At 67.6% G+C, this 57019-nt stretch carries 48 protein-coding genes and 1 tRNA gene (1 of these 49 only partly in view); 29 read left to right on the top strand and 20 right to left on the bottom strand.

The window, feature by feature from the left end:
• Positions 1–70: 70 nt before the first annotated feature.
• A complete protein-coding gene (locus tag HAV18_RS29300) occupies positions 71–241 on the bottom strand; it encodes a hypothetical protein (protein WP_165765590.1) in 171 nt (56 codons plus the stop codon).
• 136 nt (positions 242–377) lie between these two features.
• Here HAV18_RS29300 and HAV18_RS29295 point away from each other — a divergent pair, with 136 nt between their 5' ends.
• A complete protein-coding gene (locus HAV18_RS29295; protein ID WP_166963110.1) occupies positions 378–554 on the top strand; it encodes a hypothetical protein in 177 nt (58 codons plus the stop codon).
• A 29-nt stretch (positions 555–583) separates the two neighbouring features.
• On the opposite strand, the gene HAV18_RS29290 is transcribed toward HAV18_RS29295, so the two are convergent.
• The 5 genes from HAV18_RS29290 to HAV18_RS29270 form a co-directional block, all read right to left on the bottom strand.
• Positions 584–1954 (bottom strand): MATE family efflux transporter, encoded by a 1371-nt coding sequence (locus HAV18_RS29290; RefSeq protein WP_166963108.1) that lies wholly within the window; start codon positions 1952–1954, stop codon positions 584–586.
• A 10-nt stretch (positions 1955–1964) separates the two neighbouring features.
• The gene (locus HAV18_RS29285; RefSeq protein WP_166963106.1) at positions 1965–2288 is read right to left on the bottom strand and encodes a DUF2288 domain-containing protein; all 324 of its coding nucleotides are present in this window, start codon (positions 2286–2288) and stop codon (positions 1965–1967) included.
• A 76-nt stretch (positions 2289–2364) separates the two neighbouring features.
• Positions 2365–3984, bottom strand: a complete 1620-nt coding sequence (locus HAV18_RS29280; protein ID WP_166963104.1) for an acyl-CoA synthetase — start codon at positions 3982–3984, stop codon at positions 2365–2367.
• A 368-nt stretch (positions 3985–4352) separates the two neighbouring features.
• Positions 4353–5054: a peptidoglycan DD-metalloendopeptidase family protein gene (locus tag HAV18_RS29275; protein ID WP_166963102.1), complete on the bottom strand. Its 702-nt coding sequence runs from the start codon at positions 5052–5054 to the stop codon at positions 4353–4355.
• A 164-nt stretch (positions 5055–5218) separates the two neighbouring features.
• Positions 5219–6130 (bottom strand): aldose epimerase, encoded by a 912-nt coding sequence (locus tag HAV18_RS29270; RefSeq protein ID WP_166963100.1) that lies wholly within the window; start codon positions 6128–6130, stop codon positions 5219–5221.
• A 480-nt stretch (positions 6131–6610) separates the two neighbouring features.
• Between HAV18_RS29270 and HAV18_RS29265 the strand changes: the two genes are divergently transcribed.
• The gene (locus tag HAV18_RS29265; protein WP_166963098.1) at positions 6611–7441 is read left to right on the top strand and encodes an undecaprenyl-diphosphate phosphatase; all 831 of its coding nucleotides are present in this window, start codon (positions 6611–6613) and stop codon (positions 7439–7441) included.
• A gap of 173 nt (positions 7442–7614) precedes the next feature.
• Positions 7615–7691: transfer RNA gene (locus tag HAV18_RS29260), tRNA-Arg, on the top strand.
• Positions 7692–7742: 51 nt separating this feature from the next.
• On the opposite strand, the gene glmS is transcribed toward HAV18_RS29260, so the two are convergent.
• Both glmS and HAV18_RS29250 read right to left on the bottom strand, forming a co-directional pair.
• Positions 7743–9560 (bottom strand): glutamine--fructose-6-phosphate transaminase (isomerizing), encoded by a 1818-nt coding sequence (glmS, locus tag HAV18_RS29255; RefSeq protein WP_166963096.1) that lies wholly within the window; start codon positions 9558–9560, stop codon positions 7743–7745.
• A 49-nt stretch (positions 9561–9609) separates the two neighbouring features.
• The gene (locus HAV18_RS29250; protein WP_166963094.1) at positions 9610–10698 is read right to left on the bottom strand and encodes a hypothetical protein; all 1089 of its coding nucleotides are present in this window, start codon (positions 10696–10698) and stop codon (positions 9610–9612) included.
• 1324 nt (positions 10699–12022) lie between these two features.
• Between HAV18_RS29250 and wecB the strand changes: the two genes are divergently transcribed.
• From wecB to HAV18_RS29215, 7 genes are all read left to right on the top strand, one after another.
• Positions 12023–13240, top strand: coding sequence for a non-hydrolyzing UDP-N-acetylglucosamine 2-epimerase (wecB, locus tag HAV18_RS29245; protein ID WP_166963092.1), 1218 nt, complete (start codon positions 12023–12025; stop codon positions 13238–13240).
• A 397-nt stretch (positions 13241–13637) separates the two neighbouring features.
• The gene (locus tag HAV18_RS29240; protein ID WP_166963090.1) at positions 13638–13934 is read left to right on the top strand and encodes a hypothetical protein; all 297 of its coding nucleotides are present in this window, start codon (positions 13638–13640) and stop codon (positions 13932–13934) included.
• Positions 13935–14299: 365 nt separating this feature from the next.
• Positions 14300–14761: a (2Fe-2S)-binding protein gene (locus tag HAV18_RS29235; RefSeq protein WP_166963088.1), complete on the top strand. Its 462-nt coding sequence runs from the start codon at positions 14300–14302 to the stop codon at positions 14759–14761.
• A complete protein-coding gene (locus HAV18_RS29230) occupies positions 14758–17082 on the top strand; it encodes a xanthine dehydrogenase family protein molybdopterin-binding subunit (RefSeq protein ID WP_166963086.1) in 2325 nt (774 codons plus the stop codon). The genes HAV18_RS29235 and HAV18_RS29230 overlap by 4 nt, the downstream gene beginning before the upstream one ends.
• A 68-nt stretch (positions 17083–17150) precedes the next feature.
• Positions 17151–17918, top strand: a complete 768-nt coding sequence (locus tag HAV18_RS29225) for a class II aldolase/adducin family protein (RefSeq protein WP_166963084.1) — start codon at positions 17151–17153, stop codon at positions 17916–17918.
• A 107-nt stretch (positions 17919–18025) separates the two neighbouring features.
• The gene (locus HAV18_RS29220) at positions 18026–19855 is read left to right on the top strand and encodes an acyl-CoA dehydrogenase (RefSeq protein ID WP_166963082.1); all 1830 of its coding nucleotides are present in this window, start codon (positions 18026–18028) and stop codon (positions 19853–19855) included.
• 148 nt (positions 19856–20003) lie between these two features.
• Complete coding sequence (locus HAV18_RS29215; protein ID WP_166963080.1) at positions 20004–20984, top strand: NADPH:quinone oxidoreductase family protein; 981 nt, start codon at positions 20004–20006, stop codon at positions 20982–20984.
• 76 nt (positions 20985–21060) lie between these two features.
• On the opposite strand, the gene HAV18_RS29210 is transcribed toward HAV18_RS29215, so the two are convergent.
• The gene (locus tag HAV18_RS29210; RefSeq protein WP_166963078.1) at positions 21061–21978 is read right to left on the bottom strand and encodes a LysR substrate-binding domain-containing protein; all 918 of its coding nucleotides are present in this window, start codon (positions 21976–21978) and stop codon (positions 21061–21063) included.
• A gap of 179 nt (positions 21979–22157) precedes the next feature.
• Between HAV18_RS29210 and HAV18_RS29205 the strand changes: the two genes are divergently transcribed.
• Both HAV18_RS29205 and HAV18_RS29200 read left to right on the top strand, forming a co-directional pair.
• A complete protein-coding gene (locus HAV18_RS29205; RefSeq protein WP_166963076.1) occupies positions 22158–22856 on the top strand; it encodes a pirin family protein in 699 nt (232 codons plus the stop codon).
• A gap of 50 nt (positions 22857–22906) precedes the next feature.
• On the top strand, positions 22907–23323 hold the full coding sequence (locus HAV18_RS29200) for a DoxX family protein (RefSeq protein ID WP_166963074.1): 417 nt from the start codon (positions 22907–22909) through the stop codon (positions 23321–23323).
• 101 nt (positions 23324–23424) lie between these two features.
• Here the strand turns inward: HAV18_RS29200 and HAV18_RS29195 are convergent, their stop codons facing one another.
• Entirely contained in the window at positions 23425–23961 is a 537-nt protein-coding gene (locus HAV18_RS29195) for a PadR family transcriptional regulator (protein ID WP_208102168.1), read from the bottom strand.
• Between the two features lie 150 nt (positions 23962–24111).
• Here HAV18_RS29195 and HAV18_RS29190 point away from each other — a divergent pair, with 150 nt between their 5' ends.
• Both HAV18_RS29190 and HAV18_RS29185 read left to right on the top strand, forming a co-directional pair.
• Entirely contained in the window at positions 24112–26136 is a 2025-nt protein-coding gene (locus HAV18_RS29190) for an FAD-dependent oxidoreductase (protein ID WP_166963071.1), read from the top strand.
• A 43-nt stretch (positions 26137–26179) separates the two neighbouring features.
• The gene (locus HAV18_RS29185) at positions 26180–26620 is read left to right on the top strand and encodes a nuclear transport factor 2 family protein (RefSeq protein ID WP_166963069.1); all 441 of its coding nucleotides are present in this window, start codon (positions 26180–26182) and stop codon (positions 26618–26620) included.
• A gap of 38 nt (positions 26621–26658) precedes the next feature.
• Here the strand turns inward: HAV18_RS29185 and HAV18_RS29180 are convergent, their stop codons facing one another.
• A complete protein-coding gene (locus HAV18_RS29180) occupies positions 26659–28092 on the bottom strand; it encodes a PLP-dependent aminotransferase family protein (RefSeq protein WP_166963067.1) in 1434 nt (477 codons plus the stop codon).
• Between the two features lie 167 nt (positions 28093–28259).
• Between HAV18_RS29180 and HAV18_RS29175 the strand changes: the two genes are divergently transcribed.
• Both HAV18_RS29175 and HAV18_RS29170 read left to right on the top strand, forming a co-directional pair.
• Complete coding sequence (locus tag HAV18_RS29175; RefSeq protein ID WP_166963065.1) at positions 28260–29420, top strand: pyridoxal phosphate-dependent aminotransferase; 1161 nt, start codon at positions 28260–28262, stop codon at positions 29418–29420.
• A 56-nt stretch (positions 29421–29476) separates the two neighbouring features.
• Entirely contained in the window at positions 29477–30208 is a 732-nt protein-coding gene (locus tag HAV18_RS29170) for a transporter substrate-binding domain-containing protein (protein ID WP_166963064.1), read from the top strand.
• 55 nt (positions 30209–30263) lie between these two features.
• Here the strand turns inward: HAV18_RS29170 and HAV18_RS29165 are convergent, their stop codons facing one another.
• Genes HAV18_RS29165 through HAV18_RS29145 form a run of 5 tightly spaced genes read right to left on the bottom strand, consistent with a single transcriptional unit; the run spans position 30264 to position 35324 of the window.
• Positions 30264–31340, bottom strand: a complete 1077-nt coding sequence (locus HAV18_RS29165) for a S9 family peptidase (protein ID WP_166963062.1) — start codon at positions 31338–31340, stop codon at positions 30264–30266.
• A gap of 13 nt (positions 31341–31353) precedes the next feature.
• Positions 31354–33018, bottom strand: a complete 1665-nt coding sequence (locus HAV18_RS29160; protein WP_166963060.1) for a bifunctional 3-(3-hydroxy-phenyl)propionate/3-hydroxycinnamic acid hydroxylase — start codon at positions 33016–33018, stop codon at positions 31354–31356.
• A gap of 50 nt (positions 33019–33068) precedes the next feature.
• The gene (locus tag HAV18_RS29155; RefSeq protein WP_166963059.1) at positions 33069–34136 is read right to left on the bottom strand and encodes a maleylacetate reductase; all 1068 of its coding nucleotides are present in this window, start codon (positions 34134–34136) and stop codon (positions 33069–33071) included.
• Between the two features lie 7 nt (positions 34137–34143).
• Positions 34144–34446 (bottom strand): Dabb family protein, encoded by a 303-nt coding sequence (locus HAV18_RS29150; RefSeq protein ID WP_166963057.1) that lies wholly within the window; start codon positions 34444–34446, stop codon positions 34144–34146.
• The gene (locus tag HAV18_RS29145; RefSeq protein WP_166963055.1) at positions 34443–35324 is read right to left on the bottom strand and encodes an intradiol ring-cleavage dioxygenase; all 882 of its coding nucleotides are present in this window, start codon (positions 35322–35324) and stop codon (positions 34443–34445) included. Before HAV18_RS29145 ends, HAV18_RS29150 begins: the two co-directional genes overlap by 4 nt.
• Positions 35325–35442: 118 nt before the next feature.
• Between HAV18_RS29145 and HAV18_RS29140 the strand changes: the two genes are divergently transcribed.
• The 6 genes from HAV18_RS29140 (at position 35443) to HAV18_RS29115 (ending at position 42797) form a co-directional block, all read left to right on the top strand.
• Positions 35443–36366: a LysR family transcriptional regulator gene (locus tag HAV18_RS29140; RefSeq protein ID WP_166963053.1), complete on the top strand. Its 924-nt coding sequence runs from the start codon at positions 35443–35445 to the stop codon at positions 36364–36366.
• 162 nt (positions 36367–36528) lie between these two features.
• Positions 36529–37437, top strand: a complete 909-nt coding sequence (locus HAV18_RS29135; protein WP_166963051.1) for a transporter — start codon at positions 36529–36531, stop codon at positions 37435–37437.
• 416 nt (positions 37438–37853) lie between these two features.
• Positions 37854–39938, top strand: coding sequence for a TonB-dependent siderophore receptor (locus tag HAV18_RS29130; protein ID WP_166963212.1), 2085 nt, complete (start codon positions 37854–37856; stop codon positions 39936–39938).
• Positions 39938–40735 carry an ABC transporter ATP-binding protein gene (locus tag HAV18_RS29125; RefSeq protein WP_166963050.1) on the top strand — a complete coding sequence of 266 codons (798 nt, stop codon included), beginning with the start codon at positions 39938–39940 and terminating at the stop codon, positions 40733–40735. The genes HAV18_RS29130 and HAV18_RS29125 overlap by 1 nt, the downstream gene beginning before the upstream one ends.
• Entirely contained in the window at positions 40732–41760 is a 1029-nt protein-coding gene (locus tag HAV18_RS29120; RefSeq protein WP_407062442.1) for an ABC transporter substrate-binding protein, read from the top strand. The genes HAV18_RS29125 and HAV18_RS29120 overlap by 4 nt, the downstream gene beginning before the upstream one ends.
• Positions 41757–42797, top strand: coding sequence for an iron ABC transporter permease (locus HAV18_RS29115; RefSeq protein ID WP_166963046.1), 1041 nt, complete (start codon positions 41757–41759; stop codon positions 42795–42797). The genes HAV18_RS29120 and HAV18_RS29115 overlap by 4 nt, the downstream gene beginning before the upstream one ends.
• A 328-nt stretch (positions 42798–43125) precedes the next feature.
• On the opposite strand, the gene HAV18_RS29110 is transcribed toward HAV18_RS29115, so the two are convergent.
• Together HAV18_RS29110 and HAV18_RS29105 are read right to left on the bottom strand one after the other, a co-directional pair.
• Positions 43126–44502, bottom strand: a complete 1377-nt coding sequence (locus HAV18_RS29110) for an ATP-binding protein (protein WP_166963044.1) — start codon at positions 44500–44502, stop codon at positions 43126–43128.
• On the bottom strand, positions 44503–45228 hold the full coding sequence (locus HAV18_RS29105) for a response regulator (protein ID WP_166963042.1): 726 nt from the start codon (positions 45226–45228) through the stop codon (positions 44503–44505).
• Positions 45229–45474: 246 nt separating this feature from the next.
• Between HAV18_RS29105 and HAV18_RS29100 the strand changes: the two genes are divergently transcribed.
• Complete coding sequence (locus HAV18_RS29100) at positions 45475–46221, top strand: MipA/OmpV family protein (protein WP_166963040.1); 747 nt, start codon at positions 45475–45477, stop codon at positions 46219–46221.
• Between the two features lie 280 nt (positions 46222–46501).
• On the top strand, positions 46502–46837 hold the full coding sequence (locus tag HAV18_RS29095; protein WP_166963038.1) for a hypothetical protein: 336 nt from the start codon (positions 46502–46504) through the stop codon (positions 46835–46837).
• A 22-nt stretch (positions 46838–46859) separates the two neighbouring features.
• Here the strand turns inward: HAV18_RS29095 and HAV18_RS29090 are convergent, their stop codons facing one another.
• Both HAV18_RS29090 and HAV18_RS29085 read right to left on the bottom strand, forming a co-directional pair.
• On the bottom strand, positions 46860–48257 hold the full coding sequence (locus HAV18_RS29090; RefSeq protein WP_166963036.1) for a hypothetical protein: 1398 nt from the start codon (positions 48255–48257) through the stop codon (positions 46860–46862).
• A 37-nt stretch (positions 48258–48294) separates the two neighbouring features.
• Entirely contained in the window at positions 48295–48558 is a 264-nt protein-coding gene (locus tag HAV18_RS29085; RefSeq protein WP_166963034.1) for a PAAR domain-containing protein, read from the bottom strand.
• A 478-nt stretch (positions 48559–49036) separates the two neighbouring features.
• Between HAV18_RS29085 and HAV18_RS29080 the strand changes: the two genes are divergently transcribed.
• The 5 genes from HAV18_RS29080 to vgrG form a co-directional block, all read left to right on the top strand.
• Positions 49037–51832 carry a type VI secretion system Vgr family protein gene (locus HAV18_RS29080; protein ID WP_166963032.1) on the top strand — a complete coding sequence of 932 codons (2796 nt, stop codon included), beginning with the start codon at positions 49037–49039 and terminating at the stop codon, positions 51830–51832.
• Between the two features lie 2 nt (positions 51833–51834).
• Positions 51835–52692 carry a DUF4123 domain-containing protein gene (locus tag HAV18_RS29075; protein WP_166963030.1) on the top strand — a complete coding sequence of 286 codons (858 nt, stop codon included), beginning with the start codon at positions 51835–51837 and terminating at the stop codon, positions 52690–52692.
• Between the two features lie 118 nt (positions 52693–52810).
• Positions 52811–53419, top strand: a complete 609-nt coding sequence (locus HAV18_RS29070; protein WP_166963028.1) for a DUF3304 domain-containing protein — start codon at positions 52811–52813, stop codon at positions 53417–53419.
• Positions 53416–55818, top strand: coding sequence for a DUF2235 domain-containing protein (locus HAV18_RS29065; protein ID WP_166963026.1), 2403 nt, complete (start codon positions 53416–53418; stop codon positions 55816–55818). Before HAV18_RS29070 ends, HAV18_RS29065 begins: the two co-directional genes overlap by 4 nt.
• A 112-nt stretch (positions 55819–55930) precedes the next feature.
• Positions 55931–57019, top strand: partial view of a type VI secretion system Vgr family protein gene (gene vgrG / locus HAV18_RS29060; protein WP_166963024.1) — the 5' end (the start) only. The gene runs 2643 nt beyond the window's last position; only the first 1089 of its 3732 coding nucleotides appear in the window; the start codon lies at positions 55931–55933; its stop codon lies beyond the right edge, outside the window.

Genomic DNA, 57019 nt, shown 5'->3' with positions numbered 1-57019 from the left:
GATCACCGGCGTGCCGCGGGACGGTACGTTCGCGAACGGCCCGGGGGAGGGCCGGACGGCAGCAGCGCGCTTAATGCTTGCGCCGCCAGTCGAGCAGGTGGTGTTCGGCCATCCAGTGATGGATCATCCCTTCGCCGCCATGGCTGCGCTTGTATTCGCGCGACTCGAAGAACGACAGGGCGACGAGCACCATCAGACCGATGAACAGACCGATCAGGCCGGCAATTTCCTCAGACGACATGGCAGCCTCCTTTCCACGGCACAGCGCCATGCGTACATAGTAGGACATGCGCGGCGCGACTCCGAAGCAGGATTTCCGCTAGACTCGGCGCGGTCCCGGCGTGCGATGGGCACGCCGATTTCCGGAGCCATACCCGATGATCCGTTTCATGCTGGCCGTGCTGGCCGCATCCATTCTCGCCGGTTGTACCAGCGATCCTCATCAGGCCCGTCGCGGCCATCCGCCGGAAGATCCGGCCGACTATCACGGCGTGCCGACCGACATGACGCCGCCGTCGATGCTCGACGCGCCGCCGCCTAAACCCACGCAGTAACGGCCGCTTGCGGCCGCTTTGGTGCGCCGTCAGGCGCGGGCTGCAGGCGCGTCGGTGCCGATGTGCCGCAACAGCGCGGGCAGGTAGCGTGCCAGCGTCGCGCCACGCGCGGCCATGAACAGCAGCAGCGCGAACCAGAGGCCGTGATTGCCGAACGTGCCGACGGCGGCGAGCGTGGCCACGACGAAGATCGAGAACGACGCGACCATTGCACGCATCAGCGATTGCGTCTGCGTGGCGCCGATGAAGACGCCGTCGAGCAGGAAGCCCCAGACCGACACGATCGGCGAAAGCGCGGCCCACGGCAGGTAGCGCAGCGCAACTTCGCGGATCTCGGCCTGATCGGTCAGGCGCGCGACGATCCAGCCGCCGGCGGCCCAGTACACGAGCGCGAACAGCAGCGCGCCGAGCGCCGACCAGAGCAGCGTGACGCGCACGGCCTGCCGGAAGGCGCTACGGTCGCGCGCGCCGGCCGCCGCGCCGACGAGTGCCTCGGCCGCATGCGCGAAGCCGTCGAGGCCGTACGCCATGAACGTCTGGAAATTCAGCAGCAGCGCGTTTGCCGCGAGCGTCGCATCGCCCTGTTTCGCACCAAGGTGCGCGAACCAGCCGAATGCGCCGAGCAGGCACAGCGTGCGCAGGAAGATGTCGCGATTGAGCACGATCAGCCGCTTGAGCGCGACGCGGTCGGCGAGTGCGCGTACCGCGATCGGCGCAAGGCCGCGCGGCCGTAGCCGCCACAGCATCCATGCGCCGAGCGCGAAGCCGCAGGCGTCTGCCGTGGCCGTCGCGGCGCCGATGCCGGCAATGCCCCAGCCGAAGCCGTACACGTAGAGCAGCACGGCGCCGATGTTCACCGCATTGATGAACACCTGCGCGACGAGCGCGAGCCGCACGCGCTGCACGCCGAGCAGGTAGCCGAGCACGACGTAGTTCGCGAGTGCGAACGGTGCGCTCCAGATCCGCGCGTGGCTATAGGCGAGCGCCGTCGCGCGGACGGCGTCGCTGCCGCCGAGCGCGGACAGCGCAAATGACAGCAGCGGCACTTGCAGCGCCAGCACCGCGGCGCCGAGCGCGAACGCGACGATCAACGCGCGCAGCACGTTCAGGCGGATTCCGGCGGCGTCGCCGGCACCGTGCGCCTGCGCGACGAGACCGGTCGTTCCCATCCGCAGGAAACCGAATCCCCAGAACACGAAATTGAAGAACAGCCCGCCGAGCGCGACGCCGCCGAGATACTGCGCGCCGTCGAGGTGGCCGGCGACGGCCGTGTCGACCGCGCCGAGGATCGGCTGGGTCAGGTTCGCGAGGACGATCGGAAACGCGAGCGCGAGGACGCGCCGGTGCGTGACGGTGGCCGAGCCCGTGCCGGCCCCGTGCGGTAACGCGGATTCGGACATGGCGGACGCGTCAGGCGCGTTCCTGCACGCAGACCCACGGCGATACGACGACCGCCCACAGCTCCGGGTTGCGCGCCGCGTAATCGGCAGCGGTTTCGGCCGGCATGCGCGCGACGAGCCCGGCCGACAGCCAGCGCGTGACCTGCTCGGCGTCGTCGCCGGCAACCGCTTCCGCGACGCTGACGAGATCGAGGTCGCGCGCAACGGACAGCAGCTTGCCCTGCGCGAAGAAGCGTTCGAGATCGCACCAGTCGATCTTGGCGGTTTCGCCGAGGAGTTTGGCGTAGAGCGGGCTGTGCGACGCGCCCGCGGCGGCGTGGTGATCAGAGGACATCGTTTTCTTGGAAAGACTGCGTGGTGGCGCCACTATAAACCATCTAAACCATCCGGCCGCGCGGGTGGCGGCCGGCTTACGCGTCGCGCAGCGCGCGGCGCACGATCTTGCCGGTCGCGGTCATCGGCAGGCTGTCGACGAACGCGATCGCGCGCGGATACTCGTGCGCGGCGAGGCGCGTGCGCACGTGCGCCTGCAGCGCCTGCACGAGTGCATCGTCGCCGATGTGACCGGGATTCAGCACGACGAACGCCTTGACGATCTCGGTGCGCGTCGCGTCGGGCACGCCGACGACGGCCGCCATCCGCACCGCCGGATGCGTGAGCAGGCAGTCCTCGATCGGGCCCGGGCCGATCCGGTAGCCGGCGCTCGTGATCACGTCGTCGTCACGGCCGACGAAGCGCACGAAGCCGTCGGCGTCGATCGTGCCCGTGTCGCCGGTGAGCAGGTAGTCGCCCGCGAACTTGTCGCGCGTCGCGTCGGCATTGCGCCAGTATTCGAGGAACATCACCGGGTCGGGGCGCCGCACCGCAATGCGCCCTTCGACACCCGGCGGCAGCGGCACGCCGTCCGCGTCGACGATCGCGACCGCATGGCCGGGCACCGCCTTGCCGATTGCGCCAGGCTGCGCATCGAACAGCGCCGCGCACGACGACAGCACCATGTTGCACTCGGTTTGCCCGTAGAACTCGTTGATCGTCACGCCGAGCGCGTCGCGCCCCCAGGCCGTCAGCTCGGTGCCGAGCGACTCCCCGCCGCTCGCGACCGATTTCAGCGACAGCGCGTAGCGTTCTCTCGGTGCCGGGACGGTGCGCATCAGCTTCAGCGCGGTGGGCGGCAGGAACGCGTGGGTGACGCCGTGCCGGGCCATCAGCGCGAACGCGGCGTCGCCGTCGAATTTCTCGAAGCGGCGGGCGAGTACGGGCACGCCGTGATGCCACGACGGCAGCAGCACGTCCAGCAGGCCGCCGATCCATGCCCAGTCGGCAGGGGTCCAGAACAGGCGTGCGTCGCGCGGGAAGCACTGCTGCGACATCTCGACGCCCGGCAGGTGGCCCAGCAGCACGCGATGCGCGTGCAGCGCGCCTTTCGGTTTGCCCGTCGTGCCGGACGTGTAGATGATGACCGCCGGATCGTCGGCGGCCGTATCGGCCGGCACGAAGTCGGGCGTTTCGGCGGCGAGCGCCGCGTCGTAGCGCAGCACGCCCGGTGCGTCGGGCGCATCGTCGCCGATGCAGTAGACGGTATGCAGTGCCGGCAGTTGTGCGCGCAGCGATGCGATTTTCGCGTAGCCGGCCGCGTCGGTGACGAGCGCAGCCGCCTCGCTGTTCGCGAGCCGGTATTCGAGCGCATCGACGCCGAACAACGTGAAGAGCGGCACCGCGATTGCGCCGAGTTTGTACGCGGCGAGGTGCGCGATGGCCGTTTCGGGGCCCTGCGCGAGAAAGATGCCGATGCGGTCGCCGCGTCGCAGGCCGGCGCGCACAAAGCTGTTCGCGAGCCGGTTAGAGGCATTCCTCAGGTCGTCGAACGTGATGCGGGACACGTCGCCTTGCGCCGTTTCGTGGATCAGCGCGAGGCGCCCGCTGCCGTCGGCCCATTTGTCGCAGACGTCCACGCCGATGTTGTAGCGCGCCGGAACGTCCCACGCGAAGCGGGTGAGCAGGTCGTCGTAGCGGTCGGTGGCGGGCAGCATCGCGTTGTCTCCTGGGCGGCAGCGTGGTGTCAGGCGAACGGCTTACATCAGGGTTTCACGCAGACGAATCCACAATGACGTCTGATGGTAGGGAATCTTCGTACTCGTCCAATATTTGCGGCTCAGTGCACGATTCCATAATGACGCATAAGATCACGTAACAATCAGTGTGTGACCATGGATTTACTTCTGATAGCTGCGGGGTTCAGCCTGATCGGAATCGGCGTGCTGGTAGCGTTCGCTCGTCACGTCGATCCGTTGTCCGGCCGTTTCACCGGACGTCTGCGCAAGCGCTGACACGACCTTTCCCGATTTTCACCGCGACGGCACGCGATGCGCGCCGGCATCGCGTGTCGCCTGTCGGGCGCTCAGCGCGCCGGCAGGTAGCGTGACGGATCGATCGATCGGCCGCCGTAGCGCAACTCGAAATGCAGCGCGACGCGATCGCTGTCGCTGTTGCCCATCTCGGCGATCGATTGCCCCTGCGTGACCGACTGGCCTTCCTTCACCAGCAGCGCGCGGTTGTGCGCGTAGGCGGTCAGGTAGTCGGCGTTGTGCTTGAGGATGATCAGGTTGCCGTAGCCGCGCAGCCCGTTACCCGCATAGACCACCACACCCGGCGCGGCCGCGACCACCGGCGTGCCGGGCGAGTTCGCGATGTCGATGCCCTTCGATTTCGAGCCGTCGAACGTGCGGACCACGTTGCCGGCTGCCGGCCAGATCAGCGCGATGCTCGTGGCCGGCTTGACGGCCGATTCAACCGGCGCGGAAGGCGCGGGGCGGGCCCGGCCGGCACTGCCGGTGCCGGTGGTCGACGGCGTCGATGCGGTGGTCGTGCCGGGCGGCGGCGCGACGCGCAGCACCTGGTCGACTTCGATCGCATCGGGGTTCGTCATCTGGTTCCAGCGCACGATGTTCGCTACCGACGTGCGGTTGTCGCGCGCGATCTTGTAGAGCGTATCGCCACGCTCGACGCGATAGAAACCGGGGCCGACAGGCGCGGAGCCGCACGCGACGAGCAGGGCGGCGCAGGCGGCTGCGAAGAGTCGCTTCGTTGTTGTTCCGAACATTGAACCTCGCAAAACCCTGCCGCTCGTGACGCGGCAGGCAACACAAAACGTCAGATTTTAACGGGTTCGACCCGCACACCGCAGTTTGGGCGGTTGCCGGGGCCGTCGCGCGCCGGTTCGGCGCGCTGCGAATCGACGTATCGGCCGACGTATCAGCCCACGTATCAGCCGGCCAGCGGGAGGACGCGAATCCGCAGCGTGGCCGTTTCGGTCGCGCCCGGCGCGAGCATGCGCAGCCCGAGGCCGTTGTGGATCGCATCCGGCAGGCCGAGCCACGGTTCGACGCAATAGAAGTCCGAATCCGGCTTTTCGGTCCAGGTCGTGACCGCGTACCACGGGATCGAGCCCGGCACGTCGAGCGCGATCTCGATCGTGCGGCGGCGGCCCGGCATCACGATACGCACCGGCGTGGCCGGCACGCCGTCGAGGCAGTGAAAGCGGTCGAGGATGTCCGGGTTGTCGAGGCGGTAGCGGGCTTCGCCCGGCTCGGGCGTGCTGATCGAACCGTCCGGCTGCTGCGCGCAGCGACGCGTGGGCGGCAGTTCGAGTGTGGTTTCGGCGCGTTCGCCGCGCGGCAGCGCGAAATAGAAATGGTGGCCGGCGTAGTAGGGCAGCGGCGTGTCGCCGCGATTGGTCGTCGTCAGGGCGACTTCGAGCGTGTGCGAGTCGGCCAGCCGATAGGTCGTTTCGAACCGGAAATCGAACGGGTAGCTCGCGCGCAATGTGTCGGTCGCGTCGAGCGTCATCGACAACGCGGCGCCGTCGGCCGACGGTTGCGCGGCGAACGGCAGGTCGCGCGCGAAGCCGTGCATCGGCAGGTCGCGCACCACGCCGGCGGCGTCGCGCCAGCGGCCGAGCTCGCCGTCGACGCGGTGACGGCCGAGGAACGGGAATAGCAGCGGGTTGCCGCCGCGCACGCGCGCGAGGTTGCTCCAGTCGGCTGTTTCCGGCCAGAAGATCACCGGTTCGCCGTCGACATCCCATGACAGCAGGCGGCCGCCGAATTGCGGAGCGACCCGGACGAGCGACGGGCCGGCGTGAAGTTCGTGAATGTCGTGTTGCTGGAAGGTCGGCATGGCGAATCGGGTTGGGCGGGTGAACGGGAACGGCGCGCTCCATTATCGGGCCGTGGCGGCTCGGGGAAAACCCTTCTCGGGAAATCGCGAGTTTTTAAGACTGTCAACGGTCGGGATAATGCCTCTAAACCGGTGATGTTGCCGGGTCATGACACTTCGTGGAGGGGGCCATGGATCTGGCAATGGCAATGGGACTCGCACTGTTCGGCATGTTCACCGGCAGCACGGTATTATTTTTCTATCAGCTCGGCCGCTGACGGCAATTCCTGCCGAAGTCGAAAGGCCCGCCATGCAAATGGCGGGCTTTTTGCTTTCTGAGTGCTTACAAGTTGCAAGCGTTTGTGTGCATTGCCGCAATATCCAGCCAAATGCCTTGGCGCAGTAATCCGGGCTCGGCATAATCGGGGCGCGTTTTTTTTCGGACGCGCATCGCGTCGTCCACTTTTCTTCCCGCTTAATCTTCACTAAAAGGACCGACGCGTGAGTCTCTGGTTTCTGGTATTCCTGAGCGTCCTGCAGGGCGTCACCGAACTCTTTCCCGTCAGCAGCCTTGGCCATACGCTGCTCGTGCCGGCCTTGTTCGGCATGCATATCGACAAGCACGCACCGCAACTGCTGCCGTTCCTCGTCGCGCTGCACCTCGGCACGGCGCTGGCGCTGCTGTGGTATTTCCGCGCGCGCTGGGTCGCGCTGATCAGCGGCTTCTTTGCGCAGCTCGGCGGCCGCAAGAACGACGACGGGCACCTGATGTGGGCGCTCATCATCGGTACGATCCCGACCGGCATCGTCGGGCTGCTGCTCGAGAAGCGCATCGAACGCGTGTTCCACGACCTGCGGATCGTCGCGATCGCGCTGATCGTGAACGGCGTGCTGCTGTGGCTCGGCGACCGCATCCAGCGTAGCCGCGCGCATCAGGCGCCCGAAAAGATGACGTTCAAGCAGGCGTTCTTCGTGGGTCTCGCCCAGATCGGCGCGCTGATTCCGGGTTTCTCGCGCAGCGGGCTGACGATGATCGCCGGCAATGCAGCGGGGCTGACGGCGGAGAAGGCGGCGGAATTCTCGTTCCTGCTCGGTACGCCGATCATCTTCGCGGCGGGTGTGCTCGAACTGCCGAAGCTGTTCCATGCGCGCGACCAGCTCGCCGACGCGCTGCTCGGCGGCGTGCTGACGGCGATCGCCGCGTACCTGAGCGTGCGGTTCCTGATGCGCTATTTCGAAGGGCGTGGCCGACTGGCTTCGTTCGGCGTGTATTGCGTGATCGCCGGCGTGTTCTGCCTCGGCTGGTTCATGATGCATCCGCAGCCGGTTTGATGCTGCGATGGCCGGCCTCGCATGATGTAACGCGATGATCGGGTATAATTTCGGGCTCGGCTTCATGCCGGGCCCGTTTTGTTTCGGGGCGTCGAGTCTGGTTTGCCGGTTTTGTCGGTGCTCGAAGCCTTGCGTCAAATGCGGCCCGTGCCGGCCGTGTCTTTTCTCCCCGACCGCCCTTAGCTCAGCTGGATAGAGCAACGGCCTTCTAAGCCGTAGGTCACACGTTCGAGTCGTGTAGGGCGGGCCAGTCAGCTCCTTTGCAGACCTTCACGGGCCCACCCCGGGTTCCCCACCCCCATCACTCCACCGTCACCGATTTCGCCAGATTCCTCGGCTTGTCGATATCCGCGCCACGCAGACACGCCGCGTGATACGCGAGCAGCTGCAACGGCACGACGTGCAGGATCGGCGACAACAACCCGTAGTAATCCGGCATCCGCAGCACCGACACGCCTTCGCTGTTGTCGATCCGCGTATCCGCATCGGCAAACACATAAAGCTGCCCGCCGCGCGCCCGCACTTCCTGCATGTTCGACTTCAGTTTCTCGAGCAGCGCATCGTTCGGCGCGATCGTCGCGACGGGCATCGTGTGCGTCACGAGCGCGAGCGGCCCGTGCTTGAGCTCGCCCGCGGGATACGCCTCCGCGTGGATATACGAAATCTCCTTCAGCTTCAGCGCACCTTCGAGCGCGATCGGGTAGTGCAGCCCGCGCCCGAGGAACAGCGCATTCTCATGCTGCGAGAACTCCGCCGCCCAGCGCTCGATCTGCGGCTCGAGCCCGAGCACATCCTCGAGCGCGCCAGGCAGCCGCCGCAATTGCATCGTGTAGCGCGCGAGCTGCGCATCGTCGACGTAGCCGCGCAGCCGCCCGAGCGTGACGGCGAGAATGAACAGCGCGACGAGCTGCGTCGTGAACGCCTTGGTCGACGCGACACCGATTTCCGGGCCGGCGCGCGTCAGGAAGCGCAGGCCGGTCTGCCGCATCATCGCGCTGGTCGGCACGTTGCAGATTGCCAGCGTGTCGATATGGCCGAGCGCCTGAGCATATTTCAGCGCGGCGAGCGTGTCGGCGGTCTCGCCGGATTGCGACACGCTTACCACCAGCGTATTCGGCGTCGCGAGCGCGTCGCTGTAACGGTATTCACTCGCGATCTCGACCTGGGCGGGCACGCGCGCGATCGTTTCGAGCCAGCGGCGCGCAGTCAGGCCGGAGTAGTGACTCGTGCCGCACGCGAGAATCAGCACGTTGTCGATCTGCTCGAACGCCCGCGCGGCATCGGGGCCGAATACGGCCGGATCGAACAGCCCGGCATCCGGGATCGTCGCGGCCACGGCCTGCGGTTGCTCGAAAATCTCCTTCTGCATGAAATGCCGGTACGGCCCGAGTTCGACCACGGCCTGCGCGGAGGCAATGGTCTGTACGGCGCGCTCGACCGGTGCGCCGCCGCGATCGAGCACGCGCACGCCGCCCGGCGTCAACTCGACGATGTCGCCTTCCTCGAGAAAGATGAAGCGGTCGGTGATGCCGGCGAGCGCGAGCGCGTCGGAGGCAAGAAAGCATTCGCCATCCTTCACGCCGACGACGAGCGGCGAGCCGGCCCGCGCGCCGATCAGCCGCTGCGGCTCGTGCTTGCTGAACACCGCGATCGCATAAGCACCGTGAAGCTGTGAGGTTGCCGCGCGCACGGCGGCGAGCAGGTCGCCGCGATACTTGCTGTGGATCAGGTGCGCGACGACCTCGGTGTCGGTCTGGCCATCGAATTCGTAGTGCTCGTCGGAAAGTTGCTTGCGCAACGTTTCGTGGTTCTCGATGATGCCGTTGTGCACGAGCGCGATTTCATCGCGCGAGAAGATCGGATGCGCGTTGCAGGTTGCCGGCGCGCCGTGCGTCGCCCAGCGCGTGTGCGCGATGCCGGTGCTGCCGGTCAGGCCGGCGGTGCGCACGTGCGCGTCGAGATCGGCGACGCGCGACACGCTGCGCTCGCGACGCGCCTGGCCGTTGACGACCGTCGCCACGCCGCACGAATCGTAGCCGCGATATTCGAGGCGACGCAAACCTTCAATCAGAATCGGGACGATGTCCCGTTGCGCGACTGCGCCGACGATGCCACACATGACACGTCTCCTTCCCTTTTAGTCATCATGGACCGCACGCACCATTGCATCAGCGCGATGCGGTCGCCGTTGCCGCCGCCGTCGTGAATCCGCATCGAGCGGGTATGACAGGGGCGGCCATCCGGCTTTCGAATGCCAGATAAAGTGACTCCTCCAGTACGTTCCAGTGCGCGCCGTGCCGGAATGGACCCGATCGCGCCTGCCAGCAGGCAACCGTGCCCCAATCGTTCATCTTGACCGCGACCAGCGCGATCAAGCCCCACGGATAATCGGTGTCGGCGAGTTGTGGCCAGCTCTTGCCGTACTTCCGCATCCACTGCGCATAGATCGTCTCGCCGGATCGTTCGGGAACCTGAATACCGGACAGGAGCGGGAGGATCTGCGCGATCTTCGCCGGATAAAAACTCGTATCGCTGACCTGCTGCGTGCTGGCGCGAAAGCCGGATTCCGTGCCGCGCCAGAACACCTTCAAGATCGCGGATGCAAGCCGGTCGGCGCGCTGGCTCCACGGGCCCGCATGCGTGTAGTCGGCGTGCCGGACGTAGTACGCCGAGAGGGCCTGGAATGCGCTGTGTACCTCGACGTTGTCCATCAGCAGCGCGACGTGCAGCGACGACGAGATCTCATAGACGCCGGAGGGTTTGTCGAGCAGCGAGTCCAGATGCACGCCGGCGCGGTTCAGGCTGAGTTCCCACGCGGCGGGCAAGCCATCGGGCGGCGCGAAGCGGGCGAGCAATTCGATCCAGGTTGCCATCATCGCGTCGTCGGTTTCCGCTTCGGCGCATGCGCGGTATCGGTCGTTCTTCACGCAGTAGCGGTCGAAGCCGCCATCCGGGCGCTGGCGCGGCAGCAACCATGCGATCCACTCGAGTGCGGCCTGACGGGCGTCGAGTTGCGCATCGGACGCGGCGAGCAGCGCCTTCGCCGCGAAATACGGATCGATGCCGACGCCGTTCAGCCGCACGGTGATCGCACCGTCGGCACGCTGGTACAGCCCGTTGAGACGGAGTTCGGCGGCGCTCGCGTGCAGTGCGAAGCCGCACGCGGCGACACAGCAGGCGACGTGCCACAGGCGGCGCAGCGCGACGGTGGCCGCGACGCGCGAGCGTGCGGTCGGGGAAAGCGCGGGCCGTTTCATGTCTTGGGCTCCTGCGCGGGGTCCTGTGCAATCGTCGCCGGGCGCGGCGTTGGCCGCGTCGCGCCTGGCGAACGTGTCGACGTTGTGGCTCGGGTCACCGTGGCGCGGGTGAATCCGAGGCTGGTACCGATATTTGCGACCACGCGGCAGTTCTCTGCATGGGAGCCGGAACCGGGCTCGTGGATCGCGCGTACTTCGATAGGACACGTCGGCACGTGCGGCGCGCAGGAGCGCTGGTCTTTCGCTCCAGGCGGACGCGTCGCGTTTCCTTCCGGCTTCGTTGCTTGGGCGTCCCCGTTCGTCCGCTGTCGGGCGAGTGCATCGAGGTACACCTGACTGTCATTAAGCAAGGCGTGAGCCATCGGCCGCGATGCCGCGCGCAGCAAGGGGCAGGGGCCGCGGCCGGGTGCGCGGCGCGCACGGCGGCGGTGGATTTTGATTCATCGAAGAATCAGCCTGCGCGCAGGCCGAATGCCCGCGCGCGATCGGCGTCGCGGCGCGCACACGTGATGCGTCGTGCGAATTGTCTGCCGAACCCGCGCCGCGCTCGCAGCGTGACTTTGCGCGGTGATGCGCGTCGTGCCGTTCGTTGTGTATGCATCGGCCGGGATCCAGGTGCGTTCCATGCAGTCGTATGCGTTGCATGAACCGGACGCCAATACGACAACCCCGTTCCGGATCGGCGTTACACATTCGCAACATTTCACACGCGTCGATTCGTGCGACGTGAACGACGTTGCGTGCCGGATCAATCCCTCGTGCATGACCTCGGCCGGCCGGTCGATTGCGCTGCCCGCTGTGCAGACAAAAGTGGCGGATCAAGGAAGCGCAACGCGCTTCGACAGATGCGCGAGATTCGATGCGCAATGAACGCTCGACACGAGTTCGCGATTCGTCGGACGACGTCGCCGAAGCGACCGCGCGACTGCCCGGATGTTTGCCTGTTTCGCGCTTGACGAGCGATGCGACACGCGTAGCAGTTGTGAAACATTCCGTCGCGCGCCGCATGTGCGCGGTGCATGCAGCGTGAACCGGACACGGCCGCAGTGCGGCTGGTTTGAATATTGCTGTAGTGGAAGGGACGTGACGAACGGACGTGACGCCTGGCCAAGCGAGGAACGACTCATGACGTGACTGATCGAGTGCAACGGGACGCCGGTAGTACGACGATTCGCGTGGCGCAGACCGCGCGGACAGGGCGGCGCGCTCGCTCCGCGACACCGCAGCGTGTCGATCGCGTGCGAGTACGGGAGGCGCCGCCTGAATACATGCTTCGCGCCACGAGCAGGGTCATTCAGCGCGAAATGGCTCAACGAGGATAACGATGAAAAAGATTTTGCTTGTGTTCGGGACCCGGCCCGAGGCCATCAAGATGGCACCGCTGGTACGTGCGTTGAAGGCGCAAGCGGGTGTCGACGCCAGGGTATGCGTGACCGCGCAGCACCGCGAAATGCTCGATCAGGTGCTGACGCTGTTCGACATCAAGCCCGACTACGATCTCAACGTGATGCGACAAAGTCAGACGCTGACCGACGTGACGACCGGCATCCTGCAGGCAATCGGGATCGTCTTCGACGAATTGCGTCCGGACATCGTGCTGGTGCACGGCGATACGACGACCACGCTCGCGGTCAGTCTTGCGGCGTTCTACCGCTATTTGCCGGTGGGGCATGTGGAGGCCGGCTTGCGCAGCGGCGACATCTGGTCGCCGTGGCCGGAGGAACTGAACCGCCGCGTGACCGACGCGGTGTCGTCGTGGCATTTCGCGCCGACCGGGCAGGCACGCGACAACCTGCTCAGCGAGGGCGTGCCGGGCGGGGCGGTCGTGCTGACCGGCAATACCGTGATCGATGCGCTGCACGAGGTCAAGCGCATGCTGGACTGCACCGCGGCGCTGACGGAGAAGGTCGCGGGACAGTTTCCGTTTCTCGAGCCGTCGCGGCGCGTGGTGCTGATCACCGGCCATCGCCGCGAAAGTTTCGGCGAGCCGTTCCAGAATTTCTGCGAAGCCCTGTGCACGCTCGCGAAACGCTATCCCGACGCGCAGTTCGTCTATCCGCTACACATGAATCCGAACGTGCGGGAGCCGGCGCGCGCCCGACTCGGCAACGTGCCGAACATCTACCTGATCGAGCCGCAGGAATATATTTCGTTCGTATTCCTGATGTCACGCGCGCATTTCATCATCACCGATTCGGGCGGCATTCAGGAAGAAGGGCCCGCGCTCGGCAAGCCGGTGCTGGTCACGCGCGAGACGACGGAGCGGCCCGAAGCGATCCAGGCCGGCACCGCGCGGCTCGTCGGTACCGATCAGGAGCGGATCGTGTCGGAAGCCTCGCGGCTGTTCGACAGCGAGAGCGCCTACGGGGAAATGGCGCGTGCGAGCAATCCGTACGGCGACGGTCATGCGAGCGAGCGGATCGTTCACGCGCTGATGCGTAATCCGGGGGTACCCACGAAGGCGACGAGCTTTTCGATGGGGGCGGCGGAGATGCCGTTCAACGCGCTCACGCTGGGGTTGCAGGCGTTGAGGTCGCGGTGAGCATCACGGCGCGCTAGCGTCCGACCTGCTCGTTGCAATCGCGCGATGATCCGGGTCCGGCCGGGAGGCCGGCCGGACGTTTGCGTTTGCGCGATCTCGCCGTTCAGCGAGACTGCGAATTCGTAAATCTGCGTGAACGACCGAACGCACTGGGACAGCGGACGTGTCCGGGGACCCTGTGATCCCAGTCGGCTCGCGAAATAATTCGACGGATTGCGACCTCGCAACTGCCGGTACGCGCGGCTTGCCATCCACGCCCGAATGAAGCCACGCGTTCCGCGGCCTTGCGACGATCGTGCACGCCGGTGCTATGCTTTTCGGCAATTCGCGGCGGACTGGCGCGTTCGGAGAACGATGGCGTATCCGCCTGGCAAGACGAGGGTTGACGGAGAGGTCTATGCGTAAGTCGACATTCGGTGCGATCGCGGTCGCAGTAGGGTTGGTTCTGGCAGCGTGGGGTGTGCTTGCAGTCCTCGGAGCAGCTGCCCAGGTCAGTGGCGGCGGCTACGGGGCCCATCCCGTAAGCGATTTCGCGATCGATCATTTCCTGTCCCTCGGCCCGCTGATTGCACTGGGTGGACTTGCCGTCTGGCTTTACTACCGTCGCACCGAGGCGTGGGGCGATCGCGGACGGTCGCCAGGCGAGAACGAGAGCGAATCGCCTGCGGCCGAGCATCGGAATATCGATACCTGAATCACCGGCCAACCTTACCGGCAAACGTGACCTGTCGCGGCATGCCATCCCCGGGCGAATTCCCCGCCTCGATCGCCCGAAGCACCCCAAACGCCCCAAACGCCCTGATCCGACGGCAAATCCGAAATGGTTCGATAATGCGATCGGCGATCCATGCGGACGAGCGAGCGGCCGGTAATACGTTGCCATGTTGCGCAGGCAACCGGGCGGCAGCACCATCCGCAGCATCTGCCGGGCCGTGTTTGCAGGCAACATGGCCCACGACTCGGCGCCCCGCCTGCCTGGTTGTTCGGAATGTGCGCCGCGCCGTTCGAATCCCCACCCGATGCCGGCCCGAAGCGGGCATCGCAACCAGGAGGTGAACGATGATCACGCTGACCGTCAACGGTAGCGAGCAGCACTTCGACGGCAACCCTGACATGCCGTTGCTCTGGTATCTGCGCGATGTCCTCGGCCACACCGGCACCAAGTTCGGCTGCGGCATGGCACTGTGCGGCGCGTGTACCGTGCACCTCGACGGCGTCGCGATCCGGTCGTGCATCACCCCGGTCGCGGCCGCTTCCGGCAAGCGCGTGACGACGATCGAGGGCCTGTCGACCGACCTGACCCATCCGCTGCAGCAGGCGTGGCAGGAACTGAACGTCGCGCAGTGCGGCTACTGCCAGTCCGGGCAGATCATGCAGGCCGCATCGTTGCTGAAGTCGAATCCCCATCCGAGCGACGCCGACATCGACGATGCGATGTCCGGCAACATCTGCCGCTGCGGCACCTACACGCGCATTCGCGCGGCGATCCGCCTGGCCGTGCGCCGCGGAGGTGCCGCATGAGCGCGCCCGAACTCTCCGTCCATAACGAAAGCCGTCGCGCGCTGCTGCTCGGCTTCGCGTCCGGCGGGCTGCTACTCGCGTTCGGCGTGCCGTCGCTCGTCCGCGCGGCCGTGCCGGACCAGCCGCCCGTCAGCGCAAATCCGCAGTATGGCGGCGCGGGGATGCCGCACGGGTTGCGCGACGATCCGCACCTGTTCGTCGCGATCGCGCCCGATGGCACGGTTACCGTGACCTGCATCCGCTCCGAGATGGGGCAGGGCGTGCGCACGAGCGTCGCGCTCGTGGTAGCGGACGAACTGGGTGCGGACTGGGCGCGTGTGAAGGTCGCGCAGGCCGTCGGCGACGAGCCGCGCTACGGCAACCAGAACACCGACGGGTCGCGCAGTTTGCGCCAGAGCTTCGCCGCGTTGCGCCGCGCGGGTGCAGCCGCGCGCACGATGCTCGAACAGGCTGCCGCCGCGGAGTGGGGCGTCGACGTGGGTCAGGTCAAGGCGACGGTGCACGAGGTCGTCGACACGAAGAGCGGGCGCAAGCTCGGCTTCGGCGAACTGGCGGCGAAAGCGGCAGCGTTGCCGGCGCCCGATACGAAAACACTCGCGTTGAAAGCGCCAGCCGAATTCCGCTACATCGGCAAGGGCCAAACGGCGTTGATCGACGGGCGCGACATCGTTTCCGGCCGCGCGCACTACGGGATCGACACGCGGCTCGACGGCATGCTGTATGCGGTCGTCGCGCGGCCGCCGGCCTACGGAGACACGGTGGCGTCGCTCGACGCCTCGGCGGCCGAGAAGCTGCCGGGTGTCGTCAAGGTCGTGCCGCTCGCGCCGACGCCGCTGCCGTCCGGTTTCCAGCCGCTCGGCGGCGTCGCTGTTGTCGCGCGCGACACGTGGACGGCGATCCAGGCACGCGCGCAACTGAAGATCGACTGGAAGCGCGGGCCCAACGCGAACTACGATTCGACCACGTATCGCAAGACGCTCGAAGCGGCTGCCGCGCAACCGGGCGACGTGATCCGCAACGACGGCGACGCGGCGGCCGCGCTGGCAGGCGCCGCGAAGCGCGTGCGAGCGACTTACTACATTCCGCATCTCGCGCACGCGACGATGGAGCCGCCTGCGGCCGTCGCGCGCGTGGCGGACGGCCGTTGCGAAGTGTGGACCTGCACGCAGGCGCCGCAGACCACGCGCGACGAGGTCGCGAAGGCGCTCGGGTTGCCGACCGAGCGCGTGACGGTCAACGTGACATTGCTCGGCGGCGGGTTCGGCCGCAAGTCGAAGCCCGACTACGTGGTGGAGGCGGCGCTGCTGTCGAAGGCGGTCGGTGCGCCCGTCAAGCTGACGTTCACGCGCGAGGACGACCTCGCGCACGACTATTTCCATGCGGTGTCGCTCGAAGCGTTCGACGGCGGGATCGATGCGGCGGGGAAAGTGGTCGCGTGGCAGCATCGCACGGTTGCGCCGTCGATCCAGTCGACGTTCAGGGCCGGCATCGTGCACGAGCAGCCGGGCGAGCTCGCGCAGGGGATTGCGGACCTGCCGTTCGCGATTCCGAACGTGCGGATCGAGAACCCGGCCGCGCAGGCGCACACGCGGATCGGCTGGTTCCGCTCGGTCTACAACATCTCGCATGCGTTCGGCATCCAGAGCTTCGTGTCGGAGCTGGCGCATGCGGCCGGCCGCGACCCGAAGGATTTCCTGCTCGAACTGATCGGGCCCGCGCGGCGTTTCGAGCCGCACATCACGGTGAAGAATGTGAACTACGGCGAGGATCCGGCGCTGTATCCGGTCGACACCGGGCGGCTGCGGCGCGTGGTCGAGACGGTCGCGCGCGAAGCCGGCTGGGGGCGCAAGCTGCCGAAGGGGCACGGGCTCGGGATCGCCGCGCATCGCAGCTTCGTGTCGTATACGGCGGCGGTGTGCGAGGTGCAGGTCGATGCCGACGGCAAGATCACGGTGCCGCGGGTCGACATTGCGATCGACTGCGGGCCGCAAGTCAATCCGGAACGCGTACGCTCGCAGCTCGAGGGCGCGGTGGTGATGGGGCTCGGCATCGCACTGCACGGCGAGATCACGTTCAAGGACGGCCATCCGGAGCAGAGCAACTTCAACGGCTTCCAGGTGCTGAGAATGAACGAAGCGCCGCGCGAGATCCGCGTGCATCTCGTCGCGCCGGACGATTTTGCGGCGCCGCTCGGCGGCGTGGGCGAGCCGGGCCTGCCGCCCGTTGCGCCGGCACTCACCAATGCGATTTTCGCGGCGACCGGCACACGCATTCGCAGCCTGCCGGTTGCCGATCAGCTCGCGAAGCCCCGGGCAGGGTGACGCAATCCCCAGGCCGGGCCGTATCGTGCGGCCCGGTACGCATCCATCCTTGAACAAGGAGTGTCGACGTGGCCTCATCCGATGTCAGCGTGAAGCAGGCAGTTTCCCCCACCGAATGGGACGCGCGAGTCAACCTGGCGGCGGCTTACCGCCTCACGGCGCTGTTCGGCTGGGACGATCTCGTGTTCACCCATATTTCCGCGCGCGTCCCCGGCCCGGAGCACCATTTCCTGATCAACCCGTACGGCATGATGTTCGACGAGATCACGGCATCGTCGCTGGTGAAGGTGGATCTCGAAGGACGCAAGGTGTCCGAATCACCGTACGAGATCAACCCGGCCGGCTTCACCATCCACAGCGCGGTGCATGCGGCCCGCGACGACGCGCTGTGCGTGATGCATACGCATTCAGTCAACGGCGTCGCCGTGTCGGCGCAGGAGGGCGGGTTGCTGCCGCTGTCGCAGCAGTCGCTCGGCGTGCTGGCGTCGCTCGGATATCACGACTACGAGGGCATTGCGCTGAACGAGGGCGAGAAGGCGCGCCTCGTGCGCGACCTCGGCGCCAACACGAACCTGATGCTGCGCAACCACGGCCTGCTGACCGTCGGTGCGACGCCGGCAGACGCGTTCGTCGCGATGTACTTCTTCGAAGCGGCCTGCATGATCCAGGTGCGCGCGCAGGCCGGCGGCTCGGCTCTGTTGCCGATCGCCCAACCGATTCTCGACGGCATCAGGCAGCAGATCGCCGCGGTGACGCGCGGGATGGGTGCCGGGGCGCTCGTCTGGCCCGGTTTGCTGCGCCGGCTCGATCGGCGCAATCCCGGGTACGCGGACTAGCTCATCCGTCGTTGTTGTTTGCGAACGACCGTGCTAAATTCATGCCAGCATTCGCAATCACGGAACCCTTCATTCGGCTGACGAAGCCGGCCCCGGGAGGCAGCACGATGAGCTTGTTGATGTCGCGACGCGATCTCGCGTTCCTGTTGTACGACTGGCTCGATGCGGAGGCGCTCGTCGCGCTGCCGCACTACGCGGAGCACAGTCGCGAGACCTTCGACGCGGTGCTCGATACCAGCGAGCGGATTGCCGAAGACCTGTTCGCGCCGCACGCGGCACGCGGCGATCGCGAGGAACCGCATTTCGACGGCGAGCGCGTGACGCTGATCCCGGACGTCGAACCGGCCGTGCGCGCCTTCGCGGACGCCGGGCTGATCGCCGCGGGTCACGACGAAGCGCTCGGCGGCATGCGCTTGCCGAAGCTGGTCGAAGCCGCGTCGTTCCTGTTCTTCCAGGCCGCGAACATCGCGACTGCCGCCTATCCGTTCCTCACCGTCGCCAACGCGAACCTGCTCGTCGCGCACGGCACTGCCGCGCAGATCGACGCGTTCGCGCGCCCGGAGCTGGAAGGGCGCTACCTCGGCACGATGTGCCTGTCCGAGCCGCAAGCCGGTTCGTCGCTGTCCGACATCGCGACACGCGCGGATTTCGAGGGCGATTCGCCGCTCGGCCCGCGCTACCGGCTGACCGGCAACAAGATGTGGATCTCGGGCGGCGAACACGAGTTGACGGAGAACATCGTCCACCTCGTGCTCGCGAAGATTCCCGACGAACACGGCCGGCTGCTGCCCGGCACGCGCGGCATCTCGCTGTTCATCGTGCCCAAGTACCTGCCGGGCACCGACGGCGCGGCGCAGGGCGAGCACAACGACGTGGTGCTCGCCGGGCTGAACCACAAGATGGGCTACCGCGGCACCACCAACTGCCTGCTGAACTTCGGCGAAGGCACGCGCTACCGGCCGGAAGGGCGAGCGGGCGCGATCGGCTATCTGGTCGGCGAGCCGAACCACGGCCTCGCGTATATGTTCCACATGATGAACGAGGCGCGCATCGGGGTCGGCGCGGGCGCGGTGGCGCTCGGCTACACGGGTTATCTGCACGCGCTCGACTACGCGCGGAACCGGCCGCAGGGGCGTCCGCTGGGGCCGGCGGGCAAGGATGCCGCCGCGCCGCAGGCGCCGATCGTCGAGCATCCGGACGTGCGGCGCATGCTGCTCGCGCAGAAGGCCTATGTCGAAGGCGGCCTCGCGCTGATCCTGTACTGCGCGAAGCTGGTCGACGAAGCACGCGCGCACGACGACGCGAACATCCGCGCCCAGGCCGCGTGCCTGCTCGACATCCTGACGCCGATCGCGAAAAGCTGGCCGTCGCAGTGGTGTCTCGCGGCGAACGACCTCGCGATCCAGGTGCACGGCGGCTATGGCTATACGCGCGATTACGCAGTCGAGCGGCTCTATCGCGACAATCGGCTCAATCCGATACACGAAGGCACGCACGGGATCCAGGCGCTCGACCTGCTGGGCCGCAAGGTCGCACAGGACGATGGCGCGTTGCTGCACGCGCTCGACGCACGAATCGGCGCGAGCGTCCAACGCGCGCGGACGCTCGATGCCGGCCTGCGCGAGCAGGCCGATGCGCTGGCACGGCGCTGGGCGCAGCTGGTCGACGTCACGCGACAGCTCGGCGCGATCGGCGATCAGCAGACGCGGCTCGCGAACGCGAGTGTCTATCTGGAAGCGTTCGGCCATCTCGTCGTCGCGTGGCTGTGGCTCGACGTGACGCTCGCCGCGCACGGGCAAGCTGGCGATTTTTACGACGGCAAGCGTGCGGCCGCCCGCTATTTCTTCCGCTGGGAATTGCCGAAAGTGGATGCGCAGCTCGATCTGCTGTCGAGCGTCGACACGACGACGCTCGACATGCGCGACGCATGGTTCTGAACACCGTCGCACTGACATTCCGGAATGCTGACGATATCGCGAAGGCCGGTTCCGATGGCCATCGCACACGCGTCGTGAACCGGCCGCGCGGGAGTCGCCCGCATACCGCACCGATGCGCGGCCACGCCGCGCAAGGAGAGAGAAGCGCATGAAAGCCCTGTTGTGTACCGCATTCGGCCCGATCGACCACTTGCGCATCGAGGACGTCGCGATTCCCGAACCGGCGGCCGGCCAGGTCCGGATCCAGGTGAAGGCCGCGTCGCTCAATTTCCCCGACGCGCTGATCGTCCAGGGCTTGTATCAGGTGAAGCCCGCGCTGCCGTTTTCGCCGGGCGCCGAGTTTGCCGGTGTGATCGATGCGGTCGGCGAGGGCGTCACCGCATGGCGGCCCGGCGATTCGGTGGTGGCGTTCACGGGCCACGGCGGGTTCGCGCAGCAGTGCGTGGCCGATGTGCACCAGATCGCTCCGTTGCCGCCGGGGATGACGTTCGAGCAGGGCACGGCGCTCGTGCTCGCGTACGGCACGTCGCTGCACGCATTGCAGCAGCGCGCACGGCTGCAGGCGGGCGAGACGTTGCTCGTGCTGGGCGCGGCGGGCGGCGTCGGGCTCGCCGCGATCGAGATCGCGAAGGCGCTCGGCGCGCGCGTGATTGCCGCGGCGTCGAGCGCGGACAAGCTCGCGCTGTGCCGTGAAGCCGGTGCGGACGAGACGATCGACTATGCGACCGAAGACCTGCGCCGCCGCGTGGACGAACTGACCGGCGGGCGCGGCGCCGACGTCGTCTACGATCCGGTGGGCGGTGCATACACCGAGGCGGCGCTGCGCGCGACTGCGTGGCGCGGCCGGTTCCTCGTCGTCGGGTTCGCGGCCGGCGAGATCCCGAAGATCGCGCTGAACCTCGCGCTGCTCAAGGAGCGCGACATCCTCGGCGTGTTCTGGGGCGACGCGGTGCGACGCGACCCCGCGCAGCATGTCGCGAACATGCGCTTGCTGGCCGAATGGTTCGCGGCCGGCAAGGTGCGACCCGCGATCACCGAGCGCGTGTCGCTGGCCGGTGCGGCCGATGCGATCGCGCGGATGGCGAACCGGCAGGTGAAGGGCAAGGTGGTGATCCTGCCGGATGCATGATCGGGGCCGGCGCGCCGCGCTTCCTGCGACGGCGTCGTGCGCGGTTGCGCCGCCGGTGCGGCCGTGCCGGCGGCCGCTACGCGACCCGGTTCAGTTCCTCGAAACCCGCCACGAGCGCATCCAGCAAATGGCGCACGGCGGGCACCATCCCGCGCCGCGACGGGAAGATCGCGTGGACGAGCGCCGTCGGTGCCGACAGCGCGGGCAGCAGGTGCAGCAGCCTGCCTGCCTGAAGGTCGGCGTTCACCAGTTCGCGCGGCAATTCGGCCACGCCGATACCGTCGAGCGCGGCAAGCCGCAGGGTCGCCAGATCGTCGGTCGCCAGCCGTGGCCGATGGGTGAAGGACCGCGCGTGCCCGTCGGTGTCCGTCAGGCTCCACACGAACCGGTCGCCGCTGCCGGCCGTTGACACCGTCGGCCAGTCCTTCAGGCTGTCGATCGACTCGGGCGCCGGAAACCGCGCGACCAGCGCCGGGCTCGCCACGAGAATCCGGTACGACAGCCCGAGTTGCCGAACCGCAAGATCGGTGTTCTCCAGCGGCGGCACCCTGACGCGGATCGCGAAATCCAGCCCTTCCTCGACGACGTCGACCCGCCGGTTGGTCGCATCGAGCCGCACCTGCACCTGCGGATTGTGCTCGATATAGCGCGCGACGATCGCGGCGACACCCGAACTCAGCAAACCGACCGGGCAACTGATGCGCACGGTGCCCTGCGGCTGCGTGCGCGTGCGATCCACGATGTCCTTCGCGGCTTTGGATTCGGCGACCAGCGCGACGCAATGCTGATGGAATTGCCGCCCGGTTTCCGTCAGCGACAGGCTGCGGCTGGTGCGATTGAGCAGCCGCACGCCGAGCTCCTCCTCGAGCGCGCGGATGCGCCGGCTGAGCTTCGACGTTTGCACGCCGAGGCTGCGGGCGGCGGCAGTGAAGCTCCCGTGTTCGACCACTTCCGCGAACAGCCGGAGATCGTTCAGATCGGCGATGGGGTTCATGGCGGCGGCTCCGTTCGGTCAGATCGTTCTATTGGAGGCAATGATACGTTGCCGTTCAGGAGATATGCGACCGATCTTTGCGAAATTAGCATTCATCCAACGTTCGGTGCCGCGCAGAAGACGGCAAGGCACCGCCAGGCAACCGCCCGTCGTTCGGGCTGCAGGAACAGGAGGTGGATATGTTGACGCATCGGCGCTGGGCATCACTGGACCACGCGAATCACGGCTGGCTGCGCGCGAAGTACCACTTCGCGGTGACGGCCGACAGCACGTCCGGGCATGTGCCGCTGGGCCCGCTGATCGTGTGGAACGACGACGAGATCGCGGTCGGCAGCGGGTTCCCGATGCACGGGCACCGCGACATCGAAATCATCACGTACGTGCGGCAGGGCGTGCTCGGTCATCGCGACACGCTCGGGTCGGAAGGCACGATCAACGCGGGCGACGTGCAGGTCATGAGCGCAGGCACGGGCATTCGGCATGCGGAGTTCAACCGGAGCGATACGCCGCTCAAGCTCTACCAGATCTGGCTGATGCCCCGCGCCAACGGCGGTGCGCCCGGGTGGGGCACCAAGCAGTTTCCGAAGGGCGACCGGTCCGGGCGTTTCGTCGTGCTGGCGAGCGGTTATGCCGGCGACGACGGCGCGCTGCCGATCCGTGCCGATGCCCGCGTGCTCGGTGCCACGCTGAAGGCGGGCGAGCAGGTCAGGCAGGCATTGGGCGCCACGCGCCGCGCCTATCTCGTTGCGGCAGCGGGGCGCATCGAAGTGAACGGAGAACGCGTGGGGCCGCTCGACGGCGTCGCGATCACGAACGAGGCCGCGCTCGACATCGTCGCGGTCGAAGATTCCGAGCTGGTGATGGTGGACGCCGGCTGAATGCCTTTATTTTTTCAGTCCACCGAATCATTTCATTTCAGGAGTACATCATGGATCGTTACAAGTATCTTCCGCTGCTCGGCCGCGTTCTGATCGGCGCACCGTTTCTGATGAGCGGCTTGAGCAAGCTGGCCGCGCACGCTACCACCGTCGGCTACATCGCATCCGTCGGCCTGCCGGCGCCATCGCTCGCCTTCGTGGTCGCGGTGCTCGTGGAGGCGGGGGGCGGGTTGCTGCTGATGTCGGGTTATCGGGCCCGCCCCGTCGCGCTGGCAATGGCGCTGTTCAGCCTCGTGACCGCCGTGTTCTTCCACCACAACTTCGCCGACCAGAACCAGATGATTCACTTCCTGAAGAACGTGATGATGGCCGGCGGCCTGCTGCAGATCGCGTACTTCGGCGCGGGTGCGTTCAGCCTCGACGCGCGGAGCGCACGCACCGCGTTGCGTATCGCCCCGGCAGCGTGAGCCGGGCCGGCCGGTGCGCGCCATCGACGCGCACCGATCGCGCGCAGGGCGGGCTGCCCGGTTGAACATCGGCAGCCGCGCGCAGCAGGCACGGGCCCGGTTCAGTCCTTCGGCAGGCGCAGCGTGTCGAGCGCATCTTGCGAAAATTCGACCCAGAACCGCTCGTTCGCAATACCGGCCTGCAGCACCAGATGCTGTAGACGCTTCGTGCGTGAATCGTCGGGCGCCGAAAAATCGCGCGCCTCGATCTGCAGGTACAGGTCGAGCTTTTCCTGGTGAAGCGCGATGCGCCGCCTGATTTCTTCCTCGAGGCCGGCCGGGCCGAGCACCGCTTCCGCACGCAGGCGCACCATCAACGCTTCGCGCAGCGGCGTCGGATCTTCCTGTTCGGCGATCCAGCGTCGCAGCTCCTTCTTGCCGGCCGGCAGGATCCGGTACGCGCGCTTGCGGCCGCGCCCCGATTCGGCGGGCAGCGATTCGATCCAGCCCGTTTCCTCGAGGCGCCCCAGTTCGCGATAGATCTGCTGGTGCGTTGCTTGCCAGAAATAGCCGATCGAGCGATCGAAGCGGTCGGCAAGCTCGGACCCCGAACCGGGGCGTTCGGCGAGTGCGGTGAGGAGTGCGTGAGGCAGGGACATGTCGGGTCGGAGGAGGCCGCGGATTGAATCGCATCTTGCCATATCGGGGCCACAGTACAAGCCAAGGGGCATGTTTGTGCAACATGTTGCATAAACGAAATCGGTGAACTACCATCTGTGCAACTTGTTGCATAAAAATGGAGACACCCGATGACACCCCGTTATCCGCATTTGACGACTCCGCTCGAACTGGGCTTCACGTCGCTCAGGAACCGCGTACTGATGGGGTCGATGCACGTCGGTCTCGAGGAAGCGCCGCACGGCTTCGAGCGGATGGCGGCGTTCTATGCGGAGCGCGCGCGAGGCGAGGCCGGCCTGATCGTCACGGGTGGCTTCGCGCCGAACGAGCGCGGCCGCCCGGCGCCGGGCGGCGCGATGCTGACGACCGAAGCGGAAGCCGAACGCCATCGTGTCGTGACGCGTGCGGTGCATGCGGAGGGCGGCAGGATCGCGCTGCAGATCCTGCACTTCGGGCGCTATGCGTATCACCCGGCGCTCGCCGCGCCCAGCGCGCTGAAGGCGCCGATCAACCCGTTCACGCCGCATGCGCTGAGCAGCGACGAAGTCGACGAGACGATCGCCGATTTCGTGCGATGCGCGGCGCTTGCGCAGCATGCGGGTTACGACGGCGTCGAGATCATGGGGTCGGAGGGCTACCTGATCAACGAGTTCGTCGCCGCACGTACGAACCATCGCGACGACGCATGGGGCGGTGCCTACGAGAACCGCATCCGCTTCCCGGTCGAGATCGTGCGTCGCGTACGCGAGCGGGTCGGCACGAACTTCATCATCATCTACCGGCTGTCGATGCTCGATCTCGTCGAAGGCGGCTCGACGCTCGACGAGGTGATTCGGCTCGCGCAGGCGATCGAAGCGGCCGGTGCGACGATCCTCAATACGGGCATCGGCTGGCACGAGGCGCGCATTCCGACCATTGCGACCAAGGTGCCGCGCGCCGCGTATGCATGGGTCACGCGGCAGCTGATGGGCAAGGTCGGCATCCCGCTCGTTGCGACCAACCGGATCAACACGCCGGAAGTCGCCGAGCAGCTGCTCGCCGACGGCTATTGCGACATGGTGTCGATGGCGCGGCCCTTCCTCGCCGACGCCGAATTCGTCCGCAAGGCGCGGGAAGGGCGCGCGGACGAAATCAACACGTGCATCGGCTGCAACCAGGCGTGCCTCGACCATACGTTCAGCGGCAGGATCACCTCCTGTCTCGTGAATCCGCGCGCCTGCCATGAAACGGAACTCGTGATTCGCCCCGCACAGCAGCGCAAGCGCATCGCGGTGGTCGGCGCCGGTCCGGCGGGCCTCGGCTTCGCGGTCACGGCAGCCGAGCGCGGTCACGCGGTGACGCTGTACGAAGCGGGCGCCGAGATCGGCGGCCAGTTCAACATCGCGAAGAAAGTGCCCGGCAAGGAAGAGTTCAACGAAACGCTGCGCTACTTCCGCCGGCAGATCGAGTTGCGCGGCATCACGCTGCACGTCAATACGCGCGCGAGTGCCGAGATGCTGCTGCAAGGCGAATTCGACGAGGTGGTGATCGCGACGGGCATCGTGCCGCGCACGCCGCCGATCGACGGCATCGGGCATCCGAAGACGCTCGGCTATCTCGACGTGCTGCGCGACGACAAGGCCGTGGGCCGCAGCGTCGCGATCGTCGGCGCCGGCGGCATCGGCTTCGACGTCGCGGAATATCTCGTTCATCGCGATGGCGGCGAGCGGGGCGACGCGGACCGGTTCTTCGCCGAATGGGGCGTCGATCGATCGTATGCGAATGCCGGCGGCCTCGGCCGTGCGCAACCCGAGCCGGCCGCGCGGCAGGTGCATCTGCTGCAGCGCAAGGCGTCGAAGATCGGCGACGGGCTCGGCAAGACCACCGGATGGATCCACCGCACCGCGCTGAAAGCGCGCGGTGTTGGCATGTCGTCGGCGGTGACGTACCGTCGCATCGACGACGAAGGATTGCACGTGACGATCGATGGCGCCGAGCAGACCCTGCCGGTGGACAACGTGGTGATCTGCGCGGGGCAGGAGCCGGCGCGCGAACTGGCGGAGCAACTGCAGGCCGCCGGATGCCGTGTGCACCTGATCGGCGGCGCATACGAGGCTGCCGAGCTTGATGCGAAGCGCGCGATTCACCAGGGCACGACGCTGGCCGCGACCCTTTGAGGCCGATTCGTTTTCTTTCCGTTCGACGATTCAGGAGTCTACGATGATGAATGCACCGACGCATGTTCATCCCGCTGTCGCGAAGTCGCTCGACGCGTGGCACGTGATGATCGAAAACAAGGACTTTGGCACGCTGGAGTCGATCGTCCACCCGGATGCCGTGTTCCGTTCGCCGATGGCGTTCAAGCCGTACGGGCCGGCGCCCGCGCTGTTGATGGCGCTGCGCACGGTGATCACGATCCTCGAGAACTTCACCTATCACCGCCAGTTCGTCACCGACGACGGCTTGAGCGTGGTGCTGGAATTCAACGCGAGCGTCGGCGACAAGGCGCTGAAGGGGATCGACATGATCCGCTTCGACGACGAAGGGCGGATCGTGGAATTCGAAGTCATGATCCGGCCGTTCAATGCGCTGCAGGCGCTCGGCGCGGAAATGGGCGCGCGGCTTGGGCAGCAGTTGCCGGCGTTCAAGGTTGGCGGTTGAATCGGGCGATGGCTCGGTGGCGGGCGGCCGCCGCACGCTCAGCGCGCGAGTTGTGCGTGCGCGAGCCGGCCAAGGCAGCGGACGCCGTCCTCGATAGTTTCGTCCCACACATGTCCCGCGCTCAGGCGCAGGCAATGGCGAAAGCGCCGGCTGGCGGAGAAGATGTCGCCCGGCGCGAAGCAGACGCCCTGTTCGAGTGCGGCATCGAACAGCGCGCGTGAATCGAATCGTTTCGGCAGTTCTAGCCAGAGCACGAAGCCGCCGGCGGGCCGGCTCACTTTCGTGTCGGCCGGAAAACTTGCTTCGATCGCGCGCGTCATCCGCGCCAGGTTTTCCTCGAACACGCGCCGGATGCGGCGCAGATGCGCATCGTATGCGCCGCTTGCGAGGAAGTCGGCCAGTGCGACCTGCAGCAGCACGGGGCCGCACAGGCTGAGCGCAAGCTTGCGTTCCATCACCTGCCGGGTGCGGGCACCCGCCGCGATCCAGCCGATCCGGTATCCCGGGGCGAGGCTCTTCGAGAACGAACTGCAGTAGATCGTATCGGCACCGCCGTCGAGTGCGCTGAACGGCCTCGGCCGGTCTCGCCCGAAGTGGATGTCGCCGTAGACGTCGTCTTCGATCAGCGGCACCCGATGGTGCGCGAGCAGCGCAAGCAGTGCCCGTTTGTCGTCCTCGGTCATCGCGGAGCCGAGCGGATTGCCGAAGCTCGACGACAGCACGCAGGCGGCGATCGATTCCGATTCGAGCCGTTGCGCGAGCTGGCCGACGTCGACGCCGTGCTGCGGGTCGGTCGGCAATTCCAGCGCCTTCAGTCCCAGTGCCTCCAGCGTGTGAAGCAGGCCGAAGTAGGTCGGCGATTCCACCGCAATCGTATCGCCGCGCGTTGCCACGGCATTCAGCGCGAGCGTCAACGCCTCGGTGCAGCCATTCGTGACGAGAATGTCGTCGGCCGACAGCGGATGGCCGAAGCGCATGGCACGCCGTGCGATTTCGCGGCGCAGCGCCGGTTCGCCGTAGGGTGCGCAATATACGTTGTAGCGCATGCCATGCTGGCGCGCCGCACGAGCGAGGGCGAGGTCGAGCCGCTTCGATTGCAGCAGCGCGGTATCGGGCACCGCACATCCGAGCGGCACGAGCGCCGAATTGGCCGCATGTTCGAGCATCGCGGCGACCGCGCCGCTGATCGACACCGTCGATGCCTTGGCGCGCGAGCGCGATGCTGTCGGCAAGGCAAGCGAGCCGCCGCGTGCGGCCGCGACATAGAAACCCGACTGCGGGCGCGAGACGAGCACGCCGCGATCTTCGAGCAGACGGTATGCCTGCAGCGCGGTGGAGACGCTGATGCGCTGCTGTTCGCTGACGGCGCGCACGGACGGCAGCCGGGTGCCGGGTGCGAGCGTACCGTTCTCGATCATGCCGATGATGAGATCGGCCAGTTGCCTGTAGCGGTATGACGTCTGCGTTTCCATGTGGCACCAGCGGCAGGGGAGTGTCCGATTATCGACCGTTCGACGATATCCCGCCACGCGTAATTGTGTCGGTCCAAGTGACGGAAAATTGTGGCTGTTATGGTTTTTGTGCGGGCGCTACGATGGCGGTGTTTCGATCCATCGATCGGCCAACGAGAGGCTTGCACATGCAGACGACACCAGCACATTCCAGCGAGTGGCGCGGACGATTTCCGTACAACGAAATCATCTCGCTGCTCGACGTGAACCGCACCTTCAACCTGGCGGAGAGTACGTCGCAAGACCTGACGGTCGGCGAGCTGCTGGATCTGGCCGGTGTCGAAACGGTCCGCAACCTGAAGCTCGGCTACAGCCAGTCGGCGGGTGCCGCCGTGCTGCGCGAGGCGATTGCCGATACCTGCAACGTGCCCGCCGAGCAGATCGTGACGACGCAAGGCACGGCGCTCGGGTTGTTTCTGCTGGCCTACGAAGTGTGCCGGCCCGGCGACGAGGCCGTACTCGCAACGCCGTGTTTTCCGCCGAGTCGCGACTGCCTGGTCGGCGCCGGCGCAACGGTGCGGGAAGTGCGGCTGTCGTTCGAGACCGGTTACCGTCTGGACCTCGCACGGTTCGATGCCTGCCTGTCGGCGAAAACCCGCCTGGTCAGTATCGCGTCGCCGCAGAATCCCGGCGGCGTGCAGGCATCGCGCGCGGAGATCGACGCATTGCTCGCGTTGATGGCGCGACGGTGTCCGGGTGCGGTACTGTTCATCGACGAGACCTATCGCGAAGCGACTTATGGCGATGCCGCGGTGGCGGCGAGTTTCGCGGGTGTCGATCCACGCATCGTCACGGGTTCGTCGGTGTCGAAGGCGCTGGGCGCGCCCGGTCTGCGAACGGGGTGGCTCACGGTGGCCGACGCGGGGCTGCGGGCGCGTCTGCTCGTCGCGAAACTGAATACCGTGATCTCGGGTTCGGTGCTCGACGAGACGCTGGCCGCGACCGTGCTGCGCCACCGGGAGCATGTGCTCGCGCCGCGGCGCCGGCTGCTGGCGGGCGCGCTCGATATCGTGTCGGGCTGGTGCGAACGTGAGCGTGCACGGGTCGAGTGGGTGCGGCCCGATGCCGGCGCGTTGTGCTGCGTGCGGTTGCGTCAGGATGCTTTCGACGAGCCGGCCGTGTCGCGTTTCTGGCAGCGGTTGCCGGATCACGACGTGCAACTCGCGGCGGGCACCTGGTTCGGCGAAAGCAGCCGCGTGTTCAGGCTCGGGTTCGGTTATCTTCCGCTGGAGCGCCTGCAGCCCGCGTTGACGGCGCTGTCTCAGGCGATGGATGCAGCGGCTGATTGAGCCGGGTGCCCGGTGTCCGGGCGCGGTGGGCATCATTGAACGTCAGGAGCGACACCATGAAGGTAAGGATTGCGTACATCGAGGAACCGCCGTTCGACTGGACGGCAGACGACGGCACCGTGACCGGCGCGGATATCGATCTGGCCGAGGTGGTGCTGCGCGCGATCGGCGTGACGGAGATCGAATATCACCCGACATCGTTCGATGCGCTGCTGCCGGGCGTGCAGGCCGGGCGCTGGGACATGAACGTGCCGATCTTCGTGACGGCCGAACGGGCGCGGCACGTGGCGTTCAGCGTTCCGGTGTGGGCGATCGGCGACGGCTTCGTGTTGCAGGCCGGCAACCCGAAGCGGCTGACGAGCTACGCGGCCGTCGCGGCGCGCAGCGATGCGCGACTGGCGTGCGTGACCGACCAGGTGCAGATCGATTCGGCAAGGGCGGCCGGCGTGAGCGACGGCCAGATCGTGATCTTCAAGGATCAGCCCGACGCAGTGGCCGCGTTGCTGGCGGGGCAGGTCGACGCGTTCGCGAGCACCGCGATCGGGAGCCGCGCACTCGCCGACCCGGATGAGCGGCTGGAGGCCGTCTCGCACGAGCGTGGTGCGGGTGCGGCCGTGCCCGTTGGCGGATTTTCGTTCAGCAAGCACAACGCCCCGCTCGTGCAGGCCGTGAACGCGAAGCTGCGCGCGTATCTCGGTTCGGCCGATCATCGCGAGCGAATGGCGAAGTACGGCTTCACGCATGCGGAAATCGACGGTGCGGTGGAGCGCGGCGGCGCGACGTCGTAATGCCTGATGCCGCGCACGGTGTCGACCGTCCGCACGGCCGGCACCGAATGCGAGGTCACGCAGCCGCCGCCCGCGCCAGCCGCTCGACGAACCAGTCGCAGACGAGCGCGGTGCGCTCGGACGCGTGGTTGTAGATCGTGTGCTCGCCGTCCGGCCAGACCTTGAGCGTCGCATCGCCGGACGTCGCTGCATCGAGAAACGGCTGCTGGTCGTCGAGCCGGATCAGCGGATCTGCTCCGCCGTGCAGCACCAGTAGCGGGCACGCGATGCGCTCGCGCCCGGACGAAAAGCTCATGCGCGCGAAGTTCGCTGCGACCGCATCGGGGTCGTCGTTGCCGAGCATCGCCGCGGCTTGTTCGACGAACGTGCGGAACGGCAGCAGCGTCGGCGCTGCGAGTGCGCCGTTCACGCAACAGGCCGCGATGCGCGGGTCGCTGGCAGCGGTCGACGCCGCCCACAACCCGCCGATACTGTTCCCCCAGATACCGATCGGCCCGGGCACGCGGTCGGCGACATGGTCGACGAAGCGCCGATAGGCGGCGCTCATGTCGACGTCGACGAAGATCCGCTGTTCGAGCCGCGTCTCGCCCTGGCCCGGCCCTTCGGCGAGCAGCGTGGCGAGCCCGCGCGCCGCGAGTGCGCGCGCGATCGGCCAGTACGCGAAGCCCCAGCCGCTCTGGCCGCCGAACACGATGACGGTGCCGCGTACGCGCTCGGTCGGCGGCCGCACCAGCCAGCCGATCAGGTGCGCATCGCCGAACGGCACTTCGACGCGTTCGATGCGCTTGTCGGACCAGCGAACGAGACCGTGCGACGCGTCGACGAGCCGCGCATAGAGCGCGCGCTTGCGCGGCACGTCGTGGTTGAACGCCATCTGCGCGAACAGCAGGTTCGCGATGGCCATTGCCTGCGCGTCGGCGGCCGTGACCAGGTGGCCGGCATCCGCCGCCTGCGCGGCGCGTGCGAGCTGCGCATCGGCCAGCGCTTCGGCAGCGACATCCCACGGTTCGCCGGCCGACGTGCGGGCGTGCAGCGCGGTTGCATCCGCGTAATCCACCCCGCAATCGAGCAGGCGCGTGACGGGCATCGCGCGCTGCAGCGACAGCGCGAACGGTGACAGTTCGGTCGTCATGCGTACGTCTCCTTCACGATGCGTGGGTGAGGTCCGCCGAGGCCGAAGCGGCGGACGGCTCGCCCGAAACGGCGGACCAGTGCAGTGCGTCGCGGAGCGCGTCGACGAGCGCGCCGAGCTCGCGCAGGTCGGCGACCGAACCGAACACGATGAAATCGGGCCGCTTGATATACGCGGCGATGCCATGCGCATGCATGAACGCATGCTGTTCGCCGTCGAGATCGACCACGGCATCCGGCGCGCACACGTCGTCGGCCAGCACGGCCACGTGACAGCCGAGTTGCGCGAGGAATGCGCGCTGCGCGTCGCCGAGATGGCGGGCAGGGTGCTCGCGCGTGACGAGCTGGAAACCCTGGCCGACCACGTCGTCGAAGCGGCCTTCGGCTGCGCCGCGACGCGCGCGGCCTTGCGGTGCCGGTGCACCTGTCGTCGGCAGCAGCGTACCGTCGGCTTGCGCGTGCACGATACCGTGGCCGAGCTTCGGGAACGGCGGCATCGGCGGCATGTTGCCCGAGCGGAACGCCGCGTCGCGCTCGGCGACCTTGCGCGAATCGTCCTCGTTGACCACTTGCCCGAGAAACAGCGACATCTGCGTGATCGCGGTCACGTGCGGGCGGCGTTCGGTTTCATAGGTGTCGAGCAGGTCGGCGGATGCGCGCCCGGTCAGCACGAGGTCGAGCTTCCACGCGAGGTTGATGCCGTCGCGCATGCCGGAGCACGCGCCTTGTCCCATGTACGGCATCATCGTGTGCGCGGCATCGCCCGCGAGCAGCACACGGCCGGCGCGCCAGCGTTCGGCCATGCGCGTCTCGAACGTGTAGACGACGTGGCGCAGCAGCGTCAGGTCGTCCGGGCCGTAGCCGTAGTGGTCGTTGAGCCACTTCCAGCCGGCTGCTTCCGTTTCCCATTCATCCGTCGATTCGTTCGGCAGCACGCGCAGCTCGAAACGCGTGCGCTTCGTGCCGATCGGCATGTGCATGTACGCGCGTGCCGGATCGCAGTAGATCGTCGTGCGCGCGCAGCCGTCGCCGAGATCGCGCTTGTTTTCCGAATCGAGATTGAGCCAGCGTTCGTTGTAGCCGAAGTCGGACCGTTCGATGCCGAGCGTGCGCCGCACGAGGCTGTTCGCGCCGTCGGCGCCGATCACGTAGCGGGCGCGAATGACGCGCGGCCTGCCAGTCCATTGCGCGTCCTGGCCGCCGCGCGACGGATGCGCGGTCAGCGTCACGCCGTCGTCGTCCTGCTGCAGCGTGTCGACTTCCCAGCCGCGCAGGATCGTCACGTTCCTGAAGGTGTTGGCGCGCGCATCGATCGCGTCCTCGATGTCGGGCTGGTAGATCGAGATGTGCGCGGGATAGCCGCATGCGCGGCCGGTCCAGTTCAGTTCGAGCAGCAGGTCGCCGTTCGCATCGCGATAGTGGTAGGTGTCGACGGCCTTCGCGTTGCGCAGCGCGTGATCGACGTCGGCACTGGCCTGCACGATACGGGCGGTCTCGCCGTCGATGTGCGTGAGGCGCGGCAGGCCGTAGGGTGTCGGCCAGCGTTCGAGGACGATCACGCGATGGCCGGCGCGGCCCAGCATCGATGCGGCGACGAGGCCGGTCGGGCCGTAGCCGACGATGGCGACGTCACAGTGTTCGGCGGTGCTGTCACCGTGCGCGCTCGGTTCGGTATTCATGCGGGGTGTCTCCATGACGGTGTCGTTTGTAGGTTTGTCGTGTGTCGGATTCAGTGCGCGATCGTGCCGGGCAGGTTGCCGTCGAAGGCGTCCTGCAGCAGCGCGCGCAGGCCGTCGCGTTCGATCGGGCGCGGGTTCCAGTACGGATTGGCGGCCGCGAGATCGGCTGCGCGATCGAGGTCGGTTTCCTGCATGCCGATCGCCTTCAACGAGACCGGTGCGCCGTTGTCGAGCGCCAGCGCGTAGAGGCCGCGCGCCGCGTCGTTCGTGCCGATCGCGCGGGCGATGCGCTGCATCGCGTCCGGCGCGTGCGCTGCGTTGTACGCGAGCGCATGCGGCAGCACGACCGTGTGGGTCGGCGCATGCGGCAGGTTGAAGCTGCCGCCGAGCGTGTGACAGAGCTTGTGGTGCAGTGCCATGCCGACGTTGCCGAGGACCATGCCGCACAGCCATGCGCCGTAGAGCGCGTCGCTGCGTGCGCCGAGGTCGGCGGGGTTGCGACGCACGCCGGGCAGGCCGCGCGCCAGCGCGCGAATCCCTTCTTCGGCGACGAGGCTCATCACCGGATTCGCATTGTTCGCGTAGAGGCCTTCCGCTGCGTGCGCGATCGCATTGAGGCCGCTCGTCACCGACAGTTCGACGGGCAGCGTGACGGTGAGCGCGGGATCGTAGATCACCGTTTTCGGCAGCACGCGTGCATCGGAGCCCGTGCGCTTGATGCCGCCTTCGGTCAGGCCGTAGATCGGGGTCATCTCGCTGCCGGCGTACGTCGTCGGGATGGCGAGGATCGGCAGGCTGCTTTCGAGCGCGATCGCCTTGCCGAGGCCGATCGTCGAGCCGCCGCCGATCGCGATCGCGCAATCTGCATCGCACGACCGGGCGAACGCCTGCGCATCGCGGGCGATTTCGATCGGCACGTGCATCGTCGCGCGGTCGTACAGCCCGGCGGCACGTGCACCGAGCCGCTCGACAATGTGTTGCGCGAGGTCGCGCTGCTCCGGCGTGCAGAGCACGAGCGCACGCTGCGCGCCCAGTTCCAGCACTTCGCGTTCGAGATGGTCGAGGCTGCCCGCGCCGAAGATCACGCGTGCGGCGCGTGCCTGGTAAATGAAATCCATGTCGTCGTTACTCCGTTGCGTAGTCGACCTGGTGGCGCTCGATGCGCAGGCCGGCCAGTGTGTCGCGCACGCGTGCGTGTTCAGGGTGCGTCGCGTATCCGTCGAGCGCTTCGCGCGACTCGAATTCGGCGACGAGAATCAGGTCGCACGCGTAATCGGTCGCACTGAAATCCGCGCCGACCTCGAGGTGCGTCATGCCCGGAATCCGGCCGCGCAGGTTTTCGAATGCGTGCTTCACGCTCGCGCGAGCCGCCGCGCGTTCGCTGTCGGTTTCGCCCGCGACGTTCCACATCACGACGTGCCGGATCATGCGCCGCGCTCCGAGGGGTTGAGCACGAAGTCGTAATCGAGCGTGTAGAACGGCGTGTCCATGTGCGAGCCATCGGGCGCGATGCCGGGCGCATGCCGGACCCAGTCGGCGACGAGCGTCGACCGTACGCCGAACACCGCATCGGAGTCGAGATAGCGGTCGCCGTCGCGGAACACGTGCGTGATCAGCGTTTCGTAGCCGCGCGCCTCGATCATGAAATGCAGGTGCGCGGGGCGCCACGGATGACGGCCGAGCGCGTCGAGCATCGCGCCGACGGGGCCGTCGTGCGGAATCGGATACGGTTCGGCGAGGATCGAGCGGAATGCGTAACGGCCGTCGGCGCCGCTGCGCAGCCGCCCGCGCGCACGATGCGTGACGGACCCGTCGTCGGCCGGTTGCTGCACGTCGTAGTGGCCGTCTTCGTCGGCCTGCCAGACTTCCAGCGACGCGTTCGCGACGGGCGTGCCGTCGATGCCGCGCACATGGCCGGACACGAAGCAGGGCTCGCCGCATGCGCCGTTCGCGATGTCGTCGAACATCGCGAATTCGGGGCTGCCGTCGACATAGAACGGGCCGAATACGGTCGCCTCCGTGCAGCCGGCCGGTTTCGCATGATTCTGCGCGGTGACGAGCGTCGACAGCCCGAGCACGTCGGACAGCAGGATGAACTCCTGGCGCTTGTCGTCGGTGATGTGGCCGACGGCCGTCAGGAAACCGATCGCGGCTTGCCACTCGGCCTCGGTGAGCTTCGTCTCGCGGGCGAACGAATGCAGGTGCTGGACGAGACTGGTCATGACCGTGCGCAGCCGCTCGTCGCGACAGCCGGAGAGGGATGCGATCACGGCCTGCGTGATGGTGTCTTCGTTGAGATTGCGCATAGGGGTTGTCTCCTGATGTCGTTCGATGGCGCGTTGACGTAACATTAATTCCTCCTTTAATCGTAAAAAAGAGGGTTTGGAGGAGTTTTGTTCTCCGCCAAGTGGAAGAATCGAACGCATGGACAAGTGGACGCAGATCGAATTTTTCGTGCAGGTGGCCGAGCTGGGCAGCCTGTCGAAGGCCGCCGAGCGGCTCGGGATGTCGAGCGCGGCGGCGAGCCGCTGCCTGAACGCGCTGGAGGAGCGGCTGGGGGCGCGGCTCGTCGAGCGGACCACGCGCCGCCTGTGGCTGACCGACGCGGGGCACGAGTACCACCGGCGCTGCGTCGCGATCCTGACGGAACTGTCGGAGGCCGATGCGGCGGTCAACGAAACGAGCGTCAATCCGGCCGGCACGCTGCGCGTGACGGCTTCGGTATCGTTCGCGTCGCTCTATATCGCACCGGCCTTGCCGGAGTTTCACCGGCGCTACCCGAATCTGAACGTGCAGATCATCGCGGCGAACCGCTACCCGGATTTCATCGAGGCCGGCATCGACGTGGCGATCCGCACGCGCGAGCATGAAGCCGATTCGGGCATTACCGTGCGCAAGCTCGCCGAGACCCGGCGCGTGCTGGCCGCGTCGCCCGGGTATCTGGCCAAGCACGGTGCGCCGGTGACGCCCGATGCGCTGTGCGACCACCGGTTGCTGGTCTACAACCTCGCAAACGATCCGTACGTACTGCATTTCCGCCACGGCGCGAGGAAGCAGTCGGTGACGATCAAGAGTGTGCTCGATGCGAACGAAGGGCAGGTGATCCGCGCGGCGGCGCTTGCCGGGCTCGGCGTCCTGATCCAGCCGCTCTACATCATCCACGACGATATCGTCGCGGGGAAGCTGGTGCCGGTGCTCACCGACTGGCAACTGCCGGCGCTCACCGTCAACATCGCGTACCAGAGCCGCCGCCACCAGCCGGCGAAGATCCGCGTCTTCACCGAGTTCCTGATCGAGCGTTTCGAACGCCTCGGGCTCGCGCGCAAGTGGAAGGAAGTCGGCCGCTGATCGCAGGCCCGCGCGGCGCTGTCGCGCATTTCTCCGTGTGACGGAGAACTGTTCTCCCGAACGTCGTCTTTTTCGCCGCTGTCGTGCGCTTTACATTGCGTCTCCCCGGGCCTGCGATGCCCGGCTCGCGATTACACGATAACGATCCGGTCTGGAGACGACATGAAATTCACATTGCGACGGGTGCCGTTGGCACTCCTGATCGCCAGCGCCATTCACGTTCCGGCGTCGGCCACGGAGAACGGGCAGATCAGCTATCCGTTCGGCGTCAACACCGTGCTGAACGGGCTGCTTCCGCCGCCCGGCAACACGCAGTACTTCAACTACGCGCTGTACTCGGCATCGAACCGGTTTGCCGGGCCGGACGGCGGCAGCGCGGTGCCGGGGTTCCACCTGAGCGTCGTCGCGGAAACGCCGCGCGTGGTCCACACCTGGGGCGCAACGTTCGGGCCGTTTTCACTGTCGAGCAGCGCGATCGTACCGATCGTGCACCTGCATCTGTCGACGCCGGGCGGTACGGGAAACCGTACGTCGCTCGGTGACGTGATCCTCGAGCCGTTCATGATCAACTATGCGAACGCATCGAAGACCTTCTTCGCGTTCTTCTCGCCGTCGTTCGCGGTGCCGACCGGCGCGTACGCGGCGAACCGGATCGCGAACACGGGGCTGAACACGGTTGCGTTCCTGCCGTACGTCAGCACGACCTGGTTTCCGGGCCGCAACTGGGAGATCTCGACGACCACGCTGCTCGAGTTGAACTCGCCGAACCATGCGACGCGATACCACTCGGGGGCGGTCGCCGTGCTCGACTACCTGATCGGCTATTCGATCGACCGGCGCGTGCAGATCGGCGTGCAGGGCACGTTCCTGAAGCAGTTCACCGACGATACGCAGGACGGCATCAAGGTCGCGTCGGACGGCTTTCGCGGGCAATCGGTCGCGATCGGCCCGCAACTGCGTTACATGTGGGGGCCGGCGTCGGGTGTGGTCGTGAAATACCAGCACGAGTTCGCGGTGCGCAACCGGCCGCAGGGCGACAAGCTGTGGGTGCAGTTCAGTTTTCCGATCTAGGCAGCGCCGTTGTGCCGGCCGGTCGCGGTGCGCGTCATGGGCGCACTGCCTTCCCGTCGGCCGACGCAGTCGTATCGTCGACATGGGCGCTGGAGTGCTGACCGATTTATCCAGGGATGCTGTCGCGGCGAACCTTCACGGATTCCAGCCCCAGGCCGGACGCGCCGGCCCACGAATCCTGACAAAACCCTGACGAAATAAATTGATATAACGTATCATCCGACGTTTGGATCGCCGGCCGTCCGGGGTTGTCGGGCAAGCCACGTGCGACGAAACCACACGAAGACCGATACGAAGTGACGAAGACGAAACACATGCGGGCACGCGGCGCACGCCTGCACGCCGGCTCGCGCCGGAACGACGGGGGATGGCGCTCGCGTGCCGCGTTCGGTTGTGCAACGTGGGTGGGCTGTGCGATGGCGACCTCCGGCGCGTTGGCCGCCGAAACGGCGGCACCGGACGATCGGCATGCGCTGCCGACCATCAACGTCAGCGCGCGATCCGCACCGGCCGACCCGCTGACGCAACCGCTCGAAACGGGTTCGCGGCTCGGGCTCGCGAGCCTCGACACGCCCGCGAGCGTCGAGTCGGTCACGGCCGACACGATCGACGCACGCGGCGATCGCACGGTGCTCGACGCGGTGACGCGCACCGCGGGGTTCGCGAGTGCGATGGCGCCCGGTACCGGCGGCACCGCATTGAGCGTGCGCGGCTTCAGCGGGCAGGAATCGGTGATGACGCTGCTCGACGGCGTGCGGCTGATGCCGGCAGCCGGCACGATCACGTTCCCGTTCGATACGTGGTCGGTCGAGCGTATCGAGGTGCTGCGCGGCCCGGCGTCGGTGCTGTACGGTGAAGGGGCGATCGGCGGCGTCGTCAACGTGGTGCCGAAGCGGCCGCAGCGCACGCGCGAGACGACGCTGCAAGTCGGTGTGGGGGCCGACGGCGCGAAGCGCTTCGCGTTCGATACGACGGGCGCGCTCGGCCCGCGGCTGTCTTACCGTTTCTATGCGAGCGATGCGCGCGCGAACGGCCTCGCCGAGCGCGCCGATACGCATACGACGGCCGTCGGCGGCGCGCTGAAGTTCGACGTGAGCCCGAAGCTCACGCTGACGCTCGACTTCGACTACGGCCGCCAGATGCCGGCGACCTACTATGGCGTGCCGGCGCCGAACGGCGTGCTCGATCCGTCGCTGCGCAAGCTCAATTACAACGTCGGCGATGCGACGATTGCCTACTACGACCAGTGGACGCGCCTGTCGGCCAGCTACCGGCCGGCGGCCGGCGTGACGATCGACAACCAGCTCTACTACCTGACGTCGAACCGCCACTGGCGCAATGCCGAATCGTATGCGCTCGATCCCGCGACGGGTCTTGTCACGCGCGGCGACTATCTCGACATCGGCCATCACCAGCGGCAGATCGGCGACCGGCTGAGCGCACGCTTCGACGGCACGCTGTTCGGTCGCGCGAACCGCTTCGTCGTCGGCACGGAATTCAGCCAGGTCACGTTCGACGGCACCAACAACTCGCCGTACGGCGGCGAATCGACGGTGGCTGCGCACGGCTTCGATCCCGGCGTGTTCACGAGCCCCGACCCGACGGTGCCGCAGTTCAGCACGCGGGCGCGGCAGGCCGCGGTGTTCGCCGAGAACCGGCTCGAGGTGCTGCCGCGCCTCGCGTGGGTGAGCGGCCTGCGCTACGACCACATCGCGTTCAGCCGCGAGCAGGCGGCCACCGGCGCGGGCTTCGACAAGCGCTTCGCGAACGTCGGCTGGCGTACCGGGTTCGTGTTCGAAGTCGCGCCGACGCTCAGCGCCTATGCGCAGTACACGACGGGCGCGGAGGGCCTCGGCTCGCTTGTGACGCTGTCCGCGTCGCAGGCGAACTACCGGCTCGCGACCGGCGAGCAGTGGGAGGCCGGCGTCAAGCAGACGCTGCTCGACGGCCGCGCGTACTGGACCTTCGCGGTGTACGACATCACGAAGCGCAACCTGCTCAGCACCGATCCGTTCAATCCCGCGCTGCGCCAGCAGGTCGGCCGGCAATCGTCGCGCGGCATCGAGCTGACAGGCGGCGCGCGGCTGCCGCACGGCTGGACGATCGACGCGAACGTCGCGCTGCTGCGCGCGCGTTATGACGAGTTCAACCAGAAGGTCGGCGGTGCGACGGTGTCGCGCGCCGACAATGCGCCGGCCAACGTGCCGCAGCAGACGGCGAACCTGTGGCTCGGCTGGGCGTTCGCCGAACGCTGGCAGGCGAATGCAGGTGTGCGTTACGTCGGCGCGACTTACGGCGACGACGCGAACCGTGTGCAGGTGCCGTCGTACACGGTGTTCGATGCGTCGCTGCGCTGGCAGCCGACGTCGCGCACCGAGCTGGCGCTGTACCTGCGCAATCTCGCGAACCGCACGTATGCGGTGACGACGTCGAACGGCGGCGAGCAGTGGCTGCTCGGCCCGTCGCGCTCGGCGGAGCTCGTCGCGACGATGCGCTTCTAATGCGGCGCGGCGAGCTTCCCGTGGCCCACATGCTCGACATCGAACGCGTGAGCTGGTCTCCCGGTGGTGCGATCGCCGTGCTCGATTCGGTGACGCTGAGCGTGGCCGAAGGCGAGTTCGTCGGGCTGGTCGGCCCGAACGGCAGCGGCAAGACGAGCCTGCTGCGCTGCGTGTTCCGTTACGCACGGCCCGATGCGGGCCGTGTCGCGCTCGACGCGCAGGACGTGTGGCGCATGCGGCCGCGCGCGGTCGCGCAGCGCATCGCGGTGCTGCAGCAGGAGACGCCGGACGATTTCGGGCTGACGGTCGACGAACTGGTCGACATGGGGCGCACGCCGCACAAGCGGCCGTTCGACGCGGAGACGGCCGACGATCGTCGGATCGTCGAATCCGCGCTGCACGACGTCGGCCTCGTCGAGCGCCGCGCGCAACGCTTCGCGTCGCTGTCGGGCGGCGAGAAGCAGCGCGCGCTGCTGGCTCGCGCGCTCGCGCAGCAGCCTGAACTGCTGCTGCTCGACGAGCCGACCAACCATCTCGACCTGCGCCATCAGCTCGAACTGCTCGCGCGCGTGCGGCGCCTCGGCATCGCGACGCTCGCCACGATTCACGACCTCAATCTCGCGGCCGCGTATTGCGACCGGCTCCACGTGCTCGCGCATGGCAGGGTCGTCGCATCGGGCACGCCGGCCGACGTGCTGACCGAAGCGCTGCTGCGCGACGTGTTCGGCGTCGCCGCGCTCGTCGATCGCCATCCCGTCACGGGCCGGCCGCGCATCACGCCGCTTCATCCGGAATGACCACCATGCCGTTTCCTGTCTCGTTCTCCGCTTTGTCGTCCGAATTGTCGTCCGCTTTGTCGTCGATATCCCGCCGGCTGGTTGCCGCGACCGTGCTCGGCTGTACGGCCGCTCATGCGGGTGCGTATCCCGTTACCGTGCGCAGCTGCGATCGCGACGTGACGTTCGAACGCGCGCCGACGCGCGCGGTGAGCAACGACGTGAACCTGACCGAGATGATGCTCGTGCTCGGCCTGAAGGACCGGCTCGTCGGCTACACGGGCATCGGCGGGTGGAAGACGGGCACCGCGCGCGTGCGCGACGCGTTGCGCGGCGTGCCCGAACTGGCGAGCCAGTATCCGTCGCGCGAAGTGCTGGTGGCCGCGCGCGCCGACTTCTATCTCGCGGGCTGGAACTACGGGATGCATGTCGGCGGCCCGGTGACGCCCGCGACGCTCGCGCCGTTCGGCATCCGGACGTACGAGCTGACCGAATCGTGCTCGCACGTGATGAAGCAGGCGGGCGCGTCGTTCGACGACGTGTTCCGCGACCTGAACAATCTCGGCCGGATCTTCGGTGTCGACGCACGCGCCGCGCAGGTCGTGGCCGCGATGCGCGCACGTCTTGCGGCGGTGGCGCGCGCGATCGGGCATCCGGAGCCGTTGCGCGTGTTCGTCTACGACAGCGGCACCGACAAGCCGATGACGGCCGGCGCTCTCGCGATGCCGAGCGCGCTGCTTGCGGCGGCCGGGGCGCGCAACGTGATGGCAGACCTGCCGCGCAGCTGGACGCAGGTGAGCTGGGAAAGCGTGGTGGCGCGCGATCCGCAGGTGATCGTGATCGTCGACTATTCGGCCGTGACGGCAGCGCAGAAGCAGCAGTCCCTGCTGAGCCAGCCGGCGCTCGCGCGCGTGGCCGCGATCCGCGACCGGCGCTTCATCGTGATTCCATACGATGCGGCGACGCCGGGCCCCGAGAATGTCGCGGCCGTCGAGACGCTGGCGCGTGCGCTGTATCCGGCCGCGTTCGCCGGCCCGGTGCGATGAGCGTGCCCGTGCGTGCATCGCGGCCCGCCATGCGCATGGTGCTGCCGGTACTGGCGCTGTTGCTGATCGTGTCGATCGTCGCGTCGGCTGCATTTGGTCCGGCGCCGATCGCGATGCCGGCCGCGGTGCGGATCGTCGTCATGCACCTCGTGCCGGCGTTCGGCGAGGCCGGCGCGCTCGCGGCGGGGGCGGGCGACGACAGCATCGTGTGGCTGATCCGGATGCCGCGCGCGCTGCTCGCCGCGATCGTCGGCGCGACGCTGGCGGCGGTCGGGGTGTCGCTGCAGGCGGCGACCGCGAACCGCCTGGCCGATCCGCACCTGCTCGGCGTGAGCGCGGGCGCGATGCTCGGCGCCGTCGCGGTCACCGTGCTGGCCGGCGCGGCATTCGGCCCGTTCACGCTGTCGGCCGCCGCCTTCGCGGGCGCGCTCGCGGCGACCGCCTGCGTCGTGGCGCTCGCTTACCGGCGCGGCCGGCTCGAATCCGACCGGCTGCTGCTCGCGGGCGTATCGGTGTCGTTCATGATGGCCGCGTTCGGCAACCTGCTGCTGTATCTCGGCGATCAGCGCGCCGCGTCGTCGGTGCTGTTCTGGATGCTCGGCGGCGTCGGGCTCGCACGCTGGGATCTGCTGCCGGTGCCGGCCGTCTGCGCGGCGCTCGCCGGCGGCGCGTTGTATGCGCGCCGGCGCGAACTGAATGCGCTGATGTCGGGCGACGTCGCCGCAGCCGGGCTCGGGGTGCCGAGCGCGCGGATGCGGCGCGAGGTCTTCGTTGTCGCGTCGTTCGCGACGGGCGCGATGGTGGCGGTGAGCGGGGCGATCGGCTTCGTCGGGCTCGTGACGCCGCATCTGTGCCGTCGCGTCGTCGGTGCCGAGCACGGCAGGCTGCTGCCGGTTGCCGCGCTGACCGGCGCGATCCTGCTCGTGTGGGCCGATGTGGCCGCGCGCACGCTCGCGGCGCCGGAGGATCTGCCGATCGGGATCGTGACCGCGATGTTCGGCAGCCTGTTCTTCGTCGCGTTGTTGAGGCGCCGCTGAGCGACGCGCACGCATCGGCGGTCAGGCGGTCAGGCGCTCAGGCGCGCAGGCGGTCAGGCGCTCAGGCGCTCAGGCGCTCAGGCGCTCAGGCGCGCAGGCGGTCAGGAGCCCAGGAGCTCAGGAGCTCAGGAGCTCAGGAGCTCAGGAGCTCAGGAGCTCAGGAGCTCAGGAGCTCAGGAGCTCAGGCGCGCAGGTGCTCAGGCGCGCAGGTGCTCAGGTGCTCAGGCGCTCAGGCGCTCAGGCGCTCAAGCGCTCAAGCGCTCAAGCGCTCAAGCGCTCAAGCGCTCAAGCGCTCAGGCGAGGGCGGCCGGCGCGCCTGCCGCGCGCTTCATCGCCGCGGGATGGCCATGCCCGTGCCGGCGCCGAATGCATCGGCAGGCGCGAGGGGATCCGGCACGTCGAACAGGTTGTCCGGCAGCGTTCGCGCGGGCAGCGTGATCACGAAGCGTGCGCCGCCGAGCGGTGAATCCTCGAGCCGCACGTCGCCGCCATGCACCTGCGCGACACGCCGCACGATCGCGAGCCCGAGCCCGAAGCCGCCGGTCTGCCGGTCGCGGCTGGAGTCGAGCCGCTGGAACGGTTCGAACACGCGGGCGCGCTCGGCGGCCGGAATGCCGGGGCCATCGTCGTCGACGCTCAGCACGAGCGTGCCGGACGCGTCGCTCGCGGCGGCGAGCAGCACCGTGCGCGATGCATAGCGCGCGCCGTTGCGGATCAGGTTCAGCAACGCGCGGGCGACCAGCTTCGGGTCGCACACGTGGGTGGCGGGTGCACCGAGCGTCGACACGTCGAGCGAGATGCCGCGATCGGCGATATCGTTCGCGACGTTGCCGGCGACGCTGTCGATCAGCGCATCGACGACGACTTCCATCGGCGCGAGCTGGCTCGCACCCTGTTCGAGCCGGCCGATCGTCAGCAGCTCGGTGACGAGCTCGTCGAGTTCGCGCACGTCGCGCCGCAGCGCGTCGCGGCGTTCGCGCATGCGTTCCGTTTCGTCGGGCTCGGCGAGCAGCGCGAGCCCGAATTCGAGCCGCGCGAGCGGCGTCTTCAGTTCGTGCGAAATGCCGTGCATCATTTCGCGTTGCTGCTTGATCGACGCCTCGATGCGCTCGGCCATGTCGTTGAACTGTTGCGACAGTTCATAGATGTTCGACTTGCCGGACAGCTTCACGCGTGTCGCCAGCGTGCCGGCGCCGAATGCGCGGGCGGCCTCCTGCAGCCTGCGCAGGTCGCGCCAGTGATAGTGAACCCACAGCACCACCGCGAACAGCGTGGCGAGCGCGAGCAGCAGGTACGCATAGATCCTGATGTCGAGATCGAAGGCTTCGATCGGCCGCGCATGCAGGACCGTACCGTCCGCGAGCGGCATGTAGTAATCCTTGCCGTTGTAGCTGATCGCGATCCGGCCGGCATTGAGATCGCGCAGCGGCACGCCGCTCAATTGCGCACGGGCGGCGGTCATCGACAGGAAGCCGAACCCTTCGTTGCCGTGTTTCGCGAGCTCGCGCAGCGCGAGTTCGCGTTGCCCGCCCGGATGGCGTTCGAGGTAGTCGTTGAGCACGAACGCATAAGTCGTCAACGAGTCGCGCTGCGCCTGTGCAACGCGCTCGTAGAAGATCCGGTCGAACGCCAGCTGGATGAACAGGATCGACGCGGCGACGAACAGGATCACGACGAGGTACAGCCTGATCAACGGGCGCAGCATTTATTCGTCCCACGCAGAAGGGCTGAACAGGTAGCCGCGGCCCCAGATCGTCTTGATCTTGTGCGGCTCCGACGACGCATCCTCGAAGCGGCGGCGCAGCTTCGAGATGCCGGAATCGACCGAGCGGTCGAGTCCGTCGAACTCGATCCCGCGCAGCTGCTTCAGGATGTCGTCGCGGCTCAGCACGGTGCCGGCCGCGCGCGCGAGAATCAGCAGCAGGTTGAATTCGGCGGTCTTCAGGTCGACCGGCTCGCCGCGCCACGTGACGGTGCGGTTCGGCGGCGAGATCGCCAGCTCGCCGAACAGGAGCGCTTCGGGCGCGGCCACGGGCGCTTCCGCGGCGGCCGGCTGCGCGCGGCGCAGCAGCGCGCGGGCGCGGGCAACCAGCACGCGCGGCTCGATCGGTTTGGTCACGTAATCGTCGGCGCCCGTCTCGAGGCCCGCGACCTGGTCGTAGACGTCCAGGCGCGCGGTCAGGATCAGCACGGGGACGTTGGTGAACGCGCGGATGCGCCGGCAGACTTCCATCCCGTCGAGGTTCGGCAGCATCAGGTCGAGTATCACGAGGGCCGGCTGGTGCTCGCGCACGGCCGCGACGGCGAGGTCGCCGCGCCGGACGACCGTCACCGCGAATTCATAGCTGTCGAGATATTCGCGGACGAGTTGCGCGAGGCGGTCGTCGTCCTCGATCAGCAGTACGCGGTATTTGAGCGGATCTTCGTTCATGGTCTCCTCAGGATGCACGCGCCATCTCACGCCCCGGCAAGCCGGTGTGCGGCGCGGCCCGCAAATTCTATCCGGCGCGTCGAAGACCGGGGGAGCGGTACGACAATCTCGGACAATCGAACACAATTGAGCACAGATTTTCCGAAGATTCAGGACAGTCTCGGCGCAGCGCGGCACCTAGACTGCGGGCTCCGTCACTCTTATCTCAATATTGTGCGCCCAATACTCCGCCGCTACCGCTATTGCATGCCGCTCGCCGGCCTGACCCTTGCCGCCGCCGCCCACGCGGAAAACCAGTATTCGCTTTCGCTTGGCGGCGGTTTCGCGCCGCGCTACCAGGGCAGCAACCAGTATCGCGGCGTCGTTGCGCCGGGGTTTTCCGCGAAGTTCGGCAACGGCTTCTTCGTCGACAGTACCGAGGGCGCGGGCTACCGGCTGGACCTGCCGCACGGCGTGTTCCTGTCGGCGGCCGTGAGTTACGACGCGGGCCGCGCCGACGAGAACCGCTTCGACATGCCGGGCTCCGACTACCTGAAGGGGATGGGCCGGATTCCGGGCTCGGTGCTGGTCGGCGTGCGCGCGGGCGTGACGCTCTTCAATGCGGCGGAACTGAGCGTCACGATCGACACACCCGTGACGCACACGTCGCGCGGCGTGTCGGGGCACATGGATCTCGCGGTGCCCGTGTTCAAGACCTCGCAGCACGAGATCATCCTGACGGGAACCGTGCATGCGGGCTCGGGGCGCTATACGCAGACGTTCTACGGCGTGACCGACGCGCAGTCGATGACGAGCCGGTTCCGGCCGTATTCGACGAGCGGCGGGATCGACAGCGCGTCGATGGCGGTTGCGTGGAACTGGACGCTGTCGCAGCACTGGTCGGTGCTCGCGACCGGCGGCGTGACGCGGTTGCTTGGTCGCTACGGCGACAGCCCGATCGTCCAGTCGCGCAGCAACTACTACGGCATCGCGGGCGTGACCTACAAGTTCTGAACGGGTTGCCGGCGCGCGTATGCCGCACGCGATGCGTCGGTGTCGACGTGGCAGCCGTCGCGGCGAATCGCGTGCGGTAACATGCAGCCGGGTCCGGCGCGATGCCGGGCTTGCGACCCGGTTCGCCGACACGGCCAGACCGTGTCGCGTCACCGCCGACATTCGCTGGCCGGTCTTCGTCAGGAAACGGCCGGCGGCGCACGGCACCGATCATTCATGCGACGCCCGGCCGTGCACGAAGGCCGTACACGGCACACCGGGTCGCAACAGGGAGAAGCCGATGAAGAACACGATCGCGATGCTCGTTGCACTCGTTGCTAGCGCAACCTTTTCAGGATGTGCGGACATGAACACGAAGCACCCCAACGCCACCGCCGGCGGCGCGGTGATGAATCCCGCGCCGTCGGGCGCCGTGAGCGCGTGCAAGGCGGACGCCGCGCCGGACGACGCGCTGGTCGGCAAATCCGAGGCCGACGCGGCCGCGCTGCTCGACGGCTGCCTGTGGCGCGTGCTCGAGCGCGACGGCAAATCGCTGCCGGGCACGATGGATTACCGTCAGGAACGCCGCAATCTCGGCATTCGCGACGGCAACGTGATCTGGGTGCGGCGCGGGTGACGGATTCGGCCGCTGCGTCCGGTTACGCGGCGGCCATTCCGGATTGCAGCGTGGGGGCAGCGGTGTCGGCCGTCGTCGCGGGTGTGACGAGCATCACGCCGCGTGCGAGCGGGTCGCTGACCGATGCCGCGAATACCGCTTGCCGCTCTTCCATCGCGCGATCGGCAGCAACCGCCAGCGCCGCCAGCGCGAGCGCCGCGCCGCTTGCGCCGTTGGCGAGCCCGAGGTGGCGGCTGCGCTCGGCGGCATCGTCGCCCCAGGTCTGTTCGCTGACCGTCACGACTTCGGTGCGACGACTGCTGCGCTGATCGGCGTCGGTGACGAATCCGGGGGTCATCAGGTCGGGGTGCAGCATCGACAGGCGCGTACCCGCCGCCGTGAGCAACTGCCCGAGCGTCGTCGATTCGGCCTTGCCGTGATCGGCGGAACCCGCGCGGCGCGCGGCCGCGAGGCGATGGAGCGACGGCACGGGCGTCGCATGCGGGGCGTCGGGATGACCGAGCAGCAGCGCGCATGCGCCTTCGCCGGGCATCACGCCGTTCGGCCGATCGCGGCCGTAGAGCCGGCCCGTGCGATCCAGCGCGTCGACGGCGTCCTGGCTCGCGGTGGAGTCGAATGCGAGCACGACGTGCAGATCGCCGGACGGTTGCAGGTGCAACGCCTGGATCAGTTCGTCGATGACTGCCCACGCTTGTACGGGATCGGCGACCGTGCGCAGTTGCGCGCGCACGATGCCCGGCGCGACGGCTTCGCGTGCCGCGTGCGCGTCGAGCCATGCGGCGAGCGTTGCGGCGACCGGTTGCCAGCGATCCGGCATCAGCAGGTGGAGCCTGAGCGGCGACGCGTCCGTGCCCGCGCCGGACAGCATGGCATGCCGCTCGCGCAATTCGTCGAGCGCATCGGCGGCCAGCAGCAGCCCGCGCCAGTGCTCATCCTGCAGCGTTTCCTGCGTGCCTGGCGCCAGGAGGCTTGCATCGAACCGGTCGAGTGACACCGAATCGACCGTGCTGGCGAATACACCGGTTCCGTCCGGGCGTTGCAGTTCGGGATGAAGCGCGACGGGACGTTCTTCCTGGGCCGCCGCATCGATTTCCGCGGTCGTCGCACCTGTCGGCAGCCGGACGCTGCTGTCGAGCAGCAGGGCCGACCAAGTATGCGACGCGGCATCCTGCGAGGCCGTAGCGTCATTCGACGCGTGCGATGTCGCCGGTGCGGCGGCCGCGAGCGCCGGGCGCTGGCCGAGGCCCCGGCGCAACCATGCCACGCAAACGGCGAGCGCCGCCGGCAGCACGAGCCCGCACAGCAGGAGTTCCCTGGTGGTCGGTGCATGTCGGGTCGTCTTCCACCAGACGAGCACGGCGACCCACACCGCAACGAATAGCGCGGCGACGAGTGCCGTTTTGCGCAACCCCGTGATCATTTCCGTCGATTCCCCCGTGACTTGCCGACGTCGCGTGTCAGCTGCCGTCGCTGCCTGCCGTTCTGCTCGCGACCAGCACCGCGCCGCAGGCCGTCTTGTAGCCGTCGCGTGCGACGCCTTCGCCTTGCACGATCATCGTGTCGTCGCCGTCGACGATGTGATTCGGGCCGTGTATCGGACACGTCACCGTGTCGTTGCGGCGAGCAATGCCGCGACCGTCGACCGATGACAGCGTGGATGCGCTGGTCACGGTGCCGCCATGACTGTGCTTGTCGCCAAGGACGACGAAGGGTTGGGTCATACTGATGGGCCTCATTGCTGGATCGTCGTCGATGCATCCGGATTTCCCGATCCCGGATGTAATCGACGACGCTTCTCGAAGCTATTTAGACTGAATCAGGTATTTGTTACCTTTCGGAAATAATTTCCTGATCCGGTTAAATAGTCAGGTAGCTGTCGAACTGAAAGCAGCCATTATCGTGCGTGAAGCCCGTGCGTCAAGCCTCGCATTTTTAAATCTAGGTTGTTTGCCTATGGCGGAGCCTGACTGTGTAATCTAAAATAGTAAGCTTCAAATAGGGGCGCATCATCCCGGCCAGCCGGCGTGCGTTCCGCCTGATAGCGGGGCGGGCGCCCTTACCAAGCGATGCTGCAGGGGAATTCCGCGGGTTTCCTGCCGGTTGGCGTGGCGATTGCGATGCCGGCTATCGTGCATCGTCCCGTGTTCGTCGCAGCCATATGCATTTAAAGACGTCAAATCCTGAGAGAGCGGGAATCACATGAGCGTCATCAAGGAATTTGCGTCTTTGTTCGGCGCGTTCAATCGCCTGTATTCGCTGGACGGATCCGGTGCACTTGCTGCATTTCAAATCGAGCGCTGGACCGGCCGCGAATCGCTCTCCGATCTCTTTCAATGGAACGTCGATGCGCTGTCGACGGATCCCGCACTGGATCTCGACGCGATGCTCGGGCAGCGTGTCGCGATCCGCACCACGCTCGCGAACGGCACGACGACGCTGCGCAGCGGACTCGTCGCCGAGGCCGAGTGCATCGGTTACGACGCAGGCCTCGCTCGCTACCACCTCCAGATCGTGCCGTGGCTCGCGGCACTCACGCATGCGCGCGACGAGCGCACCTTTGTGAACCAGACGCTCGCCGACGTGCTCGACACGGTGTTCGCACCGTACGCGGGAATCGCGCGGTGGCGCCTCACGCCGGATGCGAGCCGGCGTCTCGACGCGCTGGCCCCGGTTGCGTATCGCGTGCAGTACCGCACTCATACGCACTACGAATTCGTGCAGCATCTGCTGGCCGAGGCCGGCCTCGGGTTCTGCTTCGTCGAGGACGAGGACGCGCCCGCCGGGCATGCGATGCTGGTCTTCGACGACAGCGCGCAACTGGCCGAGGACGATACGTCGGCGCGACGCGGCGGGGTGCCGCGCCGCTCGAGCGGGACGGCGACCGACGCCGACGACGTGATCCTCGGGATCGGGCAGTCGCTGTCGCTGACGGCCGATCGCATCACGCTGATCAGCAGCGACTACCGCGCGAACCGCGCGACCACCGCGAGCACGCATCTCGGCCGGCCGAACGGCACGCGCGAGCTCTACGACGACGTCGGGCCGGAGGCGTTCGACACCCTGCGCGACGCGGAAGACGCGGCGCGGCGCCAGGCCGACGCGATCGTGTCGCGCGCATGTTTCTGGACCGGCTACGGCACGCTGCGCACGGCGCGCGCCGGGCGCGCGCTGAAGCTCGTCGATTCCGGCTGGCAAGCCGTGCGCGGCGCCGCGGCGCCCGAGGATTTTCTGCTGACGCACGTCGAGCACGTCGGGATCAACAATCTCCCGCAGACCGTCATGGAAGCCATCGAGCGGCAACTCGGACCGTTGCCCGCGGCGGAGCTCGATCCGCGCGTGCTCCGGCAAGCGAAGGCCGGCGGTTACGCGAACCGGTTCGATGCGGTGCCGCGCACGCAAGTCTGGCGGCCCACGCTGGCGGACGGAACCGGGCAGCGGCTCAATCCGGTCGCGACGGCGCTGGGCGCGCAGACGGCGATCGTCGTCGGTCCGACCGGCAGTGCGCAGCCCGGTTCGACGGGGCCGGTGCATGCCGACGCGCAGGGGCGCCTGCGCGTCCGGTTCCACTGGCAGGCGCAAGACGATGCGGGCACCTATCCGACGCGCGCCATTCAACGGCTCGCGAGCGACGGGCACGGCCTTCAGCAGGTGCCGCGCATCGGCCATGAAGTCCTCGTGCAGTTTCACCATGGGCTGATCCACCGGCCGATCGTGCTCGGCGGCCTGTTCAACGGCCGCGGCGAAGGCGGCGAGTCGCCTTCGCCGGGCGGTGTGGCCGGGAAACCGCTCGACGCATCGATCTACACGCAGGCGGGCGACCATGCGCCGAGCGCGCAGGGCAATCTCGCGAGCGGGCTGAGCCCCGCGTGGCACGGCGCCGGCGGCGGCACGGATCGCCACCATCACGCCGGCGCGCTGTCGGGCTTCAAGAGCCAGGGGTTCGACGGGCAGGGCCACAACCAGCTCGTCGCGGACGATTCCGACGGCATGGGACGCCTGCAGATGGCGACCACGCACGCGGCGACGCAACTGAACCTCGGTCATCTGCGTCATCAGTCCGACAACTATCTCGGCAGCTTTCGCGGCGAGGGCGTCGAATTGCGCTCGGACGCGTATGGTGCGATGCGTGCGACGCGCGGCTTGCTGGTGTCGAGTTATGCGCCTGCCGGCGCCGCGCAGCCGGCGGGCGATGCATCCGCGCTGCAGGCGCTGCTCGCGCGGCACGCCGCGCTGGTCGGCCGGTTCGACAAGACGGCCGATACGCACAGGACGCTGCCGTTCGCCGCGCAGCGCGGCGTGGAGCAGGCGGGCCAGTCGTCGCTGAACGGCAAGGCCGCGCCGCTCGACGCGCTCGCGCAGAGCTTCGCGACGACGGTCGGCGCGAACGGCTACGCGCAGGCATCGGCCGATGCCGCACAGCGATCGACCGGCAACGCACTGCCGCATACGGGTGACGCGGTGCTCGGCATCGAGGCACGGGGCGGACACGGGCTGATCGCCGGGCAGGCGCTGCAATGGGCGGCCGGCGAAACGCTGTCGCTCGGCAGCGGTGCCGACTTCAATCTCGCCGCCGCGCAGCAGCTGCGCATTCACAGCGGGCAGGGCATCGGCTGGCTGGCCGGCGCGAGCCACGCGGACGGCGTCGGCATGAGCATGATCGCCGGCAAGGACGGACTGACGCTGCAGGCGCAGCGCGACGCGCTGGGCCTGCGTGCGCGCGACGATCTGAAGGTCGCGTCCGCGAGCGCGGATGTCGAGGTTGCCGCGAAGAAGACCGTGCATCTCGCGGTGAGCGGCGGCGCGCACGTGACGATCGAAGGCGGCGACGTCACGTTCGGCTGCCCGGGCAAATTCGTCGTGTACGCCGCGCAGCATGCATTCGTGGGCCCCGATCAAATGAGTACGCCGTTGCCGCAGTTTCCCGAGAAGGTCTGCGTCGAATGCCTGCTGCACGCGATGCAGTCGGGCAGCGCGCTTGCGGGCAAGGCGATCTGAGCATGATGATCGAGACGACCGACTGGATCGACCGCTACCCCGACGACACGCCGGACCGGCTGAACGCACTGTTCGAGCGCGCGCCGGCCGCTGGCCGCTGGCATCTGCTGCTCGACATGGGGTTCGCGCCGGCGCTGCATGACCGGATGCCCGCCGTCGACCGCAACGATGCCGTCGTCGTGCTGTACGAAGGTGTGTACGACGGCGACGACCTGCTGGCGATTTCGCCCTGCCTCGTACCGTTGCCTGCCGACGCGGCAGCGCGCACGGCGATGCTCGGGACCATGCTGCGCGAGACGTCGGGACGTCCGATGGTGAGCCTGTTGCGCGGTGCGCGCGATACGGACGCGCTCGCCGCGCATCTGCGCGGGCAGATGGAGGCGAGCGCGGCGGCCGACGGCGAAGCGTTCCTGGTGCGTCTCGCCGATACGCGTTGCGTGCCGGCCTGGCTCGAGGCGCTCACGCCCGCGCAGCGTCGCCGCTTCACGGACGGCATCGATGCGTGGCACGTGTTCGATCGCACCGGGGCGCTCATGGCGCTCGATGTCGACACCGCGAGCGAAGCGGCCGTCGGCGAAACGGACGCCGGGCGCAGCGGCGAGCCCTACGTGCTCGACGAGGACCAGGTCGAACGGCTGCGGCAGGCCGCGAAGGTCGACACGCTGATTTTTCATGTCCGCCAGCGTCCGGAGAGTTTCGGCCGGCTGGTGGCAACGCCGGCGCAAGCCCATGCGTGCGTGAGCGCGGCGTGGGCGCGGCACGACGGGCCGCGCGCGGCGGCGGCGCGGGTCGCGCTCGATGCGCTCGCGGCGGCCGGGTACCTGGTGACGGAGCCGGCGCCGGCTACGTCGTCCGCATAGAACGATGCGGGTTCGCGTGCATGCGAACGGCGACACGGACGTGTCGGCGCGGCATGCGACGGGGGCACGCAGTGGATAGCGATCCGCGCCGGACGGCGTCGGACAAGAGGATCAAGAGATGAGTCTGAATGCCGGTTCCACGACGTTTGCCGCTCGGCTGCTGATGTTCATGGCCATCCTGCTGGGGACGGCAGGATGTTCGCGTGCGACCGACGTGTCGTCTTCGGCGCCGGGGGCGCCGGGGGCGTCGAGCGTGTCGAGCACGTCGGCCGCGCCCGACACGATGGGGCTGAAGCTGAATGCCCTCAACTACACCGACGTTCCGATCGGCGCGTTTTATGTCGACGGTACCTGGGGCGGGGCGGTTCCGGCACGCATCGGCAGCGGCGGCGGCGCGATCATCTGCTGTGTCGCGTTGCCGAAGCAATGGCATCCGGGGCTGACCGTCAACCTGCAGTGGCGGGACGACAACCTGTACAAGAAGGATCCGAAGGCGCTTGCGAGCCGCGTCGTGCCGGTCGAGCGCTACGACGCGTTCTCGGACGGCTTCCTGTGGGTCCTGTTCTTTCCGCACGATCGAATCAAGGTCTATGCGTCGCAGTGGATGCCCGGCTACCGCGGCTTTCCTGAAAATCTTCAGGCGCCCGCTGAAGCGTGTCCGGGGCACTTCACGTTGCGCAACAGCGATCCGCAGTGCCCGAATCCCGACAAGAGGATCGCGCCATGAGTTTCCGCTTCGCGAGCGCTGACCGGCCGGACGTCGGGGTCGTCACCCCGGAGGAGCAGGACGCGATCATGCGCCGCCTGCACGACGACGACGGGATGAGTTGCTGCAAGACGCTGCATGTCGGCATTTTCTTCGACGGCACGCGCAACAACGCCGATCGCGATCGCGCCGGCGGCAAGCACAGCAACGTCGCTCGCCTGTTCGACGTGTTTCCCCGCGACAAGTATCACAGCGCCATCTACGTGGCGGGCGTCGGCACGCCGTTCGTCGACGAGATCGGCGACCAGGGCGTCGGGTTGCAGGCCGCGGCGGGCGCCGCGACGGGGTGGGCCGGCGAGGGGCGTATCAACTGGGCGCTGCTGCAGATCCACAACGTCGTGCATGCGCACGCGTTCGGCAATTCGCTGTCCGCAGCGCTCGGCAAGAGCGACAAGGCGCTCGCGAAGGCCGTCAGCGTCGACCTGAATTTCAAGGGCATCGATCTCGGCGGCACGCCGCCCAAGCCGGGCAGTCTCGGCGACATCAACGCGCGCGGCAGCTCGAGCGTCGGCGCGCTCAAGCTGATGGCGGCCGAGCAGAACGGGATCGAGCTGACCTGGGATCGCGACACGATCTGGGCGCAGCTCAAGGGCGAAGTCGATACGGCGAACTGGACCGCGACGATGCGCGCGTGGGACGACAAGCGGCGCGTCGCGCTGCAGGCCCGTTGCGCGGAGTTGAAGGCGCGCGTCGGCGATCTGCTGGTCAAGGGCAAGCCGAAACTGCAGCGCATCCGCCTGTACGTGTTCGGCTTTTCGCGCGGTGCGGCCGAAGCACGCACGTTCTCGAACTGGCTGAACGATGCGCTCGACGCCGATTTCAGCCTGTGCGGCGTGCCCGTGTCGTACGACTTTCTCGGCCTGTTCGATACGGTCGCGTCGGTCGGCATCGCGCAAAGCACGGCCGCGACGTTGTTCGACGGGCACGGCGGCTGGGGGCGCAAGGAGCTGATGGGGCTGCCGTACTCCATCCGCCGCTGCGTCCACATGGTTGCCGCACACGAACCGCGCGGATCGTTCCCGCTCGACCTGATCGATGCGTCGACGGACGGGCGTGAGGAGATCGTCTATCCGGGTGTCCATTCGGACGTCGGCGGCGGTTACGGGCCGGGCGAGCAAGGGCGCGGCACGGGCGATGCGGACAAGCTGTCGCAGGTGCCGCTGCTCGACATGTATCGTGAAGCGCGCAAGGCCGGTGTTCCGCTCGACATCAACGGGCCCGGCGTCGCCGCCGAAGCGGCCGCGGCGTTCGCGATTTCGCCCGCGCTCAAGCGCGCGTTTTCCGCCTACGTGAGAACCAGCGCGGACTACTACTACGCCAAGGAACACGGCACGCCGGGCCTGATGCGCGCGCACTACGGGCTGTACCTGCGCTGGCGCAAGATGCGCCTCGACAACTTGCGTACGCAACCATCGTTTCTTGCCGCGAAGGCCGCGTATCCGCAGGATGCCGTCGATCTCGACAGCGCGAACGAGGAACTGCGGCTCGAATGGCGCGACCTGCTCGAGTGCGAGAAGCAGGGCGGTCCGACCGTGCGCCGCTACGCGGGCAACGCGGTCAGCAAGAAGCTCACGCAGAACCCGAAGGCGGCAGCCGTCATCTCCCCGGCCGTGCTGCCGATCGTCCAGGGCCTGCAGTCCGCGATTCCGCTCGTCGGTCCGGTGGTGCGCGCGAGCGCGAAGCGCGCCGAGGATTTCTTCCAGTTGCAGCTCGACGAAAAGTGGCAACAGTGGCTCGAGGTGAGGGGCGACTGGAACATGGGGCCGCCGGAGGCGCCGATCAGCGCGCTGTACGACAACTTCATGCACGACTCGCGCGCGTGGTTCAAGCCGCTCGGCGACGACGACGACGTCTGGAACCACAACCAGATCAAGGCGCTGAAAACCCGCCAGGCCGAATTCGAGCGCCAGCACGCGGCGTGGCAGAAGCGTCAGCAACTTGGCTTGCCCGGGCCGTCGCAGATCATGCAGGTGATGGGCGCGAGCGCGCTCGGACTCGGGCCCGGGGTCAGCGCGGTGCAGGAACCCGAACCGCGTTCGCCGCTGAGCGCACAGCAGGCCGACATCCTGAAGCGCTACGACGCCGCGCAGCAGGCCGCGCAGAAGGCGCGCGCGGCCAAGGACGCGAATGCGCCGACCGACAGCGCGGTGCTGACCGATCCCGATGTCACGGGCGGTCTCGCGCTGCAGGATTCGGGGCGCGAGTTTTCGTTCGTGTGGGGTTACCTGCGCTGGCGCACCGTCTTCGTGAACGGCGTGCGCTGGGATGCGCCCCACGTACCGAGCGTGCAGGAAGACATGGAGGCGCAGCGCAAGATGCTGCAGTACAAGATCAACATGAACGGGATGTTCCCGCAATGATGCGGCGTACCGTCTCCCGAGCGCGGCGGCCGCTCGCCGTTGCACCGTCGAACCGATTTGATACAAACCAGCCGACGCGACACGCATTCGCGCACGATTGCCGAGAAACGACATGGATCTTGTTGCCGCATTAACGGGATATGGGCAAGCGACCCGCCATATCCAGATCGATACCGCGATGCCGGGGGCATTCGTGGTCGAGCGCTTTCATGGTCGTGAAGGGATCAGCGAATCGTTCCGGTTCGAGATCGACGTGCTGTCGAGCGAGCCGTTTCTCGATCTGGCGCCGCTGATCGGCAGCGCCGTGCGGCTGCGTCTCGCGACGGCGGCGGGCGAACGCTGCTGGAACGGTTACGTCACGCATGCCGCGTATGCGGAGAGCGATGGCGAGTTCACGCGCTATCGGCTGACGATGGAATCGTGGCTCGCGCTGCTGCAACTGCGCCGCAATTGCCTGTATTTCGTCGATCTCGATGCCGAGGGCATCTGCGAGCAAGTGTTTGGCGATTACCCGGAAGCGCATCGGCGCTACGAGCGGATCGAGCCGCTGCGTGCGTTCCGCCTGCGCGGCCAGTATCGCGAAACCGATCTCGATTTCGTGTTGCGGCAGTTGTCGGAAGCCGGGCTGTCGTTTCGCGTCGAGCACGGGCAGGACGCGCGGAACGCACCGTCGGGCGATCATACGGTCGTCGTGTTCGACCGCCACGCGCGGCTGCCCGACGGCAGCGCGATCGCATTCAATGCGCAGGACGTCGGTGATCCGGACGGCGTGATGACGCAATTCTCCGATCGGCGTCAGCTCGTGCCGGATCGCGTGGTGGCGACGAGCTGGAAAGCCAGCGAGCTCGTTGCGCTGGCCGGCCAGGCGCAGCAGCCGGCCGACGCCGACGCGCCGCTGCTGCCGGTGCGGGAGGTCTACGACGGCCAGCGTGCCGGCCGCTTCGACACGAGCGGCGACGCGCAGCGCTACGCCGAGCAGCGTCTGGACGCGCTGCAACTCGCGAAGCGGATTTACCGTGGCGGCGGTTCGTCGCGCACGCTCGAGATCGGCAGGGTGCATACGCTGAACGATTATCTGGGCGGCCCCGTGCGGTTCGTGCCGCTGTCGATCGAGCACGAGGCCGTCAACAATCTCGGCGCGCAGATCGGGCAGCTGTTCGGACGCGGCGAGCTCGAGAAGGGCCTGTATCGCAACCGCTTC

This window comes from Burkholderia sp. D-99 (assembly GCF_011605345.1).
GTDB lineage: Bacteria > Pseudomonadota > Gammaproteobacteria > Burkholderiales > Burkholderiaceae > Burkholderia.
Note: the sequence above shows the minus strand (reverse complement) of the source record. Positions and strands in the feature narration are given on the sequence as shown.

Excerpts from the sequence above, each read along its gene's own strand:
- HAV18_RS29300 (WP_165765590.1), bottom strand. The coding sequence starts at position 241 with ATGTCGTCTGAGGAAATTGCCGGCCTGATCGGTCTGTTCATCGGTCTG.
- HAV18_RS29295 (WP_166963110.1), top strand. The coding sequence starts at position 378 with ATGATCCGTTTCATGCTGGCCGTGCTGGCCGCATCCATTCTCGCCGGT.
- HAV18_RS29290 (WP_166963108.1), bottom strand. The coding sequence starts at position 1,954 with ATGTCCGAATCCGCGTTACCGCACGGGGCCGGCACGGGCTCGGCCACC.
- HAV18_RS29285 (WP_166963106.1), bottom strand. The coding sequence starts at position 2,288 with ATGTCCTCTGATCACCACGCCGCCGCGGGCGCGTCGCACAGCCCGCTC.
- HAV18_RS29280 (WP_166963104.1), bottom strand. The coding sequence starts at position 3,984 with ATGCTGCCCGCCACCGACCGCTACGACGACCTGCTCACCCGCTTCGCG.
- HAV18_RS29275 (WP_166963102.1), bottom strand. The coding sequence starts at position 5,054 with ATGTTCGGAACAACAACGAAGCGACTCTTCGCAGCCGCCTGCGCCGCC.
- HAV18_RS29270 (WP_166963100.1), bottom strand. The coding sequence starts at position 6,130 with ATGCCGACCTTCCAGCAACACGACATTCACGAACTTCACGCCGGCCCG.
- glmS (WP_166963096.1), bottom strand. The coding sequence starts at position 9,560 with ATGTGTGGCATCGTCGGCGCAGTCGCGCAACGGGACATCGTCCCGATT.
- HAV18_RS29250 (WP_166963094.1), bottom strand. The coding sequence starts at position 10,698 with ATGAAACGGCCCGCGCTTTCCCCGACCGCACGCTCGCGCGTCGCGGCC.
- wecB (WP_166963092.1), top strand. The coding sequence starts at position 12,023 with ATGAAAAAGATTTTGCTTGTGTTCGGGACCCGGCCCGAGGCCATCAAG.
- HAV18_RS29240 (WP_166963090.1), top strand. The coding sequence starts at position 13,638 with ATGCGTAAGTCGACATTCGGTGCGATCGCGGTCGCAGTAGGGTTGGTT.
- HAV18_RS29235 (WP_166963088.1), top strand. The coding sequence starts at position 14,300 with ATGATCACGCTGACCGTCAACGGTAGCGAGCAGCACTTCGACGGCAAC.
- HAV18_RS29230 (WP_166963086.1), top strand. The coding sequence starts at position 14,758 with ATGAGCGCGCCCGAACTCTCCGTCCATAACGAAAGCCGTCGCGCGCTG.
- HAV18_RS29220 (WP_166963082.1), top strand. The coding sequence starts at position 18,026 with ATGAGCTTGTTGATGTCGCGACGCGATCTCGCGTTCCTGTTGTACGAC.
- HAV18_RS29215 (WP_166963080.1), top strand. The coding sequence starts at position 20,004 with ATGAAAGCCCTGTTGTGTACCGCATTCGGCCCGATCGACCACTTGCGC.
- HAV18_RS29210 (WP_166963078.1), bottom strand. The coding sequence starts at position 21,978 with ATGAACCCCATCGCCGATCTGAACGATCTCCGGCTGTTCGCGGAAGTG.
- HAV18_RS29205 (WP_166963076.1), top strand. The coding sequence starts at position 22,158 with ATGTTGACGCATCGGCGCTGGGCATCACTGGACCACGCGAATCACGGC.
- HAV18_RS29200 (WP_166963074.1), top strand. The coding sequence starts at position 22,907 with ATGGATCGTTACAAGTATCTTCCGCTGCTCGGCCGCGTTCTGATCGGC.
- HAV18_RS29195 (WP_208102168.1), bottom strand. The coding sequence starts at position 23,961 with ATGTCCCTGCCTCACGCACTCCTCACCGCACTCGCCGAACGCCCCGGT.
- HAV18_RS29190 (WP_166963071.1), top strand. The coding sequence starts at position 24,112 with ATGACACCCCGTTATCCGCATTTGACGACTCCGCTCGAACTGGGCTTC.
- HAV18_RS29185 (WP_166963069.1), top strand. The coding sequence starts at position 26,180 with ATGATGAATGCACCGACGCATGTTCATCCCGCTGTCGCGAAGTCGCTC.
- HAV18_RS29180 (WP_166963067.1), bottom strand. The coding sequence starts at position 28,092 with ATGGAAACGCAGACGTCATACCGCTACAGGCAACTGGCCGATCTCATC.
- HAV18_RS29175 (WP_166963065.1), top strand. The coding sequence starts at position 28,260 with ATGCAGACGACACCAGCACATTCCAGCGAGTGGCGCGGACGATTTCCG.
- HAV18_RS29170 (WP_166963064.1), top strand. The coding sequence starts at position 29,477 with ATGAAGGTAAGGATTGCGTACATCGAGGAACCGCCGTTCGACTGGACG.
- HAV18_RS29165 (WP_166963062.1), bottom strand. The coding sequence starts at position 31,340 with ATGACGACCGAACTGTCACCGTTCGCGCTGTCGCTGCAGCGCGCGATG.
- HAV18_RS29160 (WP_166963060.1), bottom strand. The coding sequence starts at position 33,018 with ATGAATACCGAACCGAGCGCGCACGGTGACAGCACCGCCGAACACTGT.
- HAV18_RS29155 (WP_166963059.1), bottom strand. The coding sequence starts at position 34,136 with ATGGATTTCATTTACCAGGCACGCGCCGCACGCGTGATCTTCGGCGCG.
- HAV18_RS29150 (WP_166963057.1), bottom strand. The coding sequence starts at position 34,446 with ATGATCCGGCACGTCGTGATGTGGAACGTCGCGGGCGAAACCGACAGC.
- HAV18_RS29145 (WP_166963055.1), bottom strand. The coding sequence starts at position 35,324 with ATGCGCAATCTCAACGAAGACACCATCACGCAGGCCGTGATCGCATCC.
- HAV18_RS29140 (WP_166963053.1), top strand. The coding sequence starts at position 35,443 with ATGGACAAGTGGACGCAGATCGAATTTTTCGTGCAGGTGGCCGAGCTG.
- HAV18_RS29135 (WP_166963051.1), top strand. The coding sequence starts at position 36,529 with ATGAAATTCACATTGCGACGGGTGCCGTTGGCACTCCTGATCGCCAGC.
- HAV18_RS29130 (WP_166963212.1), top strand. The coding sequence starts at position 37,854 with ATGGCGACCTCCGGCGCGTTGGCCGCCGAAACGGCGGCACCGGACGAT.
- HAV18_RS29125 (WP_166963050.1), top strand. The coding sequence starts at position 39,938 with ATGCGGCGCGGCGAGCTTCCCGTGGCCCACATGCTCGACATCGAACGC.
- HAV18_RS29120 (WP_407062442.1), top strand. The coding sequence starts at position 40,732 with ATGACCACCATGCCGTTTCCTGTCTCGTTCTCCGCTTTGTCGTCCGAA.
- HAV18_RS29115 (WP_166963046.1), top strand. The coding sequence starts at position 41,757 with ATGAGCGTGCCCGTGCGTGCATCGCGGCCCGCCATGCGCATGGTGCTG.
- HAV18_RS29110 (WP_166963044.1), bottom strand. The coding sequence starts at position 44,502 with ATGCTGCGCCCGTTGATCAGGCTGTACCTCGTCGTGATCCTGTTCGTC.
- HAV18_RS29105 (WP_166963042.1), bottom strand. The coding sequence starts at position 45,228 with ATGAACGAAGATCCGCTCAAATACCGCGTACTGCTGATCGAGGACGAC.
- HAV18_RS29100 (WP_166963040.1), top strand. The coding sequence starts at position 45,475 with ATGCCGCTCGCCGGCCTGACCCTTGCCGCCGCCGCCCACGCGGAAAAC.
- HAV18_RS29095 (WP_166963038.1), top strand. The coding sequence starts at position 46,502 with ATGAAGAACACGATCGCGATGCTCGTTGCACTCGTTGCTAGCGCAACC.
- HAV18_RS29090 (WP_166963036.1), bottom strand. The coding sequence starts at position 48,257 with ATGATCACGGGGTTGCGCAAAACGGCACTCGTCGCCGCGCTATTCGTT.
- HAV18_RS29085 (WP_166963034.1), bottom strand. The coding sequence starts at position 48,558 with ATGACCCAACCCTTCGTCGTCCTTGGCGACAAGCACAGTCATGGCGGC.
- HAV18_RS29080 (WP_166963032.1), top strand. The coding sequence starts at position 49,037 with ATGAGCGTCATCAAGGAATTTGCGTCTTTGTTCGGCGCGTTCAATCGC.
- HAV18_RS29075 (WP_166963030.1), top strand. The coding sequence starts at position 51,835 with ATGATGATCGAGACGACCGACTGGATCGACCGCTACCCCGACGACACG.
- HAV18_RS29070 (WP_166963028.1), top strand. The coding sequence starts at position 52,811 with ATGAGTCTGAATGCCGGTTCCACGACGTTTGCCGCTCGGCTGCTGATG.
- HAV18_RS29065 (WP_166963026.1), top strand. The coding sequence starts at position 53,416 with ATGAGTTTCCGCTTCGCGAGCGCTGACCGGCCGGACGTCGGGGTCGTC.